This is a genomic window from Dyella terrae (assembly GCF_004322705.1).
Lineage (GTDB): Bacteria > Pseudomonadota > Gammaproteobacteria > Xanthomonadales > Rhodanobacteraceae > Dyella_D > Dyella_D terrae.
The window spans coordinates 1,255,752-1,313,422 of record NZ_SIZZ01000001.1 but is presented as its reverse complement, the minus strand read 5'-3'; the positions used below and the strand labels follow the sequence as shown (position 1 = coordinate 1,313,422).

Below are 57,671 nucleotides of genomic sequence, written 5' to 3'. Positions count from 1 at the left end.
GGCATCCTTAAGCACGGCACCGAGGAGCAGAAGCAGAAGTATGTGCGCGCCATCGCGCAGGGCGAAGGGATCGGTGCCTATGCGCTGACCGAGCCGCAGTCGGGTTCCGACGCCTCGGCCATGCACACGCGCGCGGCCAAGAATGCCGATGGCGACTGGGTCATCAATGGCAAGAAAAGCTGGATCACCTCCGGCCCGGTCTGCCGCTACATCATCCTGTTCGCGATCACGACGCCGGGCATCGGCGCCAAGGGTGTATCGGCCTTCATCATCGACACGCAGCGCCCGGGCTTCATGGCCGGCAAGGCCGAACCGAAGCTGGGCATCCGCGCCTCGGCCACCTGCGAAATCGAATTCAACGATTACGTCTGCCCGAAGGCCGACCTGCTGGGCGAAGAAGGCAAGGGCTTCTCGATCGCCATGGGCGTGCTGGACGCCGGCCGTATCGGCATCGCTTCGCAGGCCGTGGGCATCGCCCGCGCGGCATACGAGGCCACCCTGCAGTGGTCGCGCGATCGCAAGGCCTTTGGCCAGCCGATCGGTACCTTCCAGATGACCCAGGCGAAGATCGCCGACATGAAGTGCAAGCTCGACGCAGCCACGCTGCTGACGCTGCGCGCTGCCTGGACCAAGGCCCAGGCGGACAAGAACGGCGGCCGTTTTGGCACCGAGGCATCGGTGGCCAAGCTGGTCGCCTCCGAGGCGGCGATGTGGATTTCGCATCAGGCGGTGCAGATCCATGGCGGCATGGGTTACTCGAAGGAAATGCCGGTTGAGCGCTATTTTCGCGATGCCAAGATCACTGAGATCTACGAAGGCACCAGCGAAATCCAGCGCCTGGTCATTGCGCGCGCGGAAACTGGCCTGCGCTAAAGCCGGCTTGGACGAACGTTTGAATGCCCGGCGGGGAAACCCGTCGGGCTTTTTTGTGGCGCGTCTTCACAAATGTGACGTAATGCAAGTGCGCCACGACGTGGCTACCATCGGGTTGGGGAATCCGGGGGGCGAGGCTGCGCAATCGCGTGCCTCAGCATTTGATGTGGCCTTCCAGATGCGACGAATCGGCTAACCGATGGGAGTTCATCGGGAATCAGTCAGTGACTTCCCCACGCTGTGTTTCGAACCACGACGATGGGGAAGGCACGATGGAAAGCGTAGTTGCAGAAGGGTCCGACGACCTCGAATACAAGGCCCTGCTGGAATCGACGAAGGCGATTCCGTGGAAGATCGACTGGGCCAGCGGGACGTTTTCGTATATCGGTCCGCAGATCGAAGCGCTGCTTGGCTGGACCCCCGATAGCTGGGTAACCGTGCAGGATTGGGCCGACCGCATGCATCCGGACGATCGCGAATGGGCGGTCAACTTCTGCGTCGCGCAATCGCAGAACGGCATCGATCACGAAGCCGACTATCGCGCGCTGACAAGTGAAGGCGACTACATCTGGATTCGCGATGTCGTGCATGTGGTGCGCGATGCCAACGGCGCCGTCGAATCGCTGGTCGGATTCATGTTCGATATCAGCGAGCGCAAGCGCACGGAACAGCGCCTGCTGGATCTGCAACGCGAACTTGAAGAGCTGTCGTTCAAGGATGGTCTGACCGGCATCGCTAATCGGCGCCGGTTCGACGCCGTGCTCGAGCGCGAGTGGACCGCCGCGCGCGGTACCGGACGCCCGCTGTCGCTGGTGATGATCGATATCGACTACTTCAAGCAGTACAACGATCACTACGGTCATTTACAGGGTGATTACTGCCTGAAGATGGTGGCGCGTGCGTTGGGTACGGTGCTGATGCGACCGCATGATTTCCTTGCCCGCTTTGGTGGCGAGGAGTTCGTGCTGGTGCTGCCGGAAACCGACATCGCTGCGGCGCAGGAGATGGCCCAGCGGTGCCATGAGGCCATTCGCAATGAATGGATTCCGCATGAGCGGTCGATGACAGGCAAGGTGCTGACGGTGAGCATCGGTCTTGGGACGATGGCGCCAGCGCCGGAAGACGATCTGCTTGCCTTCGTCGAGAAGGTGGATCGACGTCTGTATCAGGCCAAGCAGAAAGGCAGGAATGTCACGGTAGGCTGAGGCACCATCGATGGGTTGGTTCCAAAGAAAAGCCCCGGTCTTGCGACCGGGGCTTTGTCGTTCTTCAGCAGGGCGATTACTGCCCGCGACGCGGATCGGAATCGAACGGCTGCATGCCGCTGTGCGGTGCGTCGTCGTCATCGTGACCGAGATTGCCATGCGTATGCGGCATGTTGTGCGACGCCTCGTCGAGCTTGTCGCCCAGTGCGCGGCGCACCACCACGTAGAACACCGGGATCAGCAGCAGACCCAGGAACGTGGCGAAGAGCATGCCGCCGATCACGCCCGTGCCGATGGCGTGACGCGCATTGGCGCCAGCACCGGACGAGATAAACAGCGGGAACACGCCGAGGATGAAGGCCATCGAGGTCATCAGGATGGGGCGCAGACGCAGGCGGGCCGCTTCGATAACGCCCTCGCGCAAGGTCTTGCCCGCCTGTTGCTGCTCGACCGCGAACTCCACGATCAGAATCGCGTTCTTCGCCGCCAGGCCGATCACGGTGATGAGGCCGATCTTGAAGTAGATGTCGTTCGGCAGGCCGCGCAGCATCGTGAACACGATGGCACCCAGCACGCCCAGCGGCACCACCAGCAGCACCGAGACCGGAATCGACCAGCTTTCGTACAAGGCCGCAAGGCAGAGGAACACGATGACGATGGACAGCACCATCAGCAGCGTGGCCGCGTTGCCCGACAGGATTTCCTGATAGGACATGCCCGTCCAGTCGTAGCCAAAGCCCTTGGGCAGGTCGTTGTTCACGATGTCCTGCATCGCGTTCATCGCCTGGCCCGAAGCGAGGCCCGGCGCCGGACCACCCACGATTTCCACGGCCGAATAACCGTTGTAGCGGGTGAGCGCGGGTGAAGCCATGCCCCACTTGGCATGCACCACGTTGGACAGCGGAATCATGCGCGGCAGGCCATTCGCGTCGAGCTGGCTGCTCGGCGTGAAGAAGTGCTGCAGCGACTCCGGACCAAGGCGATACGCCGCATCGGCCTGCATGGTGACGCGCTTGATGCGACCGCCGTAGAAGAAGTCGTTGACGTACACCGGGGCCAGCATGAGGCTGACCGCGTTGTAGATGTCGCTGACCGACAGGCCCATCGACTGCGCCTGCACGCGGTCCACGGTGAGGTTCAACTGCGGAGCGGGAAGCAGCATGTTCGGACGCACGCCCTGGAGCGTGTTCGCCTCCTGCGCGGCCTTGCCCAGCAGCGTACCCATAGCCTGGTTCAGTGCATCACGACCGAGGCCCGCGCGATCCTGCAGGTACATGTCGAAACCGCCGAACTGGCCCAGGCCCTGCACGGTCGGCAGGTTCACGATGAACACCTGGGCATCGCGGACCGACTGCACGGCCATGAAGGCACTCTGGATGAACTCTGTCGCGGTGGCCTTGCGGTCTTCCCACGGCTTGAGCTTGATGAACACCATGCCGGCGTTTTCGCCCGAGCCAATGAAGCTGAAGCCCGACACCTGCAGCACGCCTTCCACCGCTTCGTTCTTCATCAGGACGTCGCGAATCTGCGACATCACTTGCTGATTGCGCTCCAGCGTGGCACCCGACGGCAGCTGCACCACGCCCAGGGCATAACCCTGGTCTTCTTCCGGCAGGAAGCTGCCCGGAAGCTTGGTGAACAGGAAGCCGCAGAGTACGGCCAGCAGCACGAACACGAACATCCAGCGCGGCGCATGACGCACGGCCGAGCCGATATGGCCGGTGTACTTGTGCGTCACCCAGCCGAAGAGATCGTTGAACTTGCGATAGATGAAGTTCTTCTTTTCTTCGTGGGTCGGCTTGAGGATCGTGGCGCAAAGCGCAGGCGTGAACGACAGCGCGAGGAACGCCGAGAAGCCCATCGACACGGCGATGGTCAGGGCGAACTGCTTGTAGATCTCACCCGAGGCGCCCGGCTGCAGGGCGGACGGCACGAACACTGCCGTCAGCACCACGGTGATCGCCACCACGGCGCCGGTGATCTGGCCCATGGCCTTGCGGGTGGCTTCGCGAGGATGCAGGCCTTCCTCGGTCATGATGCGTTCGACGTTTTCGATCACGACGATCGCGTCGTCCACCACGATGCCGATGGCGAGCACCATGCCGAACAAGGTCAGCTGGTTGATCGTGAAGCCCAGCGGCAGCATGCCCAGGAACGTACCGAGCAGGGCAACCGGGATAACCAGGGTGGGGATGATCGTGGCCCGCAGGTTCTGCAGGAAGATCAGCATCACCAGGAACACCAGGATGATGGCTTCGATCAGCGTGTGCACCACTTCGTTGATCGAGATCTTCACGAAGGTGGTGGTGTCGTACGGACTGAACCACGTTACGCCGGTCGGGAAGCTGGACGCGAGTTCGTCCATCTTCGAACGCACGGCCGTTGCCACGTCGAGCGCATTGGCACCCGGCAGCAGTTGCACGGCGAAAGCGCCGATGGGCTTGCCGTTGTACTGCGTGTCGAAGCCGTAGCTGCCCGGGCCGAAGGCCACGCGGGCGACGTCGCCCAGCTTGACCACGGTGCCGTCGGCGTTGGCGCGCAGGATGATCTGCTCGAACTGGTCCGGCGAGGTGAAGCGGCCTTCGGCCGACACGGTGGCCGTGAAGCCCTGGCCATGCGGTGCCGGATCCGAACCCAGCGAGCCGGCCGCGAACTGCACGTTCTGAGCCTGCACGGCGGCCAGCACCTGGGTCGCCGACAGGTTGTAACCCTGCAGCTTGTCCGGGTTCAGCCACAGACGCATGGCGTATTCCGAACCGAACTGACGCGTGGAGCCGACGCCCGGGATACGCGAGATCTGATCGAGCACCTGCGACGCGACGATGTCGTTGAGGTGGTTGCGATCGATGCTCGGGTTATCCGAAGACAGGGCGACCACCATCAGGAACGCGGGGTTGCTCTTGGCAACGACCACGCCCTGCTGGGTCACTTCGGACGGCAGACGCGGCGTCGCGAGCGACACCTTGTTCTGCACCTGCACCTGGGCGATGTCCGGATCGGTACCCGTTTCGAAGGTCAGCGTGATGCTGGCGCTGCCGTTGGAGCTGGACGAGGAGCTGAAGTACAGCAGGTGATCGATACCGGTCAGCTGCTGCTCGATCACCTGGGTGACCGACTTTTCGGTGGTTTCCGCGCTGGCGCCCGGGTAGGTGGCATTCACCACGACCTGGGGCGGAGCGATGGACGGGTACGACTCGACGCCCATGTTGAGCACCGCGATGGTGCCGCACAGGGTAATCAGGATCGCCACCACCCACGCGAATACTGGGCGGTCAATAAAGAAACTCGGCATGGTAGGGCTCCCTTACGGCTGGTGGGCCGCTTTGCCTGCCGCAGCCGGCTGGGCAGCTTGCGGCTGCGCGCCAGGCGCCGGCTGGTTGGGCGTCCACGGAGAAGCCTTGGCGGGTGCGCCTTCCTTCACCTTCTGGATGCCGGACACGATCACGTCATCGCCTGCCTTCAGGCCATCGGTGATCAGCCAGGTGCTGCCTACGAGACTGCCGGCCTGGACATCCTTGCGGACGACCTTGCCGTCGGCGCCGACAACCAGCACGAACGAGCCGGCGGTGTCGCGCTGCACGGCAGCCTGCGGGACCTCGAACACGCCGTGCTGCTCGCCCAGGTTCGCCTTGACCGTCACGTACATGCCGGGCAGGAGTGAATGCTTGGCATTGGGGATGCGTGCGCGCAGGTTCACCGAGCCGGTGGCCGGGTCGGCCGTGGCGGAGGAGAAGTCCAGCGTGCCGTCATCGCTGTAGCGGGTGCCGTCGGGCAGGGTGATCTGCACCTTGGCGGTGTTGGGCTCGGCCAGGGTGATGCCGCCAGCGGTGGCGGAACGACGGATGGCGTCGAGCTCGGTTACGCCGATGGTGAAGTTCACATAGAGCGGATCGATCTGGTCGACCGTCGTCAGCAGGGTGACGTCGCCCTGGCCCACGAGGGCGCCTTCAGTGACCTGCTGCTGGCCGGCACGGCCGTCGATCGGCGAGACCACGTCGGTGAAGCCGAGGTTGATCTTCGCGGACTCGACGTTGGCGCGGGCCGCTGCGACGGCAGCCTTGGCCGTGCGCTCCTGCGCCTCGGCGTTATCCAGGTCTGCCTTGGAGATGTAGCCCTTGGGCGCCAGATCGCGAGCGCGCTGGGCGCTGATCTTGGCGTTGGTGTAGGTGGCTTCGGCCTGGGCCAGCGAGCCCTGGTTGGCGGCCAGCACGGCGCGCAGCGGGGCCGGGTCGATCTTGAAGAGCACCTGGCCCTTCTTTACGTCCGAACCTTCTTCATAGGTGCGCTGCAGGAGGACGCCCGGCACGCGGGCGCGGACATCGGCGCTGCGATACGACGAGAGGCGGCCGACCAGGTCCTTGGTGAGCGGGACAGTCTTGGGCTGCGCCTTGACCACGCCCACTTCCGGTGGCGGGGCCTGTGGCGGGCCTTGTTCCTTCTTGCCTCCACAGGCGGCCAGTGCCAGCAGGCCCAGGCACATCAGCGGTGTGCGCAGTGACGAGGACTTCATGGGGACTCCATTCAATTGCGTATCGGGGTGTTGTGGGTGCCGGCATCTATGTGCCGGTGGACAGGCTTTCCATGACCACGGACGGCCCCGGGGGGTGCGCGCCCTGAGCCGCTCGTCCCGGCCGCAGGATCGCGGTTCGGGGCGTATCGGGGGTGTCCGGAAGCATGTGAAGGCCTGACTATACCGACCAGTTTACAAAATGGTTCACCGTATGGTCTAGCCCCGAATTCTCCGTGTTCAGGCCGCGAAGGGAGTGTGAGCGGGTCCCTTCGTATCCGTATGGGAAAATGCTTGACGAGAACCCGCCGGCTGTGGACAGACCCATCCGGATTGGAACGTTTCAAATCGCGTTCCCGGAAATGCACGAAGCTGCCGGAAAAATCCTTTTCCTGATGGGCGGGATGGTTTTCTTGGGAGCCACGCATGCTGCATCGCAGCGGCGCTGCGAAAATCGGTCGTGGTTTTCCATGCGGTTTTATCGCATACGCGTGAGTATTGCCGGGGCGGTATCCACGCGTATCCTGGCGCGTTTCCATGACGCATTCTTGTTGCCTTCATGCGCTTACGCGAGTTGCCGCCGATTGACGTTCGAATGCAATTGTCATGTTTGCCGGTTTGTGCGGGGAAAAACACACTGGCGGCTGAAGTTCGTGCGGCGCTGCAGGTGGATAAGCATGGACGCGAAGCGTATCCTTTTGCGGGTTTTTTGCCCCCACCGTTCCCACTGACAACAGTAGATGCCATGAATGCGATTCGAGCGGCCAGCGATAATCCGATCCAGGCTGTAGTTTTCGAAGAACTGAAAAAAACCGGCTTCGCCTCCCAGCGCCTAGATGAGGCGCAATTTTTTATTGGCGCCTTCTTCTCGCGCATTGCGCATAGCGATCTGGAGCTCCACACCACGGCCGAATGGGCCGCGCTGGTGGGCGGCCTGCTCGACTTCATGCAGCAGCGCCAGCCCGGCCGCGCTTTGGTGCGCGTGATCAACCCGGAGGTCGGTCATTCGGGCCGCAGCCTGGTGCAGATCGTCACCGACGACACCCCCTTCCTCGTCGACACCGTCAGCATGGTCGTTTCAACGAAGCTGCAAATTCACGCCGTGATCCACCCGGTCGTGAAGGTCAGCCGTGATGCCTCGGGCAAGCTGCTGAAGCTCGCCGACGAAAATGGCTCGCCGGAATCGGTCATGCATTTCGAAGTCGACCGCATGGCCGACGACGCTGAAATGGCCCAGCTCAAGTCCCGCATCGAAGCTGCGCTCGAAGACGTGCGCGCCGCCGTGGGCGACTGGGAACGCATGCGCGACAAGGCGCAGGCCATCGCCGCCGACCTCGTTTCGCGCAAGCTGCCGCTGAGCGAAACCTCGGTGCACGAAGCCAGCGAATTCCTTCACTGGATCGCCGACGACAACTTCACCTTCCTCGGTTACCGCGAATACGAGGTTACCCAGGCCGATGGGGACGAAGTCCTGGTGTCGGTGGAAGGTTCGGGCCTCGGCATCCTGCACAAGAGCGAGCGCTCCGTCGCGCCGCGTTCCCTGCGCAGCCTGGTGGCCAGCGAACTGCCGCAGTCCGGTTCGACCGACGCCATCATCCTGACCAAGACCAATGCGCGCTCGCACGTGCACCGTCCTGGTCACATGGATTACATCGGCGTGCTGAAGTTCGACGCCAACGGCAAGCCGGTGGCTGAGCAGCGCTTCCTGGGCCTGTTCTCCTCCAACGCCTACATGGCCCGCCCGCAGGACGTGCCGCTGGTACGTCACAAGGTCGAAGCCGTGCTGGCCCGTTCGGGCCTCAAGCGCGATTCGTACTCGGGCAAGTCGCTGCGCCACATCCTCGAGACGCTGCCGCGCGACGAGCTGTTCCAGAGCAATGAAGACGAGCTGTACGCGATCTCGATGGGTATCCTCGAGCTGCGTCAGCGCGCGCGCACGCGTCTGTTCATGCGCCGCGACCGTTATGGCCGCTTCTACAGCGTGCAGGTTTTCGTGCCGCGCGAGCGTTTCAATACGACGGTGCGTGAGCGCATCGAAGGCCTGCTGCGTGACACGCTGCATGGCGAGAACGTCGATTCGGCCGTGTTGATGGGCGAGGCCGCGCTGGCTCGCCTGCATATCGTCGTGCGCCCGAAGATCGGCGACCACGTCAACTTCGACACGAATGCGCTGGAGCAGGGCGTTGAAGCCATCGTGCGCAATTGGCATGACGACGTGCGCGATGCACTGGTCGACAAGCTCGGTGCCCATGACGGCGTCGTCCTTGCCAACCGTTACTCCAAGGCGCTGCCGGCCGGTTACGTCGACGAGGTTTCGCCGATCGCCGCGGCCGAAGACATTCATCAGCTGTCGCTGCTGAAGGGCGACGACGCGGTGCGCATGTCGTTCTATCACCCGGCTCAGCGTCCGGAAGAACTGCGCTTCAAGGTGTACCGCAGCGGTGGCGACATCGCGCTGTCCGAAGTGCTGCCGCAGTTGGAGAACCTCGGCCTGCGCGTGCTCACCGAGCACGTGTACGACGTGAAGTCCGAGGGTGCGCCGCTGTTCATCCAGGACTTCGAAGTGCAGCCGGTGGGCAATCTTGCCTTCACGGTGGAGCAGGTCGGTTCGCTGTTCGAGCACGCCTTCGAGCAGATCTGGCGTGGCAATGCCGAGAATGACGGCTTCAACCGCCTGGTGCTGGGTGCCAAGCTCAACTGGCGCCAGATCGCCATGCTGCGCGGCTACTGCAAGTACTTGCTGCAGACCGGCGTCGCCTTCTCGCAGAGCTACATGGAAGATGCCTTCAACCGCTATCCGGCCATCGCCGGTTTGCTGGTGGAGCTGTTCCTTGCCAAGTTCGACCCCAGCCGCGAAAGCCTCAACGCCGAAGAGCTCAAGAAGGCAGGCCTGGCGTTGCAGGGTGAGATGCGCGCGCTGATTCCGGAAGCCGTGCGCACGGCGCAGCCGGCGCTGATCGATGATCTCGTCGCTTCGCTGGCCAAGTCGCGCAACGAGCAGTTTGCCGCGATCGAAGAGACCATCGGCGTACTGCTGGAGAGCGTCTCCAGCCTGGACGACGACCGCATCCTGCGCAGCTTCATGTCGCTGATGCGCGGCACGCTGCGTACGAGCTTCTTCCAGCAGTGGGATGGTGCGTTCCGTCCGTACATCAGTTTCAAGTTCGATTCGCACCTGGTGCCCGAGCTGCCCAAGCCGGTGCCGTACCGCGAAATCTTCGTGTGCGCACCGCGCGTCGAAGGCATCCACCTGCGCTTTGGCGCGGTGGCGCGTGGTGGCCTGCGCTGGTCGGATCGTCGCGAAGACTTCCGTACCGAAGTGCTGGGCCTGGTGAAGGCGCAGATGGTGAAGAACACCGTCATTGTGCCAGTGGGTTCGAAGGGTGGCTTCGTGGTCAAGCGTCCGCCGGTGGCCGGCGACCGCGATGCGCAGCTGGCTGAGGGCATCGCCTGCTACCGCATGTTCATCAGCGGCCTGCTGGACATCACCGACAACCTCGTCGATGGCAAGGTCGTTGCGCCGCACGATGTCGTGCGTCACGACCCGGATGATCCGTACCTGGTCGTCGCTGCCGACAAGGGCACGGCTACGTTCTCGGACATCGCCAACGCCATTTCGGTCGAGCACGGTTTCTGGCTGGGTGACGCGTTCGCGTCGGGCGGTTCGAACGGCTACGACCACAAGGGCATGGGCATCACGGCCAAGGGTGCGTGGGAATCGGTCAAGCGTCACTTCCGTGCGCTGGGTCGCGACAGCCAGTCGCAGGACTTCACCTGCGCGGGCGTGGGCGACATGTCCGGTGACGTGTTCGGCAACGGCATGCTGCTTTCGAAGCACATCCGCCTCGTGGCCGCGTTTGACCATCGCCATGTGTTCCTCGACCCGAACCCGGATGCCGCGCGTTCGTTCATTGAGCGCGAGCGCATGTTCAAGGTGCCGCGTTCGAGCTGGGATGATTACGACAAGTCGCTGATCTCGGCCGGCGGTGGCGTGTTCTCGCGTTCGCTGAAATCGATTCCGATCACGCCGGAAGTGCGCGCTTCGCTGGGCCTGAAGACCGACGTCACGCACATGGCGCCGATGGACCTGCTCAACGCCATCCTCAAGGCGCCGGTAGACCTGCTGTGGAATGGCGGCATCGGCACCTACGTGAAGGCGAGCAGCGAATCGCACGCCGACGTGGGCGACCGCGCCAACAACGGCCTGCGCGTCAATGGTGGCGAGCTGCGCTGCAAGATCGTGGGCGAGGGCGGCAACCTGGGCATGACCCAGAAGGGTCGTATCGAGGCGGCGCAGCACGGCGTGCTGCTCAATACCGACTTCATCGACAACTCCGCCGGCGTGGACACCTCCGACCATGAGGTGAACATCAAGATCCTGCTCAACGATGCCGTGCAGCGCGGCGAGCTGACGGTGGAAGCACGCAACACGCAGCTGGCAGCCATGACCGACGAAGTCGGCCAACTCGTGCTGTGGGACAACTATCGCCAGAACCAGGCCATCACCCTGATGGAGCGCCAGTCGGTGCGTCGTCTGGGTTCCATGGCCCACTTCATCCGCAGCCTGGAAAGCGAAGGCCTGCTCGACCGCCAGGTCGAGAACCTGCCGAGCGAAGCGGAGCTCACCGAGCGCAAGACGCGCGGCATGGGCATGACGCGTCCGGAGCTGTCGGTGCTGCTGTCTTACGACAAGATCAAGCTGTACCAGCAGCTGCTCGATTCGGACGTGCCAGAAGATCCGTACCTGTCCAAGGAACTGGTGCGCTACTTCCCGGAGCCGCTGCACGACAAGTACGCCGCCCACATGCAGCGTCACCGCCTGAAGCGCGAGATCATCGCCACGGCCGTCACCAACTCCACCATCAACCGCATGGGCGCCACCTTCATGATGCGCATGCAGGAAGACACGGGGCAGGGGCCGGCGGCGATCGCCAAGGCTTACACCGCCGCCCGTGAAATCCTGGGTGCGCGCGAGCTGTGGGCGGAGATTGAGGCGCTGGACAGCAAGGTGGCCGAGGAGACGCAGATCGACGCGATCATGCAGATCTGGTCGCTGTTGCGTCACCTCACGCGCTGGTTGCTCAATCGCCCGGGTGGCACGCTGGATATCGCCGCCAACGTGGAGCGTTACCAGGCTGGCGTCAATGCGCTGCGCGAAGCCCTGCCGGATGCGCTGACCGATACCGGTCGTGCCGATTTCTCGACCAGCCAGGAGAAGTGGGACGGCCTTGGCCTCCCGTCCGCGCTGGCCGTGCGTCTGGCCCGGATTCCGGAGATGCGCGCCATGCTCGACATCGTCGAAGTGGCTCAGCAGACCGGTCAGCCAGTGGCTCGCGTTGCCGGCGTGTTCTACGAGCTGGGCGGCGTGCTCGACCTGGAATGGCTGCGCAACCAGATCGAAGCGCTGCCGGTGGAAGGTCACTGGCATGCCCAGGCGCGCGGTTCGCTGCTGGACGAGCTCAATCACCAGCATCGTGCGCTGGCTTCGCAGGTTCTCGCCTTGTCGGGCGACAGCAAGGAGCAGTCGCCGGTGCAGGCCTGGTTGCAGCGCGATGACGCCACGCTCAAGTACACCCGCGCCATGCTGGCGGAGATCCTGACGCAGAACGCCGACTACCCGATTGCTTCGGTCGCCGTTCGTCGTCTGGCTCAGCTGGCGGCCGTGCCGGTGTGATGGGCTGATCTCAGGGAGGGTGCCGACTGGGGCCCTTCCTGATCGAAAGGGCGCGACCTTCGGGTGGCGCCCTTTTTGTTTGGATGGGCCAGGCATGCGGTCGCAGCGTCACGCTTCTTGCGCTCGCCGCCGTTCTAAGCTCAACTGCCCCCATTCCACGGACACACCCTCTGCCATGGCCTACAGCTTCGTCGCCAGTGATACCAGCATTGCGCAACAGGCGCGCAAGAAACTGGTGGAGCGTTATGGCGAGGTGTCGCCAGAGCAAGCCGAAGCGATTGTCGCCCTGGGAGGCGATGGTTTCATGTTGCGTACCCTGCATGCGTATCGCTCGCTGGGTGTGCCGGTGTATGGCATGAAGCTTGGACGGGTCGGCTTCCTGATGAACAAGCATCGCATCGACGATTTGCCGCGACGCATCGAGCGGGCGCACACCGCGTCGCTTTTCCCGCTGGAAATGCAGGTGACCGACGCGAGCGGACATATGCACGAGGCTCTGGCGTTCAATGAAGTTTCCCTCCTTCGGCAGAGCAACCAGGCCGCGCATCTCGAAGTGAAACTCAACGAGGCCGTGAAGCTCGAATCGCTCGTCTGCGACGGGATCCTGGTATCCACGCCCGCAGGATCGACGGCGTACAACCTTTCCGCCCATGGGCCGATCCTGCCGCTGGATGCCAACGTGCTGGCGCTGACGCCGATCAGTCCGTTTCGTCCCCGGCGCTGGCGCGGCGCCATTCTTCCGCATCGCACCCAGGTGACGTTGCGGGTGATCGATCCGGGCAAAAGGCCGGTCAGCGCCACCGCGGATTTCCATGAAGTGCGCGATGTGAAGGAAGTGACGGTCAGGCAATCCGAAGGGCCGGCCGTGCGCCTCCTGTTCGATCCGGAGCACAATCTGGAGCAGCGCATCCTGGATGAGCAGTTCGCGCAAGATTGAGCCGGGCATGCAAGTCTTCACGCGAGAAGTGAGAAGATGCACGGAGTTCCTGTCGGCGATGCGATGACGCATGGCCATGGCGAACCCCGCGCCGATGCCAGTCCACTCTTCATTCCTGACGCTCCCAGCCATGTCGAACAAAGATGTCCATGACCCTTCCGCCGCGATCGACAACCGTCTGGTGGTTGCCATCTCGTCGCGCGCCCTGTTCGACCTTGGCGATAGCCACGAACTGTTCGAGCGCGACGGCCTGGACGCCTATCGATCCTTCCAGATCGATCACGAGAACGAGATCCTGAAGCCGGGCGTGGCCTTCCCGCTGGTGCAGAAGCTGCTCGGGTTGAACAAGCTGGCCGGTGACGTGCCGCCCGTGGAAGTGATCTTGCTGTCGCGCAATTCCGGGGATACCGGGTTGCGCATCTTCAACGCGATCCAGCATTACGGGCTTGAGATCAGTCGCGCCGCCTTCACGAGTGGCGCGCCGACGTCGGATTACATCGGGCCGTTCAAGGCGGATCTGTTTCTTTCTGCCAATGCCGAAGACGTCGGGCGTGCCTTGTCTGCCGGCGTGGCCGCCGCCACGATCCTGCCGTCGGTTGCGCCGCCGCGCGCCACCGAGCAACTGCGCATTGCATTCGACGGCGATGCAGTGATCTTTGGCGATGAAGGGGAACGGGTATCGCGCGAGGAGGGCCTGGAGGCGTTCCATCGCAACGAGCGCGAGCGTGCGGAGGAGCCGCTTTCCGTGGGCCCGTTCCGGGGCTTTCTCAGCGCCGTGCATCGCCTCCAGGCAGCATTTCCCGCCGAAGACTCGCCCATCCGGACCGCCCTGGTGACGGCGCGTTCCGCTCCGGCGCACAAGCGCGTCATCCTCACCTTGCGTCGCTGGGGTGTGCGTATCGACGAAGCCCTGTTCCTCGGTGGGCGCGACAAGGGGCCTTTCCTTGACGCCTTCGGTGCCGACATCTTTTTCGACGACTCACCGGCCAACGTGGAATCCGCGCGCAAGCACGTGGCAACCGGTCATGTGCCACACGGTGTAAGCAACCGCTGATAAAAACGAAGCCGCCGGTGGGTTACCCGACGGCTTCGTCACCTCGGCAAAGGTAAGGGCGTGCTTACAGGCAGTTGGTGATCAGGCCATCCCAGATCGTGGCATTCGTATTGGGCAACCTGGCCCATAGCGGCCGCGAGCCCTGCAGGGACTGGACGAAATCGCTCGCGTGGGTCATCGGCGCCAGTGGCGTCTTGCAGTGCCAGGTGTGAACGTTGGCCATGATCCTGCCGTCGGATGCGCGGACATGTTCATCGCTGGCGGTGAAGACCCAGCTGCATTCGCCCATGAGCCCGGTCGTCTTGTCGACAGAGCAGCGATAGCCCAGGGCTTCGATGTTGGGGTACTCGCCCTCGCAGATGGTGTCGCCGCAGATATCGTCGAAGTTCTGCTTGAGGTAATAGCGCGCGTCGACCCAGCGGTCATGATCCGCATCGCCGATATAGCGCTCAAGATCGATGTAGTTGCCGGTCGCAGGTGTTGGGGTGAGCTGCGCGTGGGAGGCATGGGCGCTGACACCCGCCAGCATGAGCACCAGGGCAGCACCCAACAGGGTGATCGGGCGGGAAATGGCTCGGTCCATCAAACAAGCTCCAGTTAGACAGGGGCGTCGCACGACGCCGCTGTATTGGATGCTTGCCGATGCCTCGATGGCAGAGGCGGCCGCCACCAAGAATCGTGCGCGGTTTCCCGGGTCAGGTCAGGGCCCGATGTCAGCGGCGTGGCGCACGACCACACACGTCACACCAGCTTTGTCCGGCGCACCCAGGGTGTCACCTTGTCTTCGCGCACCAGCGTGAACAGCCCCGAGCCCAGGATCAGCACGATGCCGATGAGCATCGGCCAGTCCAGGTGGTCGCCGAAAAGCCAATAACCGAAACCGATGGCCCAGAGCATCTGGCTGTATTGCGTGGGCGCGACGCGGTTGGCCGGGGCGTTCTGCGTGGCAAGCATCAGCAGTACGCCACCTGCACCCGCCAGCAGGCCGTAGCCAGACAGCAGGAACCACTGGTGCGCCGACGGCCAGACGAAGCCGGGCAGCATGAAGACGAGTCCGACAACCAGTGGGCCTATCACGCCGGCGCCATAGAGGCTGATGCGCTTTTCGTGTGCGCCGGCCATGCGCAAGGCGACGACCGACACCGCGCCTGAAAGACCGCAGGTCATGGCGGCCAGATGGCCGACACCCAGGGCACGAAATCCCGGACGGAGCACCACCAGCACGCCGATGAACCCGGCGATCACGGCTGACCAGCGGCGCCAGTGCACGTGCTCCTTGAGGAAAATCACGGACAGCACGGTGACGAAGATGGGAAGCAGAAAGATCAGTGCGAAGGCCTCTGCCATGGGCAGGTGCGTGAACGCCACGACGGCTGAGACGTTGCAGATGGCGCCCGAAATCGCCCGGATCCACCACAGGCTGGGTCGCCTGGCCCGGAAAACCTCGATCCAGCGGTCACCCGGCTGCCGGATCAGCGGGATGGCCAGAAGCATCAGCACGGCGCCGAAAAACACCGCCTCGTAGGCGGGCAGGCTGCCGTGCAGCGACTTTACGAAGGCATCGCTGATCGCGTAGGCCGCGTAGCAGGCGAAGCCCAGAAGGACACCTTTTAGCATGGGGATTCCAGCGGGGTGGGGCAGGCGAGCGCCGTCGCCATGGGCAAATGGTCCCACACTGGTCTTCATAAGCCCACCGGCCTGTTGCACTGGCTCATGACCGGGGCGGTTCGGCGGGGCTAGAATCGAGAGCTTGTCCCACAGCCCCGCCATGGAACCCTTGCATGTCTGCTCGCCTTAACCCGCTTGACCTGTACGACGTTCGTTCGCTGCTCTCCGACGAGGAGCGCATGGTGCAGGACACCGTCGGCCGTTTCGTCGACGAAAAAGTGCTGCCGATCATCGGCGACGCCTTTGACCAGGGCCGCTTCCCGAAGGAGCTCGTTCCCGAGATCGCCAGTCTGGGCCTGCTCGGCGCGACGATTCCGGAAAAGTACGGTTGCGCGGGCATGAATGGCGTCAGCTACGGCCTGATCTGCCAGGAGCTGGAGCGCGGCGATTCGGGCCTGCGCAGCTTTGCCTCGGTGCAGAGCTCGCTGTGCATGTACCCGATCTACGCCTACGGCACCGAAGAACAGAAGATGCATTACCTGCCGCAGATGGCGGCGGGTGAAATCATTGGCTGCTTCGGCCTGACCGAGCCGCACGGCGGTTCGGATCCGGCCAACATGAAGACGAACGCCAAGAAGGACGGCGGCGACTGGGTCATCAACGGCGCCAAGATGTGGATCACCAACGGCAACGTCGCGCACATCGCCATCGTGTGGGCGCAGACCGAAGACGGCATCCAGGGCTTCATCGTCCCCACCGATACGCCCGGGTTCACCGCCCAGGAAGTGCACAAGAAGATGAGCCTGCGCGCCTCGGTCACCTCCGCGCTGTTCTTCGACAATGTGCGCGTGCCGGAGGCCAACCGCCTGCCCAACGTGAAGGGTCTGAAGGGTCCGCTGGGCTGCCTGACGCAGGCGCGCTACGGCATCACCTGGGGTCCCATTGGTGCCGCGCAGGCCTGCCTCAAGGAAGTGCTCGACTACACGCAGGATCGCATTCTGTTCGGTCGCCCGCTCGCGTCGAACCAGGCCGTGCAGGTGAAGATGGCCGAAATGGCCCGTCGCATCACCATGGCGCAACTGCTGTCGCTGCAGCTCGGTCGCCTGAAAGACGCCGGCAACATGCAGCCGACGCAGGTCTCGCTGGCCAAGTGGAACAACTGCCGCATGGCCATCGATATCGCGCGTGAATGCCGCGACATCCTGGGCGGCGCCGGCATCACCACCGAGCACGTGGCGATCCGTCATGCGTTGAATCTGGAATCCGTGATCACCTACGAGGGCACCGAAACCGTGCATCAGCTCGTGGTGGGTCGCGAGCTGACCGGCATCAACGCGTTCTGATCCAGATCGCACCGCGCCGGATGGGCGCGGTGTAACCACGGCCCGCCAGCGACGGCGGGCCATGATTCAGGGAAAGGTCGAATGCGCTGGCAAGACATTCGTATCGAAACGGATCGCCTGGTCCTCCGGCCGCCGCGCGCTGAGGATTTCGACGCGTGGGCGGCGAACATGGCCGACACCGAGTCGGCCCGCTTCATAGGCGGGCCCTTACCGCGCGCCGCGGCCTGGCGCGGCTTTTTGACCATGGTGGGCGCCTGGGAAATCCAGGGTTTCGGCATGTTCTCCGTGATCGAAAAGAGCACCGGCTTGTGGATCGGTCGCATGGGTCCGTGGCAGCCGGATGGCTGGCCGGGACCGGAAGTGGGCTGGGGTCTGGCTCGCGCGGCGTGGGGCAAGGGTTACGCTTACGAAGGCGCGGTGGCGTGCATCGACTGGGCCTTCGATCACCTGGGCTGGACCGACGTGATCCACAGCATTGATCTCGATAACCGCCCGTCGCAAGCGCTGGCCATGCGTCTGGGTTCAGTCAACCGTGGTCGCGGGAAACTCCCGGCGCCGTTCGAAGACGTTCAGATCGACATCTGGGGTCAGAGCAAAGAGCAATGGCGCAACCGACATACGTAAATCGCCCGCATCCGGCGCTCGAAGCGACGTTGCGCACGGTGGTCCCGGAACTGCGCACCGTATGTCGCGATCCTTGGTGCGTTATCGGCAGCGCCGCGGCGTGGCTGACGGGCGCCCATGTCACCGTTGCCGACATCGACTTGCTCACGTCCGCCGACGATGCCGATCGCCTGGAAGGCCATTGGTCGCCTTTGCGCGAGGAGACGTATGAGCCAGAGGGGTCCGAACGCTTTCGTTCGCGCTTCAGTCGCTATGCGTTTGCGGACATGCCGGTTGAGGTGATGGGCGGGCTCGAGTTGAACGTGCGCGGCGAGTGGCATTCGGTCGAAGTGCGTGAAACCATCGAAGTGCTTTTTGCCGACGTCATCGTGCCCATCCCGTCGTTCGACGAACAGCTACGCATTCTGGAAAGTTTTGGTCGCCCGAAAGACCTCTATCGTGCGGGCCTCCTGCGCAATCTATTGCATGACTGAATGCGCCGCCCCGCACGCCGCTCCGTACTGGCGCGTGCGTTTGCCGGCCATCGATAATCACCCACTTCCGGCCGTCCCCGCGGCCCTTGTCGACGAGAAACTGTAGCCACCATGTCCGCACTTCCGTTCGCCATCAGCGCCCGCCACAAGGGCTTCAACCGCGCCGAAATCGTCGACCAGAATTTCACCGAGTTCGTCCAGCTCTGGCAGGGCGAGGCGCGTCCGGCGCCGACCGACGGCGAGCCGGTCAAGCCGGGTAGTGCCCTGGATGCTCGCGGATTCCGCGAGTTGCTCGAATCGCAACTGATCTCGCGCCACCTGGACCTGATGGCGCGCGTGCTCCGCGTGCAGAACAAGGTGTTCTACACCATCGGCTCCAGTGGTCATGAAGGCAACGCCATGGTGGCGAGGCTGACGCGACATACGGATCCGGCCTTCCTGCATTACCGCTCGGGCGGCTTCATGGCCGAGCGGTTCCGCAAACTGCCCGGCATGGATCCGGTCATGGATTCGGCGTTGTCCTTTGCCGCAAGCAAGGACGACCCGGCTTCTGGAGGACGCCACAAAGTCTGGGGTAGCAAGCCCTTGTGGGTGCTCCCGCAGACTTCGACGATCGCTTCGCACCTGCCCAAGGCACTTGGAACCGCCGTCGCTATCGAGCAGGCGCGCCGCATCGGGCACACGTTGCCTGTTCCGCAGGACAGTATCGCCATCTGCTCGTTCGGCGATGCATCGTCGAATCACGCCACTGCGCAAACGGCCTTCAATGCCGCCGGTTGGACGGCCTATCAGAAACTCCCGGCACCGGTGCTGTTCGTGTGCGAAGACAACGGCATCGGAATCTCGGTGAAGACGCCCGGTGGCTGGGTCGAGAACAATTTCCGCCACCGCCCGGACCTCGACTACTTCTTTGCCGACGGCCTCGACCTGGCCGAAGGCTATGGACAGGTCCAGCGCGCGGTGGATCATTGCCGCACGACGCGCCGGCCGACGTTCCTGCACCTGCGTACCACCCGCGTCATGGGCCACGCGGGCACCGACTTCGAAATCGAGTGGCGCAGCGTCGAAGAACTCTTCGCCGTCGAAGCCACCGATCCGCTGCTGCGTTCCGCGGGCATTGCGCTAGAGTCGGGCCTGTACACCAAAGAGAGCTTGCTGGCGCTTTATGAGGCCACGCGCGCCCGCTGCTTTGAAGCGGCGGAAGACGCCGATCGTCGCCCGCGCCTGACGTCGCTGTCCGACGTCATGAAACCGCTGGCACCGTACTCCCCCGATGCCGTGCGCGCCGAAGCCGAGCGCAATGATTACGCCGAACGCCGCCTGGCCGTCTTTGGCAGCGAAGAAAAGCTGCCGGAAAACCAGCCGCCACGCCATTTGGCCATCCAGATTGGCCAGGCCCTGCACGATGTGATGGCCAAGTACCCGCAATCCCTGCTGTTCGGCGAAGACGTCGCGCAGAAGGGCGGCGTGTATACGGTCACCAAGGGCCTGTTCAAGACCTTCAAGGGCAATCGGGTATTCAACACCTTGCTCGACGAGACGGTGATCCTTGGCCTGGCGCAGGGATACGCCAACATGGGCATGCTGCCCATTCCCGAGATCCAGTACCTGGCCTATTTCCACAACGCTTGCGATCAAATTCGCGGTGAAGCGGCCAGCCTGCAGTTCTTCTCCAACGACCAGTATCGCAATCCGCTGGTCATGCGTGTCGCGTCGCTGGGCTACCAGAAGGGTTTCGGCGGTCACTTCCACAACGACAATTCGATTGCCGCTTTGCGCGACATCCCGGGTCTCGTCGTGGGCTGCCCGAGCCGTGGCGATGATGCGGCCAACATGCTGCGCACGCTCACGGCGCTGGCGAAGGTCGACGGTCGCGTTTGCGCGTTCCTCGAACCGATCGCGCAGTACATGACCAAGGACCTGTACGAAGCCGGCGACGGAATGTGGCAGTTCAGCTATCCGGCGCCGGGCGAAGCCATGACGCTGGGCGAAGGCCGCATCTACAACGAAGACGCGAAGGACCTGGTGGTTTTCACCTTCGGCAATGGCGTGCCGATGGCACTGCGCGCGGCTCGCGAAATCGAAGCGAAGCACGGCTGGCAGACGCGCGTGGTCGACCTGCGCTGGCTCGCACCGCTCAATGATGGCTTCATCGCCGGGCAGGCGCGGACGGCCAAACGCATCATCGTGCTCGACGAAGGACGCAAGAGCGCAGGTGTCGGCGAGGGCATCATCACGGCGATTACCGAAGGCGGCAGCGGTGCGACGCCGATGCGTCGCGTGGTGGGTGCGGATACATATACGCCGCTCGCGGGCGCCGCCTTGCTGGTATTGCCGGGTGAGGCAGAGGTCGTGGCTGCCGCGGACGCCCTGGCGTCTTCATGACCGGGGTAGCCGGGTCGCGCAAAGCGACCTGGCAGGGTTACTCGTGGCCGCGTTCCACCGCGCGCGGCCATTCCCGCACCATGCGATCTTCGAGCTTTTCGTCCAGCCGGACGCGGTTTCGTCCCTGCAGTTTGGCGCGATACATCGCGTGATCGGCGCGCTCGACGAGCGACTCCACGGTATCGTCCGCCTGGCGCATGGCAACACCGATGCTGATGCTCAGCAGCAGCTGTTCTTCATTGACCGGAATCTCCAGGCGATGCACTCGTCGGCACAGGCGGATAGCGATCTGCATGGCCTGTTGCTGGTCGACGCCGCGCAGCATGGCGACGAACTCTTCGCCACCCCATCGGCCCAGTGCATCCTGCGGTCGCAATTCGTGGCGCAGTGAGTCGGCGACGGCCACCAGCGCGCGGTCGCCCGCTGCATGCCCCTGGCGATCGTTGAGCGTCTTGAAGTAATCGAGATCGAGGAACAGCAACGCCATGGGCTGGCCATCATGCTGGCCGAGCAGGTGCTCCAGGCGTTCGCTCCATGCGCGGCGGTTGAGCACCTGGGTCAGCGCGTCGACGTCGGCCAGTTCACGCACGACGTTGCTGTCGTGGCGCATGGCCAGGGCGCGATCGGCGAGGCCCAGCGACAGCACAATCGCCTGGAACGCGCCGGCGGCGAGACAGGCATCGCCCAGCCACTCGACGTCAGGCATGGCTCCGCTGTTTTGGGCGCTGGTCATGGCGGTAAGGCCAAGCAGGGGCGTCCAGCCCACCAGGAAATACCAGGCACGGCGCGACCCGCGTGCGCCCGACAGGCCACCCGCGAGCAGGAGCAGGGCGGCGCCCAGGATCATCAAGGGGTTGAGCAGCGCCTGTCCCGCCTGTTCGAGCACGTCGATATGACTGCTACGCAGCAGCACGACCAGCGGCATGCCCACGGCCAGTGCGAGCGTCGGTGCATGCAGGAGAGGGGCGAAGCGTGGCAATTCGCAGAAGCGGGTGACGAATACCGCCGCGAAGGCCACCGAAAGGGCCGCGGCGGTGGGCGCGATCAGTCCGGCCGTGCCGGCAAGCCACTCGATCTCGAGGGGATGGAAAAGGAAGCCACTGCGCATGCCCTGGATCAGGCTGTAGCAGAGGATGTAACCGGCGTACCAGCCAAAGGTGGCATCTCGCAGCATCAGCGCGAGGCACAGGGCCATCAGCGCCATGGCGGCCATGATGGCAAAGCACGCGCTGGAAAACACGAGCCACCTGGCGTCGCTGTGCAGGTAGTCGCTCCAGGACTGGAGTTCGAATCGCACGGGTGCCGCCGACAGTGCCGGCTCGAATTTCAGCAGGACGGCGGCATTGGCGGGTTGGTCATCGGTAAGGCGAAAGGACAGCCGACCATGTCCGTGGGCCGGCGCGGAAAAGTCGTCCAGCGCGAGGGTCTCCACGCTACCGTCGGCGCGATACAACGAGACGGACGACAGCGGCGGCGGCGTGATCGAAAGCACGCGCTCTTCGCGCAGCAGCGGCGCCTGCGGCTGGATCACTACCCAGGTGCCCAGCCCGGCCCGGGGCACCTGATGCAGCAGGTTGGGGTCGAAGCTGTTGAGTTCGTTGCGGCGGTAGGCCTCGAGGACGCGATCCGGGGAGTCGCCGGGCCGCACATCCCGCCAACCCGCGCCCAGGGGTGCATTGGCGGCTATCAGCGGCATGGGCAGCAGCAAGGCCAGCAGCATGCCGAGCATGCGCCGCCAGGCGTTGTTAACACGCTGCCCTGTCAGCCTGTTCATCGACTACCCCTGCCAAATCGCCTTCTACCCATCAATGCGCAAAAGGCGGACGGATCCGGTCATCGGTCGCCAGTCCTGTCGCGTCGCCGGATGGGCGGTGGGGGAACGCGATGGTTGGGCCGATCATGTTGGTGAGGGTCGATTCTTGCGCAGGCCTGTCCCCGCACCCAATCCCACAAAAGGCCTAGGGGCAGGTGGCCCGGAGAAATCACATGGCCTTTTCCCGGTCATCGGCATCCTCGTCGAGGTCGCTGGCGCCAGGGCGCCATGTTGCCAATCCATGACGGAGAGCCGCTAGATGAGCACCAAGATTGCTGTTTTCGTGGGTAGCCTGCGCAAGGAATCGATCAACAAGCGCCTGGCGCTGGCCGTTGAGCGGCTGGCCCCCAAGGAGTTCACGTTCGAGCATGTGGCCATCGACGGCCTCCCGCTCTACAACCAGGACTTTGACGCCGATTATCCACTGGCCTGCAAGCACCTCAAGCAAACCATCGAGGCGGCCGACGCGCTGTTATTCGTGACGCCGGAATACAACCGCTCCATTCCGGGCGTACTGAAGAACGCCATCGATATCGCCTCGCGCCCCTGGGGTACGAATTCGTTCGCCGGCAAGCCAGGAGCCGTGATTGGCGCGTCGATCGGATCGACAGGCACGGCGCTGTCCCAGCAACATCTGCGCAACGTGCTGGCCTATCTCGATGTCGCCGTACTGGGCCAGCCCGAAGTATTCATCCATTTCAAGGATGAACTGATCGACGGCGAGGGCCATATCGCCAACGAAGGCACGCAGAAATTCCTGCAGGGCTTCGTGGACAAATATGTCGCGTGGGTGAAGCGGCTCGGCTAGCGCGGCGTCACATGCCGGGGTGTGTCGATCACACCTCGGTCTGTGCGCCCACGCCGCACAGCTTTTCCAGCAGCTGCGATTGCACATTGCGGCTCATCTGGCCCGGCGTCGGCAGCAAGCGCGTGTAGTTGCTGTCGGGCTGGAGTTCCCACGCACTGCAATTGTCGGTGAGATACAGCTCCAGCTCCTTCTTCAGTCGCTGCTGCAGCTTCTTGCTGTCGATCGGGAAGCCGGTCTCGACGCGACGATCGAGGTTGCGTTCCATCAGGTCAGCACTGGCAAGGTAGTACTGCTCGTCGCCGTTGTTGGCGAAGTAGTAGACGCGACTGTGTTCGAGGAAGCGGCCCACGATCGAGCGGACGACGATGTTGTGCGAGACGCCGGGCACGCCTGGGCGCAGGCAGCACATGCCGCGCACGATCAGGTCCACGCGCACGCCGGCCATGCTGGCTTTGTAAAGCGCGCGGATCATCTTCGGATCGGTGAGGGCATTGATCTTGATGAGAATGTGGGCGGCGCGGCCCGCTGAGGCATGCGCCGTTTCGCGCGTGATTAGTTCGAGCAGGGTTTTCTTGAGCGTGAAGGGAGCATGCAGCAGCTTCTTCATGCGCAGGATCTTGCCCATGCCGGTGAGCTGGCTAAAAAGCTTGTGGACGTCTTCGCACAGCGCCTGGTCGGAGGTGAGCAGGCTGTAGTCGGTATACAGGCGCGCGTTGCCGGTGTGGTAGTTGCCGGTGCCCAGATGGGCGTAGCGGACAAGCTCTTCGCCTTCGCGTCGCTGAATCAGCATCAGCTTGGCGTGCGTTTTCACGCCCACCACGCCGTAGATGACCATGGCGCCTGCTTGCTGCAGTCGTGAGGCAAGCGAAAGATTTGACTCTTCGTCGAATCGCGCGCGCAGCTCCACCACGACGGTGACTTCCTTGCCCGCCCGCGCCGCATCGACGAGTGCGTCGACGATTTCCGAGTTGGCACCGCTGCGATAAAGCGTCTGCTTGATCGCCAGAACGTTCGGATCTTTCGCTGCCTGGTGCAGGAGGTCCACCACCGGCGCAAACGATTCATACGGGTGCAGCAGGAGCACATCCTGCTTGTTGATCACCTGGAACAGATCCTCGGCTTTTTTCAGCGATTTGGGAATCGACGGCGTAAAGGGCGGATAGAGCAGCTGCGGCGCATGCGTTTTGCTGGCGAGCCCGAACAGGCGCGCAAGGTTGACCGGGCCATTGACCTCGTACATTTCTGCCGCCGTCAAACCGAACTGACGCAGCAGGTAATCGGTGAGTTCCTTCGGGCAGTTGTCGGCCACTTCCAGGCGGACGGCATCGCCGAAACGGCGCGAATACAGTTCGCCGCGCAGCGCACGGGCGAGGTCTTCGACGTCTTCCGGGTCGATGGTGAGGTCGGCGTTGCGTGTCAGGCGGAACTGGTAGCAGCCCTTCACCGACATGCCCGGGAACAGTTCGTCGGCATGCGCGTGGATGATCGACGACAGCAGGACGAAGTTGTCACCGCCTTCGCAGACTTCATCCGGCAAGCGGATCAGTCGCGGCAGCACGCGCGGTGCCGGAACCACGGCGAGGCCCGAATCACGGCCGAAGGCGTCGACGCCTTCCAGTTGCACGATGAAATTGAGGCTCTTGTTCACCAGTAGTGGGAACGGATGCGTCGGATCGAGGCCGATCGGCGTCACGAGCGGCGCCACTTCATGCCGGAAATAGCGTCGCACCCACATTTTTTGCTTGTGCGACCACTCATTTCGGCGAACGATGCGGATGCCCTGGCGATCGAGCTCCGGCAGGATGCGTTCGTTGAGGATCGCGTACTGGCGTTCTATCTGCTTGTGGGTGATCTCGCTGATTTCGGCCAGCGCGCGTTTCGGTGGAATGCCATCCGGTCCGACGATTTCGTGATCGAAGGCGATCTGGCTCTTGAGCCCCGCGACGCGGATCTCGAAGAACTCGTCCATGTTGCTGGAGAAAATCAGCAGGAACTTCAGACGCTCCAGAATGGGCTTGGTTTCGTCCAGGGCCTGTTCCAGCACACGGATATTGAACTGCAGCTGCGACAGCTCGCGGTGGATGTACAGGCTGCTTTCATTGAGGTCCTGAGCGCCGACGAGTGGCGCGACCGCGGGAGCGCTGTCGGTTTCGACGGAGGCGTCGTCGATGATGTCGCTGATCGGGGCGGGGCGGGCATCGCTGCGGGACGTCATGTCGGACCTTGGCTCCTGGCTCGGACTAGTCGCATGGAGAACTACCATGCTACCCCGTCGCCGGCGCGTGCATGTTCAGACTTCGTCCACGCGACGAAGGAAGTGCACTCATGATGCGATATGGTTTTGACACAGAAATGACACATTCCTTGGTCGGTGTTCCGTCGCGACATTCAGTAGATCAGGGGTTGTGTGTCGGGCGAGGAGGCGGGTGCCGGCTGGTCGCCTTCGAGGAAGCGGCTGGGCGGCGCCCCCAACACCCGCCTGAAGGCCGCACTGAACGCGCTGGCGCTGCCATATCCGAGGTCGAAGGCCACCTGCGTGATCGACTCACCGCGCGCGAGTCGCGTCAAAGCCGCCAACAGGCACGCCTGCTGTCGCCACGCGGCGAAACTCATGCCCGTCTGTTCGCGGAACAGGCGGGTGAAGTTGCGCCGGCTCATGCCGGCCTTGAGCGCCATCGCGTCGATGTCCACGTCGAGTGATGGTGCATCGAGCATCGCCCGACATAACGCGTAAAGACGCTTGTCTGCCGGCAGCGGCGTGTTAAGCGCCATGGTGGGCATGGTGCAGATTTCGTCGAGCAGCAGGTTCATCACCCGGCCATCGCGACCGGTGGTGTCGTACAGGGCCGGAAGATCGACGGCCACCTGCAGCAATTCATGGAGCAGGGGCGACACGGTGATGACCTCACAGCGCTGCCAAAGCTGGCGCGCCTGGGCAGCCTCCGGGCTGACATAGGCGCTGCGGGTGCTGACCGCGCCATCCATGTGCACCTCGTGCGTCACGCCCGAGGGAATCCATAGTGCGCGGCGGGGAGGCACGACCCAGGTGCCTTCAGAGGTGATCGCCTTGAATACGCCCGTGGCCGCGTAAAGCAACTGATTCCGCTTGTGGTGATGGGCCGGAAGGACGAAGTGCGAGGGATAGTCGTTGCCCGTCGCGACGACGTCGCGCGGGGTGTCCTCGTAGCCGGTAATGCGGGTTTGTCTCATGATTGGCCCAAATTCTACAGAAATTGACCCTTTGGCGCGCGCGGGCCGCCCGCCGCGGCATTAACGTTCACGCCTTGCCGGCCCGCACCGGCTTTCCCCGATCAAGCATCCAGGCCCCCATGCAAACCCGCGTCGAAGAAGTGCAGCTTTCCGCTCCGGCCGCCCGGCAGGAACACGCCACCGAATACGGGATCATTGGGGCGATCAGCTTCTCGCATCTGCTCAACGACATGATCCAGTCGTTGATCCTGGCGATCTACCCGATCCTCAAGGACGGCTTCCACCTGAGCTTTGCCCAGGTGGGCCTGATCACGCTGACCTACCAGATCACGGCGTCGTTGCTGCAGCCGCTGGTCGGCATGGTGACCGATCGCAAGCCGATGCCGTATTCACTGCCCATTGGCATGGGGTTCACGCTGTGCGGATTGCTGCTGTTGGCGACGGCGCCGAACTTCACGGTGTTGCTGGTGGCTGCGGCACTCGTCGGCACCGGTTCCTCGGTGTTCCATCCGGAATCGTCGCGAGTGGCGCGCATGGCTTCAGGCGGCAAGCATGGCCTTGCACAGTCGCTCTTCCAGGTGGGCGGCAATACGGGGGCGTCGTTGGGGCCGTTGCTGGCGGCATGGATCATCGTGCCGCATGGGCGGGGTAGCGTGGCGTGGTTCTCCCTTGCCGCCTTGCTGGCCATCGTGGTGCTGGTGCAGGTGAGCAAATGGTATGCGGCGCATCATGCGGTGCGCGGCAAGCCCAGGGCGCGGCATGCGTTGGATGTCTCGCTGACGAAGTCGCAGGTGGCGTGGTCCCTGGCGATTCTCGGGTTGTTGATCTTCTCCAAGTACTTCTACCTGGCCAGCCTCAGCAGCTATTACACGTTCTACCTGATCCATAAATTCGGCGTGTCCGTGCAGAACGCGCAGACGCATTTGTTCGTGTTCCTGTTTGCGGTGGCGGCCGGTTCGCTGATCGGCGGGCCCGTGGGCGATCGCGTGGGGCGCAAGTGGGTGATCTGGGTGTCGATCCTGGGCGTGGCGCCGTTCTCGATGCTGCTGCCGCATGCCAGCCTGATGTGGACCGGTGTGCTTACGGTGATTATCGGCCTGATCCTGTCATCGGCTTTCTCGGCCATCCTCGTCTACGCGCAGGAGTTGATCCCGGGGCGCGTGGGGATGATCTCAGGCTTGTTCTTCGGATTTGCGTTCGGCATGGGCGGCATCGGTGCCGCGGTGCTGGGGCGGATCGCGGATGCACAGGGCATCGATTACGTGTATCAGATTTGTGCGTATCTGCCGTTGATTGGCGTGGCGACGGTGTTTTTGCCGGATGTAGAGGGGAGGCGAAAGAGGGCGTGATCAACGGGAATCATCCAGCAGGCGAGGGTAGAGATCCTCCCAATGGGGATTCTCAGCCTGGATCAGTTGAAACTTCCAAGCACGGCGCCAGTCCTTGAGGTTCGTCTCGCGTTTGATGGCGGACATCATGATGGGGTGTTCTTCGAACCACACGAGTTGGTGGATGTTGTACCGCTTTGTGAAGCCGTCAGCGACGTATGTCCGGTGCTCCCATACGCGCCTCAGAAGATTGCCGGTCACGCCAATGTAAAGCGTGCCTTGGGGCCGACTTGCAAGCATGTAGACGCAGGGGGTGATTTTTCGCTTGGACATGCCTTGTCGCCAGTGGATTCCGGCTTTCGCCGGAATGACGACATGAAGCGTGACGCCGGCTGAAAAGTCGCGCTATCGGCGTGAACTGCGTTCAGGAGTAAGGCCGATCCTCAACGCGACGTCATTCCGGCGAAAGCCGGAATCCAGGGGCGACCGCGCTGAAAGGTCGCCTCAATCTACTGCCAACTCAGACTCCGGTATCACCTCAGACTTTCCGCGTGAATGTAGACGCAGGGTGTGATTTTTCGTTCGGATGTGCCTTGTCGCCAGTGGATTCCGGCTTTCGCCGGAATGACGACATGAAGAGTGACCTCGACTGACCGGTCGCGCTATCGGAGTGAACAGCGTTCAGGAGTAATGTTGGTTTTCAACTGGACGTCATTCCGGCGAAAGCCGGAATCCATCGGCAACCACGCATGTGCCAAGCCTCAAGCTGCGGCGGAAACGCGCCCTCAGACGCGGTAGCTGCACTAGGTAGGCAAAGACTCTCATCTTGACGTCATTCCGGCGAAAGCCGGAATCCACGGGCGACCACGTATGAGCCAAGCCTCAAGCTGCGACGGAAACGCACCATCAGACGCGGTAGCTGTACTAGGTAGGCAAAGACTCTCATCTCGACGTCATTCCGGCGAAAGCCGGAATCCACGGCGACCACGTATGAGCCAAGCCTCAAGCTGCGACGGAAACGCACCATCAGACGCGGTAGCTGCACTAGGTAGGCAAAGACTCTCATCTCGATGTCATTCCGGCGAAAGCCGGAATCCATCGGCGACCACGCATGAGCCAAGCCTCAAACCACCACCGGCTCCGGTTCCAGCGTCACGCCAAACTTTCCGCGCACGCCTTCAATCACACGCTGTGCAAAGCCCCAAAGCTGCGGCCCTGTCGCCTGGCCGTGATTGACCAGCACCAGCGCATGACGATTCGAAATCCCCGCATCGCCGTCGCGGTCACCCTTGAATCCGGCCTGTTCGATCAACCATGCGGCCGACAGCTTCCAGCGTCCATCCGATCCCACCCACGACACCAACTCCGGATGCGCGGCCTTCAAAGCCTCGCCCACGCTGGCATCGACGATGGGATTCTTGAAAAAGCTACCGGCATTGCCAATCACGGCCGGGTCCGGCAACTTGCGCGTCCGCAAATGCACGACGGCTTCGGCAACGTGGAACGGCGCCGGCCGCTCGATGCCCATGCGCGCCAGTTCTTCACGAATGCCCGCGTAGTCCAGTCGCAGCTCGCGCGAACGCGGCAGCGCGAACTTCACGGCGGTGACGATATAGCGCCCCGGCTCGTGCTTGAACACGGAGTCCCGGTATGCAAAGGCGCACGCCTGGCGATCGAGCACGGCAACGCGGCGCTCCTTCGTGTCCCAGGCTTCAACACTCTCGATGAACTCCGCGACCTCAGTGCCATAGGCGCCGATGTTCTGGATCGGTGCCGCACCCACGGTGCCGGGAATCAGAATGAGATTCTCCAGGCCCGCAAAGCCCTGGCCCAGCGTCCACCGGACAAAATCATCCCAACGCTCGCCGGCGGCTACGGCAATACGCGCGATGTCGCCATCTTCCTCGACATGCACGCCACGCGTCGCCATGGCGAGGACGGTGCCGTCAAAGTCGCCGGTGAACAACATGTTGCTGCCTTCGCCAAGGACCAGCAGCTTGCCCTGGCGAACCGCGGGGAAATCCAGGATTTCCGGCAGCTTCGCCGATTCCCTGATCTCGGCCAGCAAGCGCGCACGCGCATTGACGCGCAGCGTGTTGCGCTGACCCAGTGGAGCATTTTCGATCAACGAGTAGCCGCCCATATCCACGCGCTCAAAACCCATACGAGGCTCCGCGCTGACGGCGAATTTCTTCCACGCATTCGGCCACCAGGGCAGGGCCGCGATACACCATGCCCGAATAGATCTGCACCAGGCGGGCGCCGGCATCCAGCTTCTCGACGGCATTGCTTCCATCGAGGATGCCGCCGACGCCAATGATCCCGACTTGCTCGCCGAGCCGCTGGCGCATGCCATGCAGCACGGCGGTGGAGCGCGCGAACAAGGGCTTGCCGGAAAGGCCTCCCATCTCGTTGCCGTGCGGATCGCTGGCGACCGACGAGTGATCGATGGTCGTGTTGGTGCAGATCACCCCATCGACGCGTGCGGCGAGCAGCACTTCAGCGATGGCGTCGAGTTCGATCTCGCTCAGGTCCGGTGCAATCTTCAGCAACATCGGCTTGCGCTTGCCCGACTGCGAGCCAAGACGTTCCTGCGCTTCGCGCAACGTTTCGATGAAGCGGCGAAGGGTCGCCTCTTCCTGAAGGTCGCGCAGTCCCTGTGTGTTCGGCGAGGAAATATTCACCGTGACATAGCTGGCGTGCGCGTACACGCGCTCCAGGCAGAACAGGTAATCGTCGACCGCCTTGTCATTGGGCGTGTCCTTGTTCTTGCCAATGTTGATGCCAAGCACGCCGCGGAAGCTCGACTTCTGCACATTGCGCACCAGTGCATCGACGCCGGCATTGTTGAAGCCAAGGCGATTGATCACCGCTTCGTACTTCGGCAGACGAAACATGCGCGGCTTGTCATTGCCCGGCTGCGGACGTGGCGTAGTCGTGCCCACCTCCACGAAACCAAAACCGAGAGCGCCCAGTGCGTCGAGATGGTCCGCGTTCTTGTCCAGGCCGGCAGCGAGGCCCACGGGATTCGGGAATCGAATGCCGAAGACGTCCACGGGCAGGTCTTCCGGCGGGCGCGCCACCAGCGACATCAGGTTGCTGCGATGGGCGACGTCCAGGCCGTAGAGCGTGGCGCGATGCGCAGACTCGGCGTCCAGGGTGAACAGCAAGGGGCGTAGGAAGGAGTACATGGTTAGCCGGGATATCCCACGAAAATTCGGGTGTCGTAGTCGAAGCTGATGTGCCCGTCCTGGGCTGTCGCGTCGAAGAGTTTGCGCAAGGCGACGAGCATCGGTTCGTGATTCGGATGGCCTTCGGTCGGCATGTACGACGAAGACAGCAGGCGGCCCTTCAGTGCGTCGTAGTCCAGCAGTTGGCGGTGATCGAACGATGCCGAACCACGGAAGCCATCACCGAACCACTGACGCATCATGTCGTCGTCGCCGTAGCGTTCGGCAACGCTGGTGTAATCGATGCCGTATTCGACCAATAGCGCTTCGTAACCTTCCAGGAAAGGCGTGCCCACCAGGCGCCGCGTGTTCCAGTAGATGGCGGCCAGGCCATGGGGGCGCAGGATGCGGTGAAACTCGTGGCGTGCCGCGTCCTGATCGAACCAGTGGAACGCCTGCGCCACGGAGACCAGGTCCACGCTGGCCGCCGCGAGGCCCGTTGCATCGGCACGGCCATCCAGCGAGCGGAAATGTTCGTCGTGGCCCAGCCAGCGTTCGGCGGCCCCGCGCATCGCTGCGTTGGGTTCGATGGCAATGACCTTGTAGTCGCCATCGAGGAACAGCTTGCTGGAGATGCCTGTGCCGGCGCCGATGTCGGCCACCAGCCAGCGCGGATTGACACCGTGTTCGTGCTCGAGCCACTGGAGCATCGCGCGCGGATAGTCAGGTCGATAGCGCACGTAGTTGTCGACGCGATTGCTGAAACGCTCGGTGGACTGCAGGTCGGTCATGACGTCACCCCATCAGCGATTGACCGCCGTCGACGCTGAGCGTCTGGCCGGTGATCCAACCGGCCAACGGCGATGCAAGGAAAAGTGCGGCGTGCGCGATTTCTTCGGGCGTGCCAAAACGGCCAAAGGGAATCTTGGCCAGGGTGTTGCGATACATGTCGGGAGCTTCCACGCGACGGCGATCCCAAAGTCCATCGGCGAACTCGATGGAGCCTGGGGCGATGGCGTTGACGCGAATGCCCGCGTCAGCCAGTTGAAGCGCCTGCGACGTGGTGTAGTGGCTCAGCGCGGCTTTGACCGCGGCGTAAGCGGCGCCGTGCCGGCGCGGATGAAAGGCGGCGATGGAACTGGTGTGGATGATGCTGGCGCGACCGGATGCCTTCAGATGAGGCAAGGCCTCGCGCGAGGCGCGCACGGCAGCCATCAGGTCTATCTGGAAGCCGGCTTCCCAGCCTGCGTCGTCATCGGAGAAGCCGTAGCCACTGGCATTGTTGATAAGCACGTCGATGCCGCCGAGCGTCTGTGCGGCTGCCTCAATGTAGCGGGCGATATCGGTGGCGTCGGCCAGATCGCAGCGCTGCGCATGAGCCGTGACATCCATGGCGGCAATGGCTTCGCGGGTAGCCTCAAGCGCGGTTTCGCCGCGTGCGCAAATCGATACGGCCGCACCGGCCTGCGCGAACGCGAGCGCCATGCTGCGACCGATGCCCTTGCTGCCTCCGGCGATCACGACGCGATAACCGGGAAGGGGAAGGGGGCAGTCGCTCATGTACAGCCTCTGGCAGGCGCCGGCTGACCCGGCAGTCAGGTGGCAGCACGCGCCCCGGTGTTGACCAGGGCGCGCCTTGCGGTCTTACAGGTCGAACTTGATGCCCTGGGCCAGCGGCAACGAGTTGGAGTAGTTGATGGTGTTGGTCTGGCGGCGCATGTATACCTTCCATGCGTCCGAACCCGACTCGCGACCACCGCCCGTCTCCTTCTCACCGCCGAACGCACCGCCAATCTCCGCTCCCGAGGTGCCGATGTTGACGTTGGCGATACCGCAGTCCGAACCGGCTGCCGACAGATACTGCTCCGCCGACTTCAGGTTCTGCGTGAAGATCGCCGAGGACAAGCCCTGCGGCACGGCGTTCTGCATATCGATGGCTTCGTCCAGGGTCTTGAACGGCATGACGTAGAGGATCGGGGCGAAGGTTTCGGTCTGCACGACTTCATCGCTGTTCTTTACGCCGCTGACGATGGTCGGCAGGACGAAGTTGCCCTTGCGATCCGTAAGGGCAGCGCCACCGGTCAGGATCGTGCCGCCGCTGGCTTTGGCCTTTTCGACGGCGGCCAGGTAGGCCTTCACGGCGTCCTGGCTGTTGAGCGGGCCCATCAGGGTGGTGGCCTGGGTCGGATCGCCGATCTTGCCTTCGACCTGCTTGTATGCGGCGACCAGCTTGTCGGTGACTTCGGCCACCAGAGACTCATGGACGAACAGGCGACGCGTCGTGGTGCAACGCTGGCCGGCCGTACCCACGGCACCAAACACGATGGCCGGAATGGCGAGCTTAAGATCGGCGCTTTCGTCCAGGATGATGGCGTTGTTGCCGCCCAGTTCGAGCAGCGAGCGACCCATGCGCTTGGCGACGCGCTCGCCGACATGGCGGCCAACCTTGGTGGAACCGGTGAAGCTGATCAGCGGAATGCGGTGGTCGTCGACAAACGCCTGCGAGAGATCGGTGCCGGCATCGTTGAACAGGAAGAAGATGTCGGGGAAACCGGCGGCCTTCAGTGCTTCGTTGCAGATCTTCATCGTTGCGATGGCCGACAGCGGCGTCTTGGGCGACGGCTTCCAGATGCAGATGTCGCCGCAAATGGCGGCGAGGAAGGCATTCCACGACCAAACGGCCACGGGGAAGTTGAATGCACTGATGATGCCGACCAGGCCGAGCGGCTGATACTGCTCATACATGCGATGGCCCGGACGCTCCGAGTGCATCGTGTAGCCGTAGAGCATGCGGCTCTGGCCCACGGCAAAATCGGCGATGTCGATCATTTCCTGCACTTCGCCGTCGCCTTCGGGCTTGATCTTGCCCATTTCCAGGGCGACCAGAGAGCCGAGGGCATCCTTGTGCTTGCGCAGCGCTTCACCGCACAGGCGCACGGCTTCGCCGCGCTGCGGGGCCGGCGTGGTGCGCCAGATCTTGAATGCGTCCTGGGCGCGCTTGACGATGGTTTCGTAGTCGGTCGCGCTGGAGGCGAACACGGTGCCGATGACGTCGCCCGTAGCCGGGTTGATCGGCTGCAAGCTGCCGGCGTCCTTGGTCGCGGACCATTCGCCCTGACCGAGATACGTACCGGAATGCTCGTTGCCAAGTCCGAGCGCCTTGAGGATTTCGTGGGACATGCGTGCTCCTGAGCCGTTTCGCCGCGTGGCGACCTGGGTGAAAAGGACAATTCTAGCAGGCGGGTCAATGGTCGCCGGTTAGGTCTTGTTAGGGGAGGGGCGCAATGGCGGAGCAGCGCAGCAAACGGTGATCGTTCACGCACTCGGATAAACCCGAGTCGGGCCAGCGCGGGTTCCGTCCGGCGCGATGCCCCGTTATCCTTGCGGGGTTGGCCCCGTAGCTCAGCTGGATAGAGCGACGCCCTCCTAAGGCGTAGGTCGCCCGTTCGAATCGGGCCGGGGTCACCAAATCCCGTGCGAGATCCGGTGCTGCGTGGCAGCAAATTCACCGTTTCTCGGCATCGGCGGGATGTATGGTGGGGCATGGTCGCGACCCACGTTGAACTCCAGCGCCTCATTTCCACGCTCGACGCCGATGTGCCCGAACTGTTGCGCACGCATCCGGCGCCGGATGCGTTTTGGCAGGCATTCAACGCACGCGCGCAACAGATCCAGGATCGGGCCGCCGACACGGACCATGGCTGGGTATGCGACCGGCTCGATGCCTTGCTGGAGCGAAGCCATCTGGTGCCGCCAGCCGATCAGATCTGAAGGCGCGGCGTGGCATCAGGCTTCACGATGTGTCCATCCGGCGATAAGACTGCCGTCACCCTTTTGGCAGCCATGCTCGACAACCATGCGCACTTCCCATCGCCGCGGACCCATTTTGCCGTGAGGAAGTTATGACCACGCCGGCCAAGCAAAGCGCGAGATCGATCGCGACCGTCATCCTGATGCTGCTCTTCGGCCTCCCGATGCTCGTCGGCGGCGCATGGCTGCTTGGCGTAGGAGGCGCGCCCTGGTTTCTGGTCGCCGGGTGCGCGCTGGTAGGGGTCGCGTGGTTGGCATGGGCCCGACCCGGTTGGGCTGCCGTGGCCTACGCGGTATACCTTTTGTCGCTCGCTGCCTGGGCGACACTGGAAACCGGTCTGACCGGCTGGTGGTGGTTGCCGCGCGTGGGATGGTGGTGGTTGCTGGGTTGGTGGTGGGTGATGCCCTGGCTATGGCGACACGACGCTGCTTCCCCGCGCCGCTGGTGCGTGCCCGGGGCTTTGCTGATCGTGGCATTGCTGGGCTTGTTTTCACTGACGCGCCAGCCCGTCGAACTAAAGGGTCGACTGGCCGACGATCGCGCCGATGCGCTGGCCGCACCGGACCACGCCGCTGCGCCACCGCACGATTGGGTGGCGTATGGCCGTTCGGCTTTCGGTGACCGCTATGCGCCAGCAGCGCAGATCACACCGGGCAATGTCGCTCGCCTGAAACTGGCGTGGACGTATCGTGTCGATGCGCCGGCCGGTGCGGACCATCGGGTCGATACCAGTGGGCAGACGCCGCTTGCAGTCAATGGCTTGCTCTACGTTTGCGCACGCGGCGGCGCGGTCGTGGCGCTCGACACCGACTCCGGTGCAGAGCGCTGGCGTTACAACCCAGCCAATCGCCAGTCGGCGACCGATTGCCTCGGCCTTGCCTACTACGACTCGGCAACGGCTGCCCGCGACGCGCCGTCATCGACCGTCGTGGTCAATCGACCGACACCCAAGGGTGCGGTGGCCGCCGAATCGATCCACTTCGAGAGTTGTCCGCGGCGCATTTTCGTGCCGGAGATGGGCGGTCGGGTCATGACACTGAATGCCGACAACGGAGAGCGCTGCCATGAGATCGGGCAGGACGGCGAGATGTCGATCGACCTCGATCCGCGTGCCGTTGAAGCCCGCGCGCCGGTGCCGCCCGTTGTCACCCGCCAGGTGCTGATCGTGAGTGCCGGCGTGGTTGCTGGCTTCGATATCGATCAGGGACGTCGCGTCTGGCAGTGGCCAGCCAGTGGCAATCTGCGGTCCTGGGGCGTGGCCAGCGTCGATGAAAAGCTGGGGCTCGTTTATCTCGTGGCTCGCGCGGAAGGTGACGACGCCATCGCGCCGGGTGCGATCGTTGCCCTGAACGTGGCCACTGGCGAACAGCACTGGGTGTACCAGGCGACGGATGCGTTGCGGGGACAGCCAGTGCTGTACGCGTCGGGAGAGGGCGGTCAGGAAGTGCCAGCCTTGATGGTTGCGACCCGTGGAGGCGAGCTGGTCGTGCTGGATCGGCGCAATGGCAAGGCACTGACGACGCCTTCGGACACGGATGCCCTCAGCTTCGCCCCCGGCCAGGCTTTGCAGGAGCGCCAGCTCTGGGGCATCACGCCCTACGATCAGTTGATGTGCCGGATCCGGTTCAGGCAACACAGCGCAAACGGATCGCTCGTATTCCCAGGTCATGATGGCGTGTTCGATACCGGCGGCATCGCGGTCGACCCGGCGCGAAGCGTATGGGTGGGTGATCCCAGCTACATCGCCTTCGTGCGCGACACGGAGCATGGCGGCCGGCTGCGGCCGCTGCGCTCGGTCCTGGGGTTACCCTGCCAGCAGCCGCCCTGGGGTTATGTCGCCGCCGTCGATCTGGTGAACAAGACGAGGATATGGATGCGACGCAACGGCGTCATGACCGATCGCTTGCCCTGGCGTCTTTCCCTGCCGCTGGGAGTGCCAAGTATCGGTGGCATGTCGACCACCGGCGGTGGTGTTGCCTTCCTGGGCGGCACGCTGGATGCCAGCGTTCGTGCCTTCGACGTACGCACGGGTGACATGTTGTGGAAAGCCGCGTTGCCTTCACCCTTGCAGGCCACGCCGATCAGTTTCATCTCCGATCGCAACGGGCATCAGTACCTTGTCGTTGTCACGGCGGGTGATACGTCAGGCGAAGGCGAGCCTGGGCAGGTCGTCATGGCCTACACGCTGCCACTTCCAGGCACCTGAGGCGGATGGACGTCCAAACGGACGCCGGCCTTTCACATATCGGACATATTGGTTTGCGATCCTTGTGACCATTGTGCCTGGGGGATTGTCCTGTAACCATTGAGAAATAAAGGGAAAACTTCGCGAGTTTGACTAAAGCGCTTCGCGCTCCGGTCGATAGCACTGGCGATCCCCTTACAGGCATCCCCATGTCAAAGCTCCTTCGGCCTTCCTTTGCTCTGAATCTGCGCGCGCGACTGCTGCTGCGTCTCGTCGCCATGCTCGTGTTCCTCCTCGCGATGGGTGCCGTCGGTATCGTCAACCTGCGGCATGCGGACAGTCGTATCGTCAATCTGGTCGACGGATCGCTGGGCCCGGCGGCGGACGCGGGACGGATCCAGAACGACTACAACAGTAGCCTGCAGGTTCTCACGCACGCGGTGCTTTCTCAGCTCCCGTCGGCGGTCGAAGAAGCCCATACGCGGATCCACGCCGACCGCTTCGATGTTGAGCGTCACTGGAAACCCCTGCTGGCCAGTGCGCTCGCGCAACAGGAGGCCCCATCGCTGAAGCTTGCCGCCCGTCATCGCGACGATGCTGACAAAGCGGTGGATGAAACGCTGCAGCTGCTTGATGCCGGGCAATTTGAGCTGGCATCGCTGAAGCTCAGTACCGAAGTCCAGCCGGCCTATCAACCACTTCAGTCGGATTTCGCCAATCTCTTCGAGAGTGCGCTCAATCACGGCAAGGAACAGGTGAAGGCACAGCGTGACGCTGATCGTCGTGGTGTGATCATGCTCATCGCCGGCATGCTGCTCGCCTTGTGCGCGACCCTTGTGATGGATGGCCTGTTCATGCGATCGCTGCTTGGACGACTCGCGCTCGCGCGCTCGGCGGCATCGCGCATTGCCGAAGGCGACATCGGCGTGCCTTTTGAACCCGGTGCCCGGGATGAGCTTGGCGACTTGCTGCGCGCACTGGCCGCCATGGATGCGCAGCTGCTTCGCGTCATCGGGCAGGTGCGCGAAGGCGCGCGCTCGGTCGATCAGCGTGCCCATCAGCTGGCTCATGACAATCTGGCATTGAGCGAACGTACGCGTGCGCAGTCCGTCAGCGTGCAGGCGACCGCCGACGCGATGGGCCAACTCGGTGCACTCGCCGGTCGCGGCGCCGACCATGCGCGCCATGCCGGCCACGCGGCGAAGGACGCGGAGCAGGACGTCGCCGGAGCGCATGCCATTGCGGGGGACGCGCAGTCGTCGATGTCGGACGTGATCGCCTCGGGTCAGCGCATCGCGGCCATCGTCGACCTGGTCGACAGCATCGCGTTCCAGACCAACCTCCTGGCGCTCAACGCCGCCATCGAAGCGGCTCACGCGGGCGACAACGGCCGGGGTTTCGCCGTCGTTGCCGGCGAGGTGCGCCAGCTTGCGCAACGCTGCCAGGAGGCGGGTCGCCAGATTCGCCAGATGATCGAGTCGACGAGTGCGGCTGCCGATGCCGCTCGCGAACGGGTCCACGCATCCGGCGAGGCGCTGGATGCCATTGCGCGGCGAATGCTGGGCGTGACGGGACAGCTGGCGCGCATCGACGCGGCGACCGGCGAGCAAGTCGAGGGCGTGGGACAGATGTCGGCAGCGGTCGAACGCCTGGACCAGATCACCCGGGCCAACACCGGGCTCGTGGAACGCATCAATGAAACCGGCGCTGCACTGGCGCGGGATGCAGACAGGCTGATGCGGCAGGTGGCATTCTTCCGCCTGTCCGGACCGGGGGATGCCGGAACGACGGTGCATGAGGCGCCGTCGCATGAACTGATCAGGGACGGAGTGCCTGCGCCAGCCTGATGCCGCAACTACCGACTCGTCCGAGCCTTCGTCAGCAAGTCGTCGAGCGCACCTTGGCGCCGGACGGGCTCGTGCCCGTGTTCCAGCCGTTGATGCGGCTGGACACGCTGGAAATCGTGGCGCATGAAGGGTTGAGTCGCTGCGCGTTCGCGCCCGACGATTTCTCGATCCTTGATCTGCTGGACTTCGCTCGCATGGAGCGGCGCCTCGTCGACGTGGAATTGCACGCGGCGAACATCATCAGTTCGCGATTTGCGGCGATCGCCGACGAAGGACGGCTGCTGCTCAACCTGAGCGCGCAGGCGATCCTGCAGGACACCCTCCGCCCCGACGAGTTGCTGCTGACGTTGGCAGGCAGCGGACTGGATCCCGCCCGCATCACCATCGAGGTGACCGAGCGCGATGTGGTGGAAAGCCCGTCGCGGCTCGCGCATGCCCTTGGCTACCTGCGCGCGCATGGCATGCGCGTCGCACTGGACGACTTTGGCAACGGGCATTCCAACTTCGAGATGTGGAACGAGATACACCCCGACGTGGTGAAGATCGATCGTTATCTCATCAACGGTTTATCACGCAGCGCCGAACGCCTCGCCATTGTGCGGGCCCTTTGCCAGGTGGCGGAAACCCTGGGCGCTGAGCTGGTGGGTGAAGGCGTGGAGGACCCGGCCGATCTTCGCCTGATGCGCGAACTGGGCATTCCCTACGCGCAAGGGTTTCTCATCGGACACCCCGCGCCGATGCCGGTCAGGGAGCCAGCCAGCGAGGCGCGGCGCGCCTTGAGTGCGCTGTCGGTGTCGGTGCTGCCCACACGACGCTCGCCGGTGACGCAGCGTCCGACGCAGGTCGGGCACCTGATGATCGAAGCGCCTTTCGTGGTGCCGGCTCAGACAAATGAAGAAGTCATGGCGCTGTTCGTGGCGCATCCGGAGCTTCATGCGATTGCCGTTGTGCAGCAGGGCCGTCCCATCGGGCTGATCAACCGCCGGTTGGCGAACGAGCGGATGGCGCAGCCCTTTGCGCGTGAGCTGCTGGCGCGAAAATCCTGCACGGCGCTGATGAATGCCGCCCCCTTGTTGTGCGATGAATCGCGACGACTGGAAAGCCTCGCCGACGTTTTGCGCGGCGAAGACCAGCGCTATCTCAGCGACGGTTTCATCGTGACGAGCGGCGGCCTGTATCGTGGGCTGGGCACGGGCGAAGCGCTGGTGCGCCGGGTCAGCGAGCTGCGCATCGATGCGGCGCGGCACGCCAATCCGTTGACCTTCTTGCCGGGCAATGTGCCGACCACCGAACATCTGGAACGTTTGCTTGGCGGCAGTGAAATGTTCGCGGTCGCGCACGTCGACCTGACGGACTTCAAGCCCTTCAACGATCACTACGGCTATTTTCGCGGGGACGAAATGATCCGGCTGGTCTCCACCATCCTGGGCGAGTTCGTCGATCCGACGCTGGACTTCATCGGGCACATTGGCGGCGACGACTTCGTGGTGCTGTTCCAGAGTATCGATTGGACGGAGCGATGCCGTTGCATCATCGAGACATTCAACGCGCGTGCCACGGCATTATTCGATCCGGCCGATGTGGCGCGCGGCGGGCTCCATGGCAAGGACCGCCATGGCGAGCCCCAGTTCTATCGCTTTACCACGCTGGTGGTGGGCGGAGTGAACGTGGTGCCGCCGATGCGCCAGCGTGCGCAGACCATCGCCGCGCTGGCCGCGAGGGCGAAGCGTCAGGCCAAGCGCAACGAGCTTGGCCTGCACGTCGTATCGCGAGCGGTTCGTTCCCCGCTGTCGGCCTGACCGGCGACTACATGCCGATGAGGGACTTACCCTGCTTGAGCACGGTATCGCAGGCTTTGTGCGTCAGCTCCGATTTCAGGTCGCTGGACCCGCCGCCTAACGTATTCAGATCCACGGACTTGCCGTTGCTGCCCTGCAGAATGCCCTTGGCGCCACTGAGATAACCGGCGTCGCTGGTGGGGTCGCTGGACGTGGTGCTGCCGGTTTTGTGTTTGCTGCCGAGCATCGAGTTCATCATGTCACTCGGATTGCTGCTGTTGGACGACGCTTTGGATTCGGTGCCGGTTCCCGTGCCGAGCTTGCCGAGCAGCTGATCCTTGACGCCCGCTGCCCCGGAGTCGCCGCCGAGAAAGTTGTTTTTCACGCAGTACTGCAGAAGTCCCGCCACGTTACCCATGCTGCCGGACGTCATCGATCCGCCACCGGGAATCATGCTGCCCAGTTTGCCCAGATCCTGTGCGGTTGTCGAAGTTGCCGCGGCCGCAAGGGCCAGCGCGAGGCAGGACGTCGAAAGGGTGCGCATATTCATGAGGCGTTCTCCTGGGGGAAGATCGCATTCAACACCCGACTTTGTTACGACTGCGTCAGTGGACCCGCCCCTGAAATGGAAGGGCAGGCTGAGCTGGCCTTTCGTATTCGCATCACGTCGCGGGCGCCGTCGTTGCGTCCAGTGACCACACACTGTTGGGATCGCCCTGCGTGGCGCGCCGCCAGCTGGCGCGAGCAAGGAACGCGAAGCCGATGCCCATGGCGATCCCCGTGAGGTCAACCCCGAGCACCGCCGATGCCTGTGGCGTCCAGGGCTGCGTCCAGACCTGGAGGTTTCGGACGAGATCGATGGCGCCTAGCGCCACGTAGAGCACGGCATTCAGCCAGAGCAGATCGCGGGTCGCCCGGGGTAGCGGTCGGAACCATGCATAGATGGCCGAGGCGATGACGAATCCGTAGCAGGCGACGCGTTGCCACAGACCGGCATCCGCACCGTAAACGTCGGCCAGCATGGTGGCGCCAAACGATGCCGCGATGCCCAGGCAACTGCCGATGCAGACGCCCACCGTGGCGCTGGCCATGATGCGCGTTTTCATCGGCTGATCCTCCATGCGCCGCTTGCGACGCGACTCGATCCACAGGAGGTTGCCCGAATAGAACAGGAATGCGCCCATCAGCCCGAGCACGAAGTACAGCCACTGCACCGTACGGCCGCCGAACGAACCGAAATGCAGCGAGTACATCGCCGAATTGGTGATGCCATTGGTGTTCTGGGCCTTGCCGACGTGCGTCTCAAGCACGCTGCCGTCAACGGCGTTCATGGCGACCGTGCCGTAGGTGCCCAACGTGTGCTGCGACAGGCCGCGCACCTCGACGACGGCCTTGCGGTCGCCGTAGTTGCTGAAGTGCACATAGTCCGGCTCGAAGCTGGTCACGCCTTGCTTCAGCGCCTGCACACGGGCCCGCTGCATGAGTTCGTCCAGCGTCAGCATGGGCGCCGCCTCACCGCTCGGTGCAATCACCGGCGCAGTGGCGATGGCTTTGCCGAAGGCATCGAACAACTTGCCGTCGAACGCCACCACGTTGAGGGTGGCGAAGGTGATCGCAAACAGGCAAAGCAGGGCGCCGGTCATGGCGAAGATCAGATGGAACGGGAGGCTGAGCACGCCGATCACGTTGTGGGCGTCCTGCCACAGGCGCTTCAGGTTCTTGCCCGAACGCATGGCAAACAGATCCCGGACCAGATGCGGCAGATGGATGATCAGGCCCGAGAACAGCGCCAGTCCGTAGAGGATGCTGACGATGCCCATGAAATACATGCCGACGGTGGGGAAACCCAGCGAATCGTGCAGCGCATAGACAAAGTCGGCGAGGTTGCCGCGCGTCGCATCTTCGGTGGGCTGGTCGATCGCGCTCGCCGTCGCGAAGCGTTCCTCGCCACCCTCGGGCCAGTAGGCGTACGGCGGCCGGGCGACGCCAGGCGGAGCCAGCACGATGCCGAAGTCCTTGCGCGCGTCGGGGTGGGCCTGGAGCAGGCGCTGCGCCAGTTGATCCGGCGTGACGTCGGCATCGGCGGTCATGCGCCAGGGTGGCGACTGCCAGGTGGCGATGTCGTGGTGGAACACCGTCAGGGCGCCGGCGAAGAAGGCGATGAACAGGCCGAAGCCGGCGATCAGTCCGGTCCAGGTGTGGACCGTGGTGTAAGTGCGGACGGTGGAGGATTTCATGGTCGAATCATCCGGCCAGGTGGCGCGACAGCCACAGCAGGGCAAAGACGGCGATGTTGGAGGAGCCCAGCACGACCCAGGCGCGCAGGCCCGAGCGGAACATGTAGCTGGCGATCATCACCGTCGTCCAGAGTGGGAAGAACAGGATCAGCACCGGTATGAGCCAGTCCTGTCCGCGGTTGGGCATCCAGTGCAGGGCCAGCGCGAGGGTGCACGCAGCGAGCGGGATGCCAAGCAGCACGCCGGCGAGGCAGCGGGAAATCATGGTGATTGCTCCGCCTTTACTTGCCGCCACCACGCCATGTAAGGCAGCACCACGCAGCCAAGCATCCAGGTGGTGAGTGCTGCCGCGATGCCGGCGCCCGTACCGGCCGCTTCGATCCAGGCAGCCAGGCTGCCAACGGCGAGCAGCCACGCAAGCACGCGCCAGGGCGCGGACAGGGCGTTGCTGCGCAGGCGCTGTTGCGTGCTGCACAGGTACCAGAGCGCCGTGCAGCCGAAACCGAGCACGAGTGCGATCAGCACCATCATGGCGCGGGCACCGTCGTCTGGCTGAAGCAGGGTGGGTACGTCATCAGAACTTGTAGCTCACGTTCAGTTGCCAGTTGGTGGGTGCGCCATAGAAGCCTTGCGCCCAGTACAGGCTGGAGATGTACTTGCGGTTGGTCAGGTTGTCCACGTTGAGCGTGGCGCGCCAGGACGGGCTGAAATCGTAACTTGCCATGGCGCCGAGGAGGGCATAACTGCCCTGGTGCGTGAAGATGGGGCGACCGAGCGTATCGACGCTTTCCTGGTCGCGCACGATGGCATCCTGCCAGCGAAGCGTTCCGCCGACGCGCAGGCCCTGAAGCCAGGGAAGGCGGTACGTGGTCGACAGGCGGAACGTCTGGCGCGGTACGTAGGTGCGCACATGGGCGCCGTCATCGCCGTGGATCTGCAATTGGGTGAAGCCAGCGCTCAGCTCCCAGCGATCGGTCAGCGCGCCGGCCACGTCCAGCTCGTAGCCTTTGGAGGTGGCATTGATCCCGCGGTAGTAGTTCTGGCCCGTGGTGAGGTCATAGCCGGCGACTTCGGCGTAGTTGTTCTGGCGTGAACGGAACAGCGCGAAGGAGGCGTTCAGGCGGTTGTCCATCCACGCGGCCTTGATGCCCGCTTCCAGATTGTCGCCGTTGACCGGGTCGAGCAGGTGATGATCGATGTCGGTCTGCGTCTGCGGGTTGTAGATCTTCGCGTAGCTCGTGTAGAGCGAATAGTGGGCATTGAGATCGTAGACCAGGCCGGCGAAGGGCGAAGTACGGGTCTCGTTGAAGGCGTTCGGAATGCCGTAGTTCTGGCCCGAACTCTTGTAGTGCGTTGTGCTCAGGCCGGTGATCAGCTTCAACTCGTCGGCGAGGTTCCAGCGTACCGTGGCATAGGCGCTCTGGCGACGCATGTGGAATTCGGCCCCATCCGACGAGGCAGTGAAGGGTGGCTTGGGGTAGGTGCCGTTCCATTCGGTCAGGGGCGGCAGCGGCGTGCCGATGTCAGCGCTGTAGAGCGAAAACTGGTTGACGTCGTTCCTGGCGGCGTTGATGCCCACAACGAGTTCATGCTCGCGCCCCAGCGTGAAGGGACCACTGGCATATAGGTCGGCGAAGTACTGCTTTTCCGCGCTGGTATAGCGTGACGGATAGCTGTAGAGACCTTCGCCCGTCGTCGCATCCGGCGTACCGTAAATGTAGAAGAGGTCGCCCTGCTGGGCGATGCGGCGATAGTTCAGCGCACCCTTGAGTTTCCAGCCGCCGCCGAAGTCGTGATCGACCTGCGCGAAAGCCTGCGTGGTGGCGGTGTCCCAGTAAGACCAGTCCGAAGCGGTGCTGGTCGAGCGCGGGTAGTCGGTCGGCGTGCCATCGGTGTTGTAGAGCGGCAGCGCCCCCCACATGGGGCTCTTCGGGGAATTCTTCTGCCAGGTTACACCCGTGGTGATCAGCGTGTTTTCGCCAAGGTCGGCTTCCAGGATGCCGGACACGATCTTCTTGCGCAGTTCGTAGCGATCGAGATAGCTCTCCGTATCCTGATCGGCGGCGACGACGCGGCCGCGGACGCTGCCGGATGCATTGAGGCCTCCGGAGAGATCGACGTCGAGGCGACGGTTGTTCCAGCTGCCGATCGTTACTGCGGCGCTGCCCTGGAAATCCGCCGTCGGGCGCTTGCGCACGAAGTTGACCGTGGCCGATGGATTGCCGGTGAAGGACAGCAGTCCGTTGGCACCGCGCAGCACTTCGATATGGTCGTAAATCGCCGTATCGACATCGCCTTCCTGCTCGCCGTTGGTGAAGGGCAGGCCCAGGCCGTCGGTGAGGAATTGGGTGATGTCGAAGCCGCGCGCGCTGTAGTAAGTGCGATCGGTTTCGATCTTTTCGACATTGATGCCCGTCGTGCGGGAGAGCACGTCGTTGATGTTGTTCAGTCCGAAGTCGTCGAGCTGCTGTCGCGTGATGACGCTGATGGACTGCGGCGTGTCACGCAGCGACAAGTCCAGGCGCGTTGCGCCGCTGGTGGAGCGGGTCGTGTAAGAACCCGTGCCTTCGGTGGCGTCTCCACTGACTTTCGCCGTGGTCACCACGCCTTCCAGATTGGCGACGCTGAGTCCATCTGGCGAGCCCATCGGCACCAGTCGGTAGTGGTTGGAGGCGACGCGCGCTGCATCGAGACCACTACCCTGGAGCAGGGTGCGCAAGGCTTCGGCAGGAGTATGGCGCCCGCTGAGGCCCGTGGTCTGCTTGTCGGTTGTCGCCAGGGTCATGTCGTCGAGGCGCGCGCCGCTTTGTCGACTCCATTGCGCCAGGGCCTGTGCAAGCGAACCTGCCGGGATGCTGTAGGCGCGATCCGCCGGTGCCGCTGCCGGAGCAGGCGTGGGTTCCAGGGCAAGGGCGGGCAGGCTGACAGCCAGCGCGCAGGCGGCTGCGAGCAGGCGACGCGCGATGAAGGGGTGTGCGACGGCGTTGCCATCGACATGCGACGGGACGAGGGCGGTCATCCGGGTGAGGGGCACGGGCGATTCCTGTGGGGCAGGCGAAGGGAGCGGCGTCCGGAGGCGGACGACAATGACTAATTATCGAAACGATAATAAGTCGCATCTGCATTTGCGACAAGAGTGGCAGATGCAGCATTCGGCTTCGGTTGGGTTCCCCTCAAAGGCGTCCCGCGCTCTTTTGCGCGGCGCCCTCTCATTTTCCCGTCTCCAGCCCCGGATGAAATGACATACGGCCCATTCGGAGGCCGCCGGGGCATGGCAGGGTGCGGCGAGCTTTCTTGAGGGTTTGCCCCATGTGCCGCTGGATCGTCTGTCTGCTGTGGTTGATGTCCGTATCGGCATGGGCCGAAGGTAGGTCGCCACTCGATGACGCATTCGATATGCAGGTCACCTACATTCCCGCGCCGGCCGTTGTGTCGGGGAAGTCGATGCTTGTGTACGAATTGCACCTCACCAACTTCAGTGCCGCCCCTCTGCGATTGCAGGATCTGCAAGTCGTCGGCGAAGCAGGAACGCTGCTTGAGCTGAGCGGCGATGCGCTGACGAGGGCCATGGGTCGCCCCGATCTGCCGGCAAAAGGGAGCGATCCCTTGCTGATCCCTGCGGGGGTACGTGCCGTGGTCTACCTTGCGGTGGACGCGCCCGACCTCGCGCATCGGCACATCTCGCAAGTCATCCGTTTCAGTCGCGAGGATGGCAGTGAAGCCACCGCCCAGGGTGGTGGCTTCGACGTTGCATCAAGCGACCCGGTGATCCTGGGGGCGCCGCTGAAGGGCGGTCCCTGGGTGGCGGTCTACAGTGCGCAGTGGACGCGGGGGCATCGGCGCGTGCTCTACACGGTGGCGGGAAAGGTACGGATTCCCGGACGTTTCGCCATCGACTGGATCAAGGTCGACAACGCCGGCAAGCATGCGCACGGCGACGGCAGCCGACCCGCTCAGTGGCTCGGATATGGCGAGCCCGTGCTCGCGGTCGCCGATGCCGTGGTTTCCGCAGCCATGGACGACCTGCCCGAGCCGACGGATGTACGCGCCGACCGCCGCGTTGCCATGCAAGATGCGGCCGGCAACTACGTCGCGCTGGACCTGGGGCAAGGGCGCCACGTGTTCTACGAACATCTCAAGCCCGGCAGCATCAAGGTTCACGCGGGTGATCGCGTGAAGCGTGGCCAGGTGATCGCGTTGCTGGGATACACCGGCAGCACCACGGGGCCGCACCTGCATCTGCATGTCAGTGACGGAACGACGCCGCTCGACGCGGAAGGGGTTCCGTATGCTTTCGGGCAATTCGAGCGGCTCGGGCGCTTCAGCGATGCCAGAGCTTTCGGAGAGTCGCAGGCATGGATTCGCGAGGGGAGTCAGTTACGCCGCGGAGAACTCCCCGGTTCGTTTGACGTCGTGCAGTTCGACACGCCCTGAAGACACGCCATAAAAAAACGCGCCATAAAAAAACAGCGCCCTACGCCGGAGGCATAAAGCGCTGTTTGATCTGGAATGATTGGTGGAGCGGAGGAGGATCGAACTCCCGACCTTCGCATTGCGAACGCGACGCTCTCCCAGCTGAGCTACCGCCCCACGTGAGCCGCGAATGTTAGCAGCGGCTCGCGGGGTCGCCAAGTCCCTGTCAGCCCGAAAGCAGGCTGGTGAGGGGCTGGCGCAGGATGCCGTCGCGCCAGCCCTCGAGTGCGGTGGGCCAGCGGCGGGTCACCACGAATTCCTCCAGCGTCTTGCGAGCGCAAAGCAGCCCGGGCGGGAGATCCAGCTCCTGGGCGGTGCGGTCCACCACGTCCTTCATGGCGGCCAGGGACTTCTTCTCATCGCCCTGGGGTGAGCCGGCGATGGACGTCGTTTCGGCGATTTCCTGGTCGGACACCGGAGCGGCGATCAGGTCGAACAGCTCGTGGCGTTGGGGGCCGCGCAGGGCGCGCTGGCCGCGCGTTCGCTGCTCCAGATCGCTGGCGAGCCGGGGCGGTTGCTGCGCCAGATTCATCACCAGCGCGTCTTCGAGCAGCCAGGGGCGCGGACGATCCAGCGTACGTGCGGTGCGGTCGCGCCAAAGCAAGATGCGGCGGAGCAAGGCCTGCTGGCCGGGCTTCCACTCAGCGGCGCCGCGGAAATTTTCCTGGGGCTGGGGGTCGCTTTCGCGACCGCAGGAGCGACGCTTCAGTCGCTCGCAATCTTCGTGGTGCCAGGCCGCGCGGCCACGCTGCAAGAGCCGCTCGGCGAGCTGCTCGCGAATCGGCGTGAGATAGACCACATCAAGTGTGGCGTAGGCGCGCTGGGATTCGGTAAGGGGGCGCTGCAGCCAGTCCGAGCGCGTTTCGCCCTTGTCCAGTTCAACGCCGACGAATTCCGCGACGAGCGCGCGGTAGCTCAACCCCAGGCCCAGGCCAACGAAAGCCGCGGCGATCTGTGTGTCGAATAGCGTGGCGGGACCTTGCGGGAGCAAGGGAGCCAGCGATTCCAGGTCTTCGCTGGCGCTGTGCATCACCGTCATGGCCCGAATGTCGCCCAGCAGGGGGCGCAAGGCGTCACCGATGGAGAACGCCAGTGGATCGACCAGTGCGTAGCGGTCGTTCCAGCCCAGCTGCAATAGCGCCAGTTGGGGATAGAACGTATTGCGGCGCATGAACTCGGTGTCGAGATCGAGCGCCGCATCGGCGGGCACGGCGGCAAGCCATTGATCGAGCGCGGCGCGGCTGGTGATCCAGTCGGCAGCGGGCGTGACGGGGAGCTGCATTGAAACGTCCTTGGGATGCGGACAGGTGATGTCGCTCATTGTCCTGTCAGCGGATTGTGCCTATGGTTAGCGGCGCACCTTAGCAGGCCGAACAGGGACGCCCAACCATGCCGAGCAAGGAAACCGTACGACGTCAGCGCGCCATGGGTGGTGCGTTGGGTGTTGTCGTGCTCGCCATGGCCCTGGTGTATCACTTCTTTCCGCGGGTCTTTCATGTGGACCCGACGCGGGTGTCGACCCAGCGCGCCATGAATTTGGGGCCGGCGACCTCACTGGGGCCTGCACGTCCAACGGCCCAGTCGGTGCCGGGCGTGGCGGAAATTGATGCGGGTCCGCCGCTGACCCTGGCGCCAACCGAAGTGATCGTGGCGCGACAATCCCATAAGGATGTCACCTTGCCGGAGCAGAAGACAGCCGACACGCCGGAGGTCGAAGCCATACTCGATCGCGCCGGCAAGGCGCTCAAGGCCGGGCAACTGGTCGGCGACAAGGATGGGGCGGCCGCGCTGTTCGCCGCGGCACTTTCCCTGAAGCCCGACAGTCGCCGCGCTGTGCAGGGCATGTATGAGGTGCGCGCGCGTCTGGTGGCCGAGATCGGTCAGGACATTGCGGTGGGCGACGCCGATGCAGCCAGCGACCTGATGGAGGCGCTCAAGTCCGTGCCCGACAGCAAGGACGACGTTGTCCAGTTGGAGGTCAAGCTCAAGACGCTGGAGCAGGTGCGTCCCATGCTGGCCCGGGCCGCCCAGCTTTTGCGGCAAGGGAAAGTTGACCAGCCCAAGGGTGATAACGCCCTGGAACTGTATAGACAGGTTCAGCAGCTCGATGCGGAAAACGCCGTGGCCGGGCAGGGTATTTCGCAAGTTCAGCGTGCGGTGCTGGATCGCGCGCTGGCCGCCGTGGCGCAGAACGATTTCAAGGGTGCTGAGGATGCGCTGACCGAAGCCGGTGCGATCCTGCCGGGCTCGCAACCCCTGGCTGACGTACAGGGGCGCGTGGACGGTATCCGGCATCAGCGTGCCAGCGGTCTCCTGGCGCAGGCGCGTTCGGCACTCGACTCGGGCAATTCAAGCCTGGCGCAGCAGTTGGCGGGCCAGGCGCGTGACATTGCGGCCGATACGCAGGGTCTGGAGGAATTCCAGGAGCGCATGACCAATGCGCGCCTGTACGCCAACTTCAAGCCGGGCCAGGTGTTTTCCGATCGGTTCGTGGATATTCCCGGACAAGCCCCGGCCATGGTGGTCATCCCCACCGGCAGCTTTCTGATGGGCGCCCCGGACGACGAATCGGGGCGCACCGATGCCGAGGCGCCCCAACATGAAGTGAAGATTTCCCGGGGCTTTGCGATGGCTCGTTCGGAAATTACCATCGGTCAGTTCAGGGAGTTCGTGCGAGCCAGTGGCTATGTGCCGGACTCCGTGAAAATGGGTGGCGCGAGCGTGTATGACGAACGCACCGGTGCCCTGCGTGATGACCCTGACGCATCGTGGCAGAGCGACTATGCCGGCCGCCCCGCCAGCGACGACAAACTCCCCGTCGTGAACATTTCCTGGTCTGACGCCAAGGCCTACGTGGACTGGCTGAGCCAGCGCACGGGCAAGACATACCGCCTGCCAAGCGAATCGGAATTCGAGTACGCCCTGCGTGGTGGCACGACGACGCGGTACTGGTGGGGCTCCGGTCCGCCTACGGGCAAGCCCGAGAATCTCACCGGTTCGGGGGACCGGTCCCAGAGCGGCCGGCGCTGGAGCAACGCCTTTGCGAACTATCGCGACGGCTACTGGGGCCCGGCACCCGTGATGTCGTTCCAGGCCAACCCGTACGGCCTTTACGACATCAACGGCAACGTATCCGAGTGGATGCAGGACTGCTGGCACGACAACTACGTGCGTGCCCCGGTGGATGGCGGTGCCTGGGTGAATCCCGGTTGTGGCGTCAGGGTGGTGCGCGGCGGGTCCTGGGGTAGTTCTCCCGAACAGGTGCGTTCCGCTTACAGGCAAGGGGCCGACGGCAGCTTGCGCACCGGTCGCGTCGGTTTCCGCGTCGTGCGGGAACTCTGATCCAGCCGCGTTCGGGGCGTTCGATGGCACGCGCCGGGTCTGGGCGTGCCGCCCGCGCCCGAAACCGGCCAAAGCGCCCGTCACATCGGGTATGCGGCTCGCTTGTGCTGGTCCCCGACACAACCGTAAAATGGCCCGCTTTCGTGTATGGGAATCATCCACTTAGGGAGGGGTGTCCCGGGCGTAGCGGGGAGTCATGCTGGGCATTGCCCAGTCGATAGTTCCGTGAAATCCGTGGGTTACGCGCCTTTCTTGCGAGCGGGCTGAGCGAAAGTGGCGGAATTGGTAGACGCACTGGATTTAGGTTCCAGCGGGTAACCCCGTGAGGGTTCGAGTCCCTCCTTTCGCACCATTCCCTTCGATTTTTGTTGCAGGCGGCCCAGAAGCCGCCGGCGCCTGTGACGGGCGCACTATCAGGTATCCAGGAGACGTCATGCAGGTTTCGGTTGAAAACGTCGGCAAGCTCGAGCGCAAGCTCACGGTGAAGTTCCCCGCGGAGCGTTTCGAGAGCCAGGTCACCGCGCGCATCGCCGAGATGGGCCGCACGGTGCGTCTCAAGGGCTTCCGTCCGGGCAAGGTGCCCACCACGGTCATCCAGCAGCGCTTTGGCGCGCAGGTGCGTGGCGAAGTGCTGTCCGACCTGATCGGCACGACCCTGCGTGAGGCCGTGGAGAAGGAAAACCTGCGTCCGGTCGCCAACCCGTCGGTCGACACCACGGGTCGTCCGGAAAACGGCGAAATCACCTATACCGCCACCTTCGAGATCATGCCGGAATTCCCGGCCGTCGATGTGTCCGCGCTGGAAATCAAGCGTCCGGTCGCTGAAGTGAACGACGCCGACATCGAGAAGATGATCGAAACCCTGCGCGCCCAGCGCCGCAGCTTCGATCCGGTCGAGCGCGCCTCGGCCGAAGGCGACTTCGTGATGTTCGAATACAGCGCCGAAGCCGGCGACTACCGCTTCCCGGCCGAGGGCCAGGAGCGTGCGGGTAGCGTCATCGGCTCGGGCACCCTGTTTAAGGCCCTCGACGAGGCCCTGACCGGCCGCAAGGCGGACGATACGTTCATCGCCGACATCGACTTCCCGGCCGATTTCCGCAATGAGAGCCTCGCCGGCAAGACCGCCAAGGTCGACTTCAAGATCGTCAAGGTCCAGGAGCCGAAGCTGCCGGAAGTGAACGAAGAGTTCATCAAGCTGTTCGGCATCGCCGATGGCAACCTGGACAACTTCAAGACGGAAGTCCGCTCCAACCTCGAGCGTGAGCTGAAGGCTACCCTGATGGCCCGTCTGAAGTCTGAGGTGGCCGAGAAGCTGGCCGACGCCCACGGCGACCTCGAAGTGCCCAAGATCATGGTCCAGTCCGAAGCCCAGGCCATGGCCGCCAACAGCGTGCCGCGTGGCCAGCAGCCGCCGGTGCAGCTGATCGAGGCTGCCACGCCGATGGCTCGCAAGCGCGTCATCGCCGGTCTCCTGATGAATGAGATCGCACGCAAGCAGGAACTGAAGCTGGACCGCACTCGCGTCGCCGAACAGCTGGCTGCCATCGCCTCCACGTACGAGGAGCCGGAGAAGGTCATTGAACTCTACAACGGTGACCCCCAGTTGATGTCCGGGCTGCAGAACCGCGTGATGGAAGACCAGGTGGCCGTGTGGGTGGCTGAAAATGCCAAGACCACCGACGACAACCTGAGTTTCGATGAGGTGATGCGCCCGGTCAGCGCCTGAGACATATAAGATCAGGCCCAACAACCGGAGAGAGCGACAAGCATGGCCATGGACCCGATCCAGAACCTCAACCTGGTACCGATCGTCGTCGAGCAGACGGCTCGCGGTGAGCGTTCGTACGACATTTACTCGCGTCTGCTGAAGGAACGAGTGATTTTCCTTGTCGGCGAAGTGAACGATCAGGTTGCCAACCTGCTGGTCGCGCAGATGCTGTTCCTCGAGTCGGAAAACCCCGACAAGGACATTCATCTGTACATCAATAGCCCGGGCGGTGCCGTCACTGCCGGGCTGGCGATCTACGACACCATGCAGTTCATCAAGCCCGATGTCAGCACCATGTGCATTGGCCAGGCCTGCAGTGCGGCCTCGCTCCTGCTCATGGCTGGTGCCAAGGGCAAGCGTTATTCGTTGCCGAATTCGCGCGTGATGATCCACCAGCCGTCGGGCGGCGCCCGCGGCCAGGCGACGGACATCGAGATCCAGGCCCAGGAAATCCTGTACCTGCGTCGCCGCCTGAACGACATCTACGTCCAGCACACCGGCCAGCCGCTCGACAAGATCGAGCGTGATATGGAGCGCGATCGCTTCATGAGCGCCGAGGCTGCCCGGGAGTATGGTCTGATCGACCAGGTCCTGGATCGCCGCGCCGTTGAGACGGTGAAATCGGCCTGATTCGGGCTTGTTACAGTGCTTGAGAATGGGACTCCGCGTCTGGAAACAGACGCGGAGCCCTGTGCTATTCTCGGGTCGCAACCGATTTACAGCAGGGTTACAGCATGACTGACGAGCGGCAGGGCCGTTCCAACGACAGCGGCAAGATTCTCTACTGCTCCTTCTGCGGTAAGAGCCAGCACGAAGTGCGTAAGCTGATCGCGGGTCCGTCCGTGTTCATCTGCGACGAGTGCGTGGAGCTGTGCAACGACATCATCCGCGAGGAGCTGGAGGAGAAGGCCGCCTCCGGGCGCACCCAGCTGCCCAAGCCCCGCGAGATCATGGAAACGCTTGACCAGTACGTGGTCGGCCAGACCCGTGCCAAGAAGGCGTTGGCCGTGGCTGTCTACAACCATTACAAGCGCATGGAGTCGCGCCAGAAGAGCGACGACGTCGAGCTGGGCAAGTCGAACATCCTCCTTATTGGTCCGACCGGTTCGGGCAAGACGCTGCTGGCCGAAACGCTGGCTCGCCTGCTCAATGTGCCGTTCACCATCGCCGATGCGACCACGCTGACCGAAGCCGGTTACGTGGGCGAAGACGTCGAGAACATCATCCAGAAGCTGCTGCAGAAGTGCGACTACGATGTCGACAAGGCGCAGTCGGGCATCGTCTACATCGACGAAATCGACAAGATTTCGCGCAAGAGCGAAAACCCGTCGATCACGCGCGACGTGTCGGGCGAAGGCGTGCAGCAGGCACTGCTGAAGCTCATCGAAGGCACGCTCGCCTCGGTGCCGCCGCAGGGTGGCCGCAAGCATCCGCAGCAGGAATTCCTGCAGGTCGACACCAAGAACATCCTCTTCATCTGCGGCGGCGCATTCGCCGGATTGGAGAAGGTCATCCAGCAGCGTTCCGAAACCACGGGCATCGGCTTCTCGGCCGAAGTGCGCAGCAAGGAACGTACGGAGAATCTGGGCAAGGTGCTGGCGGATGTCGAGCCGGCCGACTTGGTGCGCTTCGGTCTGATTCCGGAATTCGTCGGTCGTCTGCCGGTGGTCGCCACCCTGGACGAACTGGATGAGCCCGCTCTGGTCAAGATCCTGACCGAGCCGAAAAACGCCGTCACCAAGCAGTTCAAGAAGCTGTTCGAGATGGAAGGCGTGGAGCTGGAATTCCGCCCGGAGGCTTTGCAGGCGATCGCCCGCAAGGCACTGAAGCGCAAGACCGGTGCCCGCGGCCTTCGTACCATTATCGAGCAGGTGCTGCTCGACACGATGTACGAACTGCCGTCGCTCGAGCACGTCAGCAAGGTCGTCGTGGATGACGCCGTGATCAACGGCCAGGCCGAGCCTTACCTGATCTACCGTGGCAACCTCCAGCAGCGGATTGCTTCGGAGGGTGGCGACGCGGCTTGATCGTTCGCCCGTTTGCCTGAACAGGACGGCTCCGGCAAACACCGGGGCCGTTTTTGTTTTCGTTGCGTGGCATGCACTTGTGTGAGACGCCGCCAACCTCCACTTGACGGAAAGATGCCTCCGGCGCAGTGTCGAGGCGAAGTCGCATTACTCCCCTGAGGGAAACCTTTACATGGCAAAAAATGCCCCGATCCCCGCTGCTGCCGGCGCCGAGCTGGAAGCCTTGCCGGTCCTGCCATTGCGCGACGTGGTGGTCTATCCACACATGGTCATCCCGCTGTTCGTCGGTCGGGACAAGTCCATGCGCGCGCTCGAACGGGCCATGGAAGGTGAGCGGCAGATCCTCCTGGTCGCGCAGAAGAGCCCGGATATCGATGATCCGGCCGTCGGCGATCTGCACGAGGTCGGCACCCTTGCAGGTGTGCTGCAGTTGCTCAAGCTGCCCGACGGCACCGTGAAGGTGTTGGTCGAAGGTCAGGCACGCGTGTCCGTCGAGAAGTACCAGGAAGACGGCGGCATGCTGCTGGCGACCTCGCGCATCATCGAGCCGGTCTACAGCAACAAGGAGCGCGAGCTCGACGTCGTGTCGCGCACGCTCATCTCGTTGTTCGAACAGTTGGTAAAGCAAAGCCGCAAGTTGCCGCCGGAAGTGTTGGCCACCTTGTCGGGTATCGACGATCCGTCGCGCGTGGCCGACTCCATCGCCGCGCATCTTTCGGTCCGCATGGCGGACAAGCAGCGCGTTCTCGAAACGGCCGATGTGGGTCAGCGCCTTGAGCTGCTGATCGGACTGGTCGACGGCGAGATGGATCTTCAGCAGGTTGAAAAGCGCATCCGCGGCCGCGTGAAGTCGCAGATGGAAAAGAGCCAGCGCGAGTACTACCTCAACGAACAGATGAAGGCCATCCAGAAGGAGCTCGGCGAGAGCGAGGATGGTCCGAACGAAATCGAAGAGCTGCAAAAGAAGATCGACGCGGCCGGCATGCCCAAGGCCGTGTTGGCCAAGGCGCGCCAGGAGTTCTCCAAGCTGCGCCAGATGTCGCCCATGTCGGCCGAGGCCACGGTCGTACGAAACTACCTCGACTGGCTGGTCGGCGTGCCCTGGAAAAAGCGCAGCAAGGTGCGCAAAGACCTGCAGCTGGCCCAGGAAGTGCTCGACGCCGATCACTTTGGCCTGGAGAAGGTCAAGGAACGCATCCTTGAATACCTCGCCGTGCAGCAGCGCGTGAACACCATGAAGGGCCCGATCCTGTGCCTCGTCGGTCCGCCGGGCGTGGGCAAGACGTCGCTGGGCCAGTCGATCGCCAAGGCAACCAACCGCAAGTTCGTTCGCATGAGCCTGGGCGGCGTGCGCGACGAGGCCGAAATCCGCGGTCACCGTCGCACCTACATCGGCTCCATGCCGGGCCGCATCGTGCAGAACCTCAACAAGATTGGCACGCGCAATCCGCTGTTCGTGCTGGACGAAATCGACAAGATGTCCATGGACTTCCGTGGCGACCCGTCGTCGGCTTTGCTCGAAGTACTCGATCCCGAGCAGAACCATTCGTTCAACGATCATTACCTCGAGGTCGACCTGGACCTGTCCGAGGTGATGTGGATCGCCACTGCGAACTCGTTGAACATTCCCGGCCCGCTGCTGGATCGTATGGAAGTCATTCGCATCCCCGGTTACACCGAGGACGAGAAACTGGCGATCGCCCTGAGGTACCTGTTGCCCAAGCAGCTCAAGGCGAACGGCCTGAAGCCCGAGGAACTGAGTGTTGCCGAAGAGGCCGTGCGCGACATCGTGCGTTACTACACGCGCGAATCGGGCGTGCGCAACCTCGAGCGCGAAATCTCCAAGATCTGCCGCAAGGTGGTCAAGGAAATCACGCTGGGCGCCGCGAAGGTTTCGAGCAAGGCAGTGGCCAAGTCCGCAGCCGTAAAGACGTCCAAAGCGAAAACCAAGACGCCGGGCAAGGTGGTGGTCAATTCGGCCAACCTTGATCAGTACCTGGGCGTGCGTCGTTTCGATTTCGGCCGCAAGGAACAGCAGAACGAGGTGGGCCTGGTGACCGGCCTGGCCTGGACCCAGGTGGGCGGCGATCTGCTGAGCATCGAGGCGTCCGTCGTGTCAGGTAAGGGCAGGTTGGTGCATACCGGCCAGCTCGGTGACGTCATGAAGGAGTCGATCCAGGCCGCCTTGTCGGTGGTGCGCGCTCGTGCCGAGCGCCTCGGGATCGAGCCGGATTTCCACGAAAAGCTGGATATCCACATCCACGTGCCGGAAGGCGCTACGCCCAAGGACGGTCCGAGCGCGGGTATCGCCATGTGCACGGCGCTGGTGTCGGCCCTGACCAAGGTGCCGGTGCGATCCGAAGTGGCCATGACGGGCGAAATCACCCTGCGCGGCCGCGTGCTCCCGATCGGTGGTCTCAAGGAGAAGCTGCTGGCGGCCCATCGCGGCGGTATCACTACGGTGATCATCCCGGACGAGAACAAGAAGGACCTGGCCGACATCCCGTCCAACATCACCAGCTCCCTGGATATCCATCCGGTGCGCTGGATCGACGAGGTGCTGGATATCGCGCTGGAACGCCCGCTACAGCCCCTGGCGAAGAAGGACGGGGAGCCGGCGGCCAAGCCTGCGCGTGAGGACGAATCCTCTGAGACGCCGGTACGACCGCACTGAGTGGATCGGAAAAGTAAGATGTCGAAAGAGGCGCCATGTCGATCGGCATGGCGCCTTTATTTTGCATTGCAGTAGTGAGAAAAATGGACGGCGATAACGCTTCATGGAATGCAATGCAAGTGCTTCGCACAAAACCGCAAAAACGCTGAAAGCCTTGGTATTGCTTGTATTGCGGACCCTATAGGCCACTGGTATAAAGGCGGCACCGCAATCCTCGCGCGAAGTTGGAAAGCGCAGCGATGCGGGGTCGCGGGACGGCACCTTCAGGTAGCCAACCATTCCAAGTCGGCGTCGTCTCGTCCCATGTTGACCACGCGGGCCGCATTTTTTGTTTAAGGGAGTGTCTCAATGAATAAAACCGATCTGATCAACGCCATTGCCGAAAAGGCCGAGCTGACCAAGGCCGATGCCGGCCGTGCACTCGAAGCTTTCTTCGAGACCGTGCAGAAGGCGCTGAAGAAGGGTGACGACGTTTCCGTTGTCGGCTTTGGTACTTTCACCGTGCGCAAGCGCGCCG

At 63.5% G+C, this 57,671-nt stretch carries 41 protein-coding genes and 3 tRNA genes (2 of these 44 cut by a window edge); 24 read left to right on the top strand and 20 right to left on the bottom strand.

All coding sequences use genetic code 11. The annotated features are described in order from the left end of the window. Positions 1 to 873: the 3' portion of an acyl-CoA dehydrogenase family protein gene (locus tag EYV96_RS05920; RefSeq protein ID WP_131150527.1), read on the top strand. It extends 288 nt beyond the left edge of the window; 873 of the gene's 1,161 nt are visible here — the last part of the coding sequence; its start codon lies off the left edge, out of view; the stop codon is at positions 871 to 873. A 272-nt stretch (positions 874 to 1,145) separates the two neighbouring features. Next, the gene (locus EYV96_RS05915; RefSeq protein ID WP_131150526.1) at positions 1,146 to 2,078 is read left to right on the top strand and encodes a sensor domain-containing diguanylate cyclase; all 933 of its coding nucleotides are present in this window, start codon (positions 1,146 to 1,148) and stop codon (positions 2,076 to 2,078) included. Positions 2,079 to 2,154: 76 nt separating this feature from the next. Here the strand turns inward: EYV96_RS05915 and EYV96_RS05910 are convergent, their stop codons facing one another. Continuing rightward, positions 2,155 to 5,370 carry a multidrug efflux RND transporter permease subunit gene (locus EYV96_RS05910; protein ID WP_131150525.1) on the bottom strand — a complete coding sequence of 1,072 codons (3,216 nt, stop codon included), beginning with the start codon at positions 5,368 to 5,370 and terminating at the stop codon, positions 2,155 to 2,157. A 12-nt stretch (positions 5,371 to 5,382) separates the two neighbouring features. Further along, entirely contained in the window at positions 5,383 to 6,588 is a 1,206-nt protein-coding gene (locus EYV96_RS05905; RefSeq protein ID WP_131150524.1) for an efflux RND transporter periplasmic adaptor subunit, read from the bottom strand. Between the two features lie 742 nt (positions 6,589 to 7,330). Here EYV96_RS05905 and EYV96_RS05900 point away from each other — a divergent pair. The 3 genes from EYV96_RS05900 to EYV96_RS05890 all read left to right on the top strand — a co-directional run bounded on the left by EYV96_RS05900 (position 7,331) and on the right by EYV96_RS05890 (position 14,250). Continuing rightward, a complete protein-coding gene (locus tag EYV96_RS05900) occupies positions 7,331 to 12,259 on the top strand; it encodes an NAD-glutamate dehydrogenase (protein WP_131150523.1) in 4,929 nt (1,642 codons plus the stop codon). Positions 12,260 to 12,434: 175 nt separating this feature from the next. Continuing rightward, a complete protein-coding gene (locus tag EYV96_RS05895; protein ID WP_131150522.1) occupies positions 12,435 to 13,196 on the top strand; it encodes an NAD kinase in 762 nt (253 codons plus the stop codon). A 130-nt stretch (positions 13,197 to 13,326) separates the two neighbouring features. Continuing rightward, positions 13,327 to 14,250: a 5'-nucleotidase gene (locus tag EYV96_RS05890; RefSeq protein WP_131150521.1), complete on the top strand. Its 924-nt coding sequence runs from the start codon at positions 13,327 to 13,329 to the stop codon at positions 14,248 to 14,250. 64 nt (positions 14,251 to 14,314) lie between these two features. Here the strand turns inward: EYV96_RS05890 and EYV96_RS05885 are convergent, their stop codons facing one another. Both EYV96_RS05885 and EYV96_RS05880 read right to left on the bottom strand, forming a co-directional pair. Continuing rightward, positions 14,315 to 14,833 (bottom strand): hypothetical protein, encoded by a 519-nt coding sequence (locus EYV96_RS05885; protein ID WP_131150520.1) that lies wholly within the window; start codon positions 14,831 to 14,833, stop codon positions 14,315 to 14,317. A 158-nt stretch (positions 14,834 to 14,991) separates the two neighbouring features. Next, entirely contained in the window at positions 14,992 to 15,867 is an 876-nt protein-coding gene (locus EYV96_RS05880) for a DMT family transporter (RefSeq protein ID WP_131150519.1), read from the bottom strand. Between the two features lie 164 nt (positions 15,868 to 16,031). On the opposite strand from EYV96_RS05880, the gene EYV96_RS05875 reads away from it, so the two are divergent. From EYV96_RS05875 to EYV96_RS05860, 4 genes are all read left to right on the top strand, one after another. Then, a complete protein-coding gene (locus EYV96_RS05875; RefSeq protein ID WP_131150518.1) occupies positions 16,032 to 17,201 on the top strand; it encodes an acyl-CoA dehydrogenase family protein in 1,170 nt (389 codons plus the stop codon). A gap of 81 nt (positions 17,202 to 17,282) precedes the next feature. Further along, positions 17,283 to 17,825, top strand: a complete 543-nt coding sequence (locus EYV96_RS05870; protein ID WP_131150517.1) for a GNAT family N-acetyltransferase — start codon at positions 17,283 to 17,285, stop codon at positions 17,823 to 17,825. Continuing rightward, positions 17,804 to 18,298 carry a nucleotidyltransferase family protein gene (locus tag EYV96_RS05865; RefSeq protein ID WP_131150516.1) on the top strand — a complete coding sequence of 165 codons (495 nt, stop codon included), beginning with the start codon at positions 17,804 to 17,806 and terminating at the stop codon, positions 18,296 to 18,298. Before EYV96_RS05870 ends, EYV96_RS05865 begins: the two co-directional genes overlap by 22 nt. A gap of 111 nt (positions 18,299 to 18,409) precedes the next feature. Further along, positions 18,410 to 20,683, top strand: coding sequence for a thiamine pyrophosphate-dependent enzyme (locus tag EYV96_RS05860; RefSeq protein WP_131150515.1), 2,274 nt, complete (start codon positions 18,410 to 18,412; stop codon positions 20,681 to 20,683). Positions 20,684 to 20,720: 37 nt separating this feature from the next. Here the strand turns inward: EYV96_RS05860 and EYV96_RS05855 are convergent, their stop codons facing one another. Continuing rightward, complete coding sequence (locus EYV96_RS05855; protein WP_131150514.1) at positions 20,721 to 22,457, bottom strand: GGDEF domain-containing protein; 1,737 nt, start codon at positions 22,455 to 22,457, stop codon at positions 20,721 to 20,723. 298 nt (positions 22,458 to 22,755) lie between these two features. Between EYV96_RS05855 and EYV96_RS05850 the strand changes: the two genes are divergently transcribed. Further along, positions 22,756 to 23,304, top strand: a complete 549-nt coding sequence (locus tag EYV96_RS05850; protein ID WP_131150513.1) for an NADPH-dependent FMN reductase — start codon at positions 22,756 to 22,758, stop codon at positions 23,302 to 23,304. Positions 23,305 to 23,332: 28 nt separating this feature from the next. Here EYV96_RS05850 and ppk1 read toward each other — a convergent pair whose 3' ends face one another. Together ppk1 and EYV96_RS05840 are read right to left on the bottom strand one after the other, a co-directional pair. Next, positions 23,333 to 25,519 carry a polyphosphate kinase 1 gene (gene ppk1, locus EYV96_RS05845; protein WP_131150512.1) on the bottom strand — a complete coding sequence of 729 codons (2,187 nt, stop codon included), beginning with the start codon at positions 25,517 to 25,519 and terminating at the stop codon, positions 23,333 to 23,335. A 173-nt stretch (positions 25,520 to 25,692) separates the two neighbouring features. Then, positions 25,693 to 26,514, bottom strand: a complete 822-nt coding sequence (locus EYV96_RS05840) for an AraC family transcriptional regulator (protein WP_131150511.1) — start codon at positions 26,512 to 26,514, stop codon at positions 25,693 to 25,695. Positions 26,515 to 26,633: 119 nt separating this feature from the next. On the opposite strand from EYV96_RS05840, the gene EYV96_RS05835 reads away from it, so the two are divergent. Next, positions 26,634 to 27,863, top strand: a complete 1,230-nt coding sequence (locus EYV96_RS05835; RefSeq protein ID WP_131150510.1) for an MFS transporter — start codon at positions 26,634 to 26,636, stop codon at positions 27,861 to 27,863. Here the strand turns inward: EYV96_RS05835 and EYV96_RS05830 are convergent, their stop codons facing one another. The 6 genes from EYV96_RS05830 to amaB form a co-directional block, all read right to left on the bottom strand. Continuing rightward, positions 27,864 to 28,175 carry a GIY-YIG nuclease family protein gene (locus EYV96_RS05830; protein ID WP_131150509.1) on the bottom strand — a complete coding sequence of 104 codons (312 nt, stop codon included), beginning with the start codon at positions 28,173 to 28,175 and terminating at the stop codon, positions 27,864 to 27,866. It abuts the gene before it with no gap. Between the two features lie 790 nt (positions 28,176 to 28,965). After that, positions 28,966 to 30,006: a UDP-N-acetylmuramate dehydrogenase gene (gene murB, locus EYV96_RS05825; RefSeq protein WP_425478700.1), complete on the bottom strand. Its 1,041-nt coding sequence runs from the start codon at positions 30,004 to 30,006 to the stop codon at positions 28,966 to 28,968. Next, the gene (locus EYV96_RS05820; RefSeq protein WP_131150508.1) at positions 29,996 to 31,033 is read right to left on the bottom strand and encodes a quinone-dependent dihydroorotate dehydrogenase; all 1,038 of its coding nucleotides are present in this window, start codon (positions 31,031 to 31,033) and stop codon (positions 29,996 to 29,998) included. Before EYV96_RS05820 ends, murB begins: the two co-directional genes overlap by 11 nt. 2 nt (positions 31,034 to 31,035) lie before the next feature. Continuing rightward, the gene (locus tag EYV96_RS05815; protein ID WP_131150507.1) at positions 31,036 to 31,803 is read right to left on the bottom strand and encodes a class I SAM-dependent methyltransferase; all 768 of its coding nucleotides are present in this window, start codon (positions 31,801 to 31,803) and stop codon (positions 31,036 to 31,038) included. Positions 31,804 to 31,807: 4 nt separating this feature from the next. Continuing rightward, positions 31,808 to 32,572 (bottom strand): SDR family NAD(P)-dependent oxidoreductase, encoded by a 765-nt coding sequence (locus EYV96_RS05810; RefSeq protein ID WP_131150506.1) that lies wholly within the window; start codon positions 32,570 to 32,572, stop codon positions 31,808 to 31,810. Between the two features lie 84 nt (positions 32,573 to 32,656). Continuing rightward, positions 32,657 to 34,192, bottom strand: coding sequence for an L-piperidine-6-carboxylate dehydrogenase (gene amaB, locus EYV96_RS05805; RefSeq protein WP_131150505.1), 1,536 nt, complete (start codon positions 34,190 to 34,192; stop codon positions 32,657 to 32,659). A 211-nt stretch (positions 34,193 to 34,403) separates the two neighbouring features. On the opposite strand from amaB, the gene EYV96_RS05800 reads away from it, so the two are divergent. The 5 genes from EYV96_RS05800 (at position 34,404) to EYV96_RS05780 (ending at position 40,654) form a co-directional block, all read left to right on the top strand. Further along, positions 34,404 to 34,480, top strand: a tRNA-Arg gene (locus EYV96_RS05800). 75 nt (positions 34,481 to 34,555) lie between these two features. Continuing rightward, positions 34,556 to 34,783: a hypothetical protein gene (locus tag EYV96_RS05795; RefSeq protein WP_131150504.1), complete on the top strand. Its 228-nt coding sequence runs from the start codon at positions 34,556 to 34,558 to the stop codon at positions 34,781 to 34,783. 131 nt (positions 34,784 to 34,914) lie between these two features. Then, the gene (locus EYV96_RS05790) at positions 34,915 to 37,029 is read left to right on the top strand and encodes an outer membrane protein assembly factor BamB family protein (protein WP_131150503.1); all 2,115 of its coding nucleotides are present in this window, start codon (positions 34,915 to 34,917) and stop codon (positions 37,027 to 37,029) included. Positions 37,030 to 37,217: 188 nt separating this feature from the next. Next, complete coding sequence (locus EYV96_RS05785; RefSeq protein ID WP_131150502.1) at positions 37,218 to 38,855, top strand: methyl-accepting chemotaxis protein; 1,638 nt, start codon at positions 37,218 to 37,220, stop codon at positions 38,853 to 38,855. Next, the gene (locus EYV96_RS05780) at positions 38,855 to 40,654 is read left to right on the top strand and encodes an EAL domain-containing protein (RefSeq protein WP_131150501.1); all 1,800 of its coding nucleotides are present in this window, start codon (positions 38,855 to 38,857) and stop codon (positions 40,652 to 40,654) included. The genes EYV96_RS05785 and EYV96_RS05780 overlap by 1 nt, the downstream gene beginning before the upstream one ends. 7 nt (positions 40,655 to 40,661) lie before the next feature. On the opposite strand, the gene EYV96_RS05775 is transcribed toward EYV96_RS05780, so the two are convergent. From EYV96_RS05775 to EYV96_RS05755, 5 genes are all read right to left on the bottom strand, one after another. Beyond that, positions 40,662 to 41,183: a DUF2501 domain-containing protein gene (locus EYV96_RS05775; protein WP_131150500.1), complete on the bottom strand. Its 522-nt coding sequence runs from the start codon at positions 41,181 to 41,183 to the stop codon at positions 40,662 to 40,664. A 112-nt stretch (positions 41,184 to 41,295) separates the two neighbouring features. After that, positions 41,296 to 42,870, bottom strand: coding sequence for a PepSY-associated TM helix domain-containing protein (locus EYV96_RS05770; protein WP_131150499.1), 1,575 nt, complete (start codon positions 42,868 to 42,870; stop codon positions 41,296 to 41,298). Between the two features lie 7 nt (positions 42,871 to 42,877). After that, positions 42,878 to 43,135: a hypothetical protein gene (locus EYV96_RS05765; RefSeq protein WP_131150498.1), complete on the bottom strand. Its 258-nt coding sequence runs from the start codon at positions 43,133 to 43,135 to the stop codon at positions 42,878 to 42,880. Beyond that, a complete protein-coding gene (locus EYV96_RS05760; protein ID WP_131150497.1) occupies positions 43,132 to 43,401 on the bottom strand; it encodes a hypothetical protein in 270 nt (89 codons plus the stop codon). The genes EYV96_RS05765 and EYV96_RS05760 overlap by 4 nt, the downstream gene beginning before the upstream one ends. Before the next feature lie 43 nt (positions 43,402 to 43,444). Then, on the bottom strand, positions 43,445 to 45,904 hold the full coding sequence (locus tag EYV96_RS05755) for a TonB-dependent siderophore receptor (protein ID WP_240732347.1): 2,460 nt from the start codon (positions 45,902 to 45,904) through the stop codon (positions 43,445 to 43,447). 275 nt (positions 45,905 to 46,179) lie between these two features. Between EYV96_RS05755 and EYV96_RS05750 the strand changes: the two genes are divergently transcribed. Beyond that, positions 46,180 to 47,304, top strand: coding sequence for a M23 family metallopeptidase (locus tag EYV96_RS05750; RefSeq protein ID WP_131150496.1), 1,125 nt, complete (start codon positions 46,180 to 46,182; stop codon positions 47,302 to 47,304). A gap of 80 nt (positions 47,305 to 47,384) precedes the next feature. On the opposite strand, the gene EYV96_RS05745 is transcribed toward EYV96_RS05750, so the two are convergent. Then, positions 47,385 to 47,460: transfer RNA gene (locus EYV96_RS05745), tRNA-Ala, on the bottom strand. Between the two features lie 49 nt (positions 47,461 to 47,509). Next, entirely contained in the window at positions 47,510 to 48,625 is a 1,116-nt protein-coding gene (locus EYV96_RS05740; protein ID WP_131150495.1) for a ribonuclease D, read from the bottom strand. A gap of 107 nt (positions 48,626 to 48,732) precedes the next feature. Here EYV96_RS05740 and EYV96_RS05735 point away from each other — a divergent pair, with 107 nt between their 5' ends. From EYV96_RS05735 to EYV96_RS05705, 7 genes are all read left to right on the top strand, one after another. Further along, entirely contained in the window at positions 48,733 to 50,685 is a 1,953-nt protein-coding gene (locus tag EYV96_RS05735; RefSeq protein WP_131150494.1) for a formylglycine-generating enzyme family protein, read from the top strand. 267 nt (positions 50,686 to 50,952) lie between these two features. Further along, a tRNA-Leu gene (locus tag EYV96_RS05730) sits at positions 50,953 to 51,037 on the top strand. An 81-nt stretch (positions 51,038 to 51,118) separates the two neighbouring features. Beyond that, entirely contained in the window at positions 51,119 to 52,411 is a 1,293-nt protein-coding gene (tig, locus tag EYV96_RS05725; RefSeq protein ID WP_131150493.1) for a trigger factor, read from the top strand. Positions 52,412 to 52,453: 42 nt separating this feature from the next. Further along, positions 52,454 to 53,083, top strand: coding sequence for an ATP-dependent Clp endopeptidase proteolytic subunit ClpP (gene clpP / locus EYV96_RS05720; protein WP_131150492.1), 630 nt, complete (start codon positions 52,454 to 52,456; stop codon positions 53,081 to 53,083). Positions 53,084 to 53,187: 104 nt separating this feature from the next. Next, positions 53,188 to 54,480 carry an ATP-dependent Clp protease ATP-binding subunit ClpX gene (clpX, locus tag EYV96_RS05715; protein ID WP_131150491.1) on the top strand — a complete coding sequence of 431 codons (1,293 nt, stop codon included), beginning with the start codon at positions 53,188 to 53,190 and terminating at the stop codon, positions 54,478 to 54,480. 172 nt (positions 54,481 to 54,652) lie between these two features. Further along, positions 54,653 to 57,154 carry an endopeptidase La gene (gene lon / locus EYV96_RS05710; protein ID WP_131150490.1) on the top strand — a complete coding sequence of 834 codons (2,502 nt, stop codon included), beginning with the start codon at positions 54,653 to 54,655 and terminating at the stop codon, positions 57,152 to 57,154. Positions 57,155 to 57,502: 348 nt separating this feature from the next. Then, positions 57,503 to 57,671, top strand: partial view of an HU family DNA-binding protein gene (locus EYV96_RS05705; protein WP_019465590.1) — the 5' portion only. The gene runs 104 nt beyond the window's last position; only the first 169 of its 273 coding nucleotides appear in the window; its start codon is at positions 57,503 to 57,505; its stop codon lies beyond the right edge, outside the window.

Bases quoted from the DNA above. Each gene is read 5' to 3' on its own strand.
- EYV96_RS05915 (WP_131150526.1), top strand. From the start codon at position 1,146: ATGGAAAGCGTAGTTGCAGAAGGGTCCGACGACCTCGAATACAAGGCC.
- EYV96_RS05910 (WP_131150525.1), bottom strand. From the start codon at position 5,370: ATGCCGAGTTTCTTTATTGACCGCCCAGTATTCGCGTGGGTGGTGGCG.
- EYV96_RS05905 (WP_131150524.1), bottom strand. From the start codon at position 6,588: ATGAAGTCCTCGTCACTGCGCACACCGCTGATGTGCCTGGGCCTGCTG.
- EYV96_RS05900 (WP_131150523.1), top strand. From the start codon at position 7,331: ATGAATGCGATTCGAGCGGCCAGCGATAATCCGATCCAGGCTGTAGTT.
- EYV96_RS05895 (WP_131150522.1), top strand. From the start codon at position 12,435: ATGGCCTACAGCTTCGTCGCCAGTGATACCAGCATTGCGCAACAGGCG.
- EYV96_RS05890 (WP_131150521.1), top strand. From the start codon at position 13,327: ATGTCGAACAAAGATGTCCATGACCCTTCCGCCGCGATCGACAACCGT.
- EYV96_RS05885 (WP_131150520.1), bottom strand. From the start codon at position 14,833: ATGGACCGAGCCATTTCCCGCCCGATCACCCTGTTGGGTGCTGCCCTG.
- EYV96_RS05880 (WP_131150519.1), bottom strand. From the start codon at position 15,867: ATGCTAAAAGGTGTCCTTCTGGGCTTCGCCTGCTACGCGGCCTACGCG.
- EYV96_RS05875 (WP_131150518.1), top strand. From the start codon at position 16,032: ATGTCTGCTCGCCTTAACCCGCTTGACCTGTACGACGTTCGTTCGCTG.
- EYV96_RS05870 (WP_131150517.1), top strand. From the start codon at position 17,283: ATGCGCTGGCAAGACATTCGTATCGAAACGGATCGCCTGGTCCTCCGG.
- EYV96_RS05865 (WP_131150516.1), top strand. From the start codon at position 17,804: ATGGCGCAACCGACATACGTAAATCGCCCGCATCCGGCGCTCGAAGCG.
- EYV96_RS05860 (WP_131150515.1), top strand. From the start codon at position 18,410: ATGTCCGCACTTCCGTTCGCCATCAGCGCCCGCCACAAGGGCTTCAAC.
- EYV96_RS05855 (WP_131150514.1), bottom strand. From the start codon at position 22,457: ATGAACAGGCTGACAGGGCAGCGTGTTAACAACGCCTGGCGGCGCATG.
- EYV96_RS05850 (WP_131150513.1), top strand. From the start codon at position 22,756: ATGAGCACCAAGATTGCTGTTTTCGTGGGTAGCCTGCGCAAGGAATCG.
- ppk1 (WP_131150512.1), bottom strand. From the start codon at position 25,519: ATGACGTCCCGCAGCGATGCCCGCCCCGCCCCGATCAGCGACATCATC.
- EYV96_RS05840 (WP_131150511.1), bottom strand. From the start codon at position 26,514: ATGAGACAAACCCGCATTACCGGCTACGAGGACACCCCGCGCGACGTC.
- EYV96_RS05835 (WP_131150510.1), top strand. From the start codon at position 26,634: ATGCAAACCCGCGTCGAAGAAGTGCAGCTTTCCGCTCCGGCCGCCCGG.
- EYV96_RS05830 (WP_131150509.1), bottom strand. From the start codon at position 28,175: ATGTCCAAGCGAAAAATCACCCCCTGCGTCTACATGCTTGCAAGTCGG.
- murB (WP_425478700.1), bottom strand. From the start codon at position 30,006: ATGGGTTTTGAGCGCGTGGATATGGGCGGCTACTCGTTGATCGAAAAT.
- EYV96_RS05820 (WP_131150508.1), bottom strand. From the start codon at position 31,033: ATGTACTCCTTCCTACGCCCCTTGCTGTTCACCCTGGACGCCGAGTCT.
- EYV96_RS05815 (WP_131150507.1), bottom strand. From the start codon at position 31,803: ATGACCGACCTGCAGTCCACCGAGCGTTTCAGCAATCGCGTCGACAAC.
- EYV96_RS05810 (WP_131150506.1), bottom strand. From the start codon at position 32,572: ATGAGCGACTGCCCCCTTCCCCTTCCCGGTTATCGCGTCGTGATCGCC.
- amaB (WP_131150505.1), bottom strand. From the start codon at position 34,192: ATGTCCCACGAAATCCTCAAGGCGCTCGGACTTGGCAACGAGCATTCC.
- EYV96_RS05795 (WP_131150504.1), top strand. From the start codon at position 34,556: ATGGTCGCGACCCACGTTGAACTCCAGCGCCTCATTTCCACGCTCGAC.
- EYV96_RS05790 (WP_131150503.1), top strand. From the start codon at position 34,915: ATGACCACGCCGGCCAAGCAAAGCGCGAGATCGATCGCGACCGTCATC.
- EYV96_RS05785 (WP_131150502.1), top strand. From the start codon at position 37,218: ATGTCAAAGCTCCTTCGGCCTTCCTTTGCTCTGAATCTGCGCGCGCGA.
- EYV96_RS05780 (WP_131150501.1), top strand. From the start codon at position 38,855: ATGCCGCAACTACCGACTCGTCCGAGCCTTCGTCAGCAAGTCGTCGAG.
- EYV96_RS05775 (WP_131150500.1), bottom strand. From the start codon at position 41,183: ATGAATATGCGCACCCTTTCGACGTCCTGCCTCGCGCTGGCCCTTGCG.
- EYV96_RS05770 (WP_131150499.1), bottom strand. From the start codon at position 42,870: ATGAAATCCTCCACCGTCCGCACTTACACCACGGTCCACACCTGGACC.
- EYV96_RS05765 (WP_131150498.1), bottom strand. From the start codon at position 43,135: ATGATTTCCCGCTGCCTCGCCGGCGTGCTGCTTGGCATCCCGCTCGCT.
- EYV96_RS05760 (WP_131150497.1), bottom strand. From the start codon at position 43,401: ATGATGGTGCTGATCGCACTCGTGCTCGGTTTCGGCTGCACGGCGCTC.
- EYV96_RS05750 (WP_131150496.1), top strand. From the start codon at position 46,180: ATGTGCCGCTGGATCGTCTGTCTGCTGTGGTTGATGTCCGTATCGGCA.
- EYV96_RS05740 (WP_131150495.1), bottom strand. From the start codon at position 48,625: ATGCAGCTCCCCGTCACGCCCGCTGCCGACTGGATCACCAGCCGCGCC.
- EYV96_RS05735 (WP_131150494.1), top strand. From the start codon at position 48,733: ATGCCGAGCAAGGAAACCGTACGACGTCAGCGCGCCATGGGTGGTGCG.
- tig (WP_131150493.1), top strand. From the start codon at position 51,119: ATGCAGGTTTCGGTTGAAAACGTCGGCAAGCTCGAGCGCAAGCTCACG.
- clpP (WP_131150492.1), top strand. From the start codon at position 52,454: ATGGCCATGGACCCGATCCAGAACCTCAACCTGGTACCGATCGTCGTC.
- clpX (WP_131150491.1), top strand. From the start codon at position 53,188: ATGACTGACGAGCGGCAGGGCCGTTCCAACGACAGCGGCAAGATTCTC.
- lon (WP_131150490.1), top strand. From the start codon at position 54,653: ATGGCAAAAAATGCCCCGATCCCCGCTGCTGCCGGCGCCGAGCTGGAA.